Below are 51,962 nucleotides of genomic sequence, written 5' to 3'. Positions count from 1 at the left end.
ATAAAAACTTATAGTAAATAGCCTATATTTATTAATAACACATTAATAAATATATCAAAGTAAGTTAGAGAAGCATAAATCACTAACAAAAGTAAAATCTCTATAATATAATAGAAAATCACTTCTCTTTAGGCATATCTGGTTGATAAATTGGAAAAACTGGCAGTGCAGTTAATAAGCGTGAACCGTAGTTTTTTGTTAATAAACGTCTGTCATAAATGACAATTTCACCATGACAGTGATGACTACGAATAAGGCGCCCAACTTGCTGAATTAAATTAAACGATGCACTGGGTAAGCTTTGCACTTCAAAAGGATAACGTTTGAGTGATTTTAACCACTCTCCCTCAGTTACAATCACTGGATCAGTCACTGGAGGAAAGGCAATTTTATGGATATGTACCTGCGTTAAGTAATTACCTTTTAAATCTAGACCTTCAGCAAAAGATTGTAAGCCAATTAATACACTATTATCACCCGCATCAATACGCTTGCAATGTGTTTCAACTAATCGATAGCGTGGCTGATCCCCTTGTACTAATAAGCATAAACGCAAATCTTTCACTTCTTCTAAAAAACCATCCATTGCACGTTGGCTGCTAAATAAAACCAATTGCCCTCGATGATTATTCTCTTCCATTTCTTGGCGAAAATAACGAGCCATCTCTTTTAAATGCTCACGTTCATGGTGCATAGTTGGCTCATAGTGCATTTTGGGGATCACGAGTTTGCCTTGCTTTTGATGCTCAAAAGGCGAAGACAACGTAATAAAGCGATCATCAAATTGCTCGCTTAATCCCGTCAATTCTTGAATACGAGAATAGCTATTTAATGAACGTAATGTTGCAGACGTAATAACCACATGAGGAATATTTTTCCATAATAATTGCGTCAATTGCTCACTAACCCGAATGCCAGCACAATGAAAATAGAGATGAGACTGTTTTTTATCGTAACGACGAGTTAACCATTTGGATACTGGTGCTTTTGAGGTTTGCTCTAATGTGGCTAAGCGCCAAAGTTTCGCCATATTTTCTAAATAACCCACCATCCTACTGGTAGTTAAAATGGCACGATGTAAACGCACAACATCTTCTTTCGCTGTCCGTTCTGTTAAATCGTTTAAAATAGCTTCGCCCAGCATTTTTAAACCATCCGTTAGCTTAAATAATGTCTGGCAACTTAACAGAAGTTGTTCAGGTAATTCACCTAACGGGAAGAGATATTCATCTTGTTCACTACGTTCTGGTAATAGTGCTCGCGTGAATGTATCAACCTCTTGATAGGCTTCACGTAACTTAGCAATATGAGCATCAAAACGAATAGGATCAGCCAATTTAGGCGGTCTTACAGGAATAAATTGCGCTAAATACTGACTAACATGACGAGTGATATTATCAAGCTGATTATTAAGGGAAACTAAGGTTATTTCCCCTTCGACTTCAAGTGCATCTCGCGCAACATCAGGAATATGATGCCCTTCATCAAGTACCAAAAGCAGATTTTTAGCATCAGGTAACACGGATTCACTTTCCATTGCTGCCATGACTAAAGCGTGATTGGTAATAACCACATCGACTTCATCAATTTCACGGCGCGCAATAAAAAAAGGACAACGATGATAATATTGGCAATTACGCCCTAAACAATTCATTTTATCCGTACTGATTTTACGCCATAAACTATCGGTTAATGCTCGTTTATGGTGATCGCGTAATCCGTCCCAGCCGAAACTAGTGAAATCATTTTTGAGCTCTTGGCAAATTTCTCTTTCTGCACTGGTCGCCACATCCACTTTATCTTCAAGCAAAAACATTAAGTCGATTTGCTCGCCTTCAGTGGCACAAATCGCATCTAAATTGCGAGGGCATAAATAGCGGCCACGACCAAAAGCGCCCGTGAACGTAAGATCAGGAATGATTTTTTTAAGTAATGGCAGATCTTTGCTATAAATTTGATCTTGCAGTGCCACATTCGCCGTACTGATTATCAATGGTTTTTTCTCATCACGACTAATTGCAATCCCCGGAATAAGATAAGAGAGTGTTTTACCCACCCCAGTAGGGGCTTCAATAACAAGATGGCGCCCCATTTCATCAGAAAAAGTCTTAGCTACCTCAGCAATCATTTCACGCTGTGGGGCACGCGGAATAAACCCTTCAATATGCTCTGGTAGGGCTTTATACCACTGACTTATTTGATTTTTAACGGATTGAGAAAGGGACATAACCACTCTGTAACTGATTTTAAGAAAGGCGTCATTGTCTCATAACACTGTATAAAAATCAGTAGTTACCTTTATTTACTCTCTTTTTCATCAAAGAATGGATAACTTCTCGAAATTATTGCTCTTTGTTATGGATTATTCATTCAACTCTTCATAGTATGAGTAACATCCAAAATAGTCTTATAAAAATATTTTTCTTTTGTTTTATTAAGCACAACAACACCAGTTAAGAGATATCTATAATGACTTCCGCAAAACGCCCTATTTTTAACTTAGAACTTGATTTACTTCGAACCTTTGTCGCCGTTGTCGATGGAAATACCTTTGCTGCAGCGGCGGAATCCGTTTGCCGAACACAATCCGCCGTTAGCCAACAGATGCAACGACTGGAGTCTCTACTTGGAAAAGAGCTATTTGCTCGCCAAGGTCGAAATAAAACACTGACAGAAGCGGGTACACAACTGCTTAATTACGCTCGCCGTATTTTACGCCTTAACGATGAGGCATGCCTTTCACTAATGCATGAAGAGATTGACGGCATTTTAAAAATTGGTTCTCCCGATGACACCGCAAACACGATTTTACCTGAACTTCTCGCTCGTTTTTCAGGCGCTTATCCTCGCTTAATTATGGAAATTATTGTTAAACGTAGTCCGTTTTTAATGTCTATGTTAGAAAACAATGAGCTAGATTTAGCCATCTCTACTGAAGAGCATGTGGGTTATCCTAAAATCGTATTACGCGTTTCACCTTCATTATGGTATTGCGGAAAACATTTTAGATTTGATCTTGATGAGCCGTTACCTCTCGTGGTGCTTGATGAGCCAAGCACTTACCGCGATATGATGATAAATCATCTTGATCAGCAAGGTATTCGTTGGCGAATTGCTTATATTGCAACCACACTTTCTGGTGCAAGAGCGGCAGTACGAGCTGGTTTAGGGATTATGGCGCGTTCAATTGAGCTTTCAGGTGATGATTTACGTATATTAGGCGAAAAAGAAGGTTTACCTGCTTTACCTGCGATCCGTTATAACCTTTATTTTAATTCTAATAGCCCAGGGAAAGCGGCACAAATTCTGTTTGATTCATTGAAAAATGAACAAAATGAAGTGATTAATCATGCAGATATCACGCTACAACAAGAATAACCAAAAAAATAAATTATTTCGATAACTCATCAAAAAATGAGAAGTAACAAAGACTGGATTTTTCCTATTCTGGTCTTTGTTATCCACTTAACCCAAATTTCTTAGCTAAAACATAGCTCAATACTGTACCATATTGAATAAGAATGGAATAATAGCCACCTTTATTGTAAAAAGCCTATTTGTTCTATCATCATAACGAGGAGAAAATATATGCCCATTTCCATCAGTGAAATAATGGAAATATTGCCTCATCGTTATCCATTCTTATTAATTGATCGCGTTATTTCTGAGCCAACTGAGCTTGCCAGTGGCAAATTAACCGCCATCAAAAATGTCACAACCAATGACACCGTTGTTTTTGGCGAGTTCTACCCACCTTTATTACTTCTTGAAAGCATGGCTCAAGCTTCGGGCATTCTTGCACATTACTACCTTTCACCTATGAGTGAGGATCAGCAATGTTATTTTGCCAGCATAAAGAATGCTCGGTTTTATGATGCGGTAAAAGCAGGCGATCAGCTAGTTATTGAGATCCAATTTCGCCGACAGCGACGCACTATTGTTAGCTTTTCAGGTACGGTGAAAATTGGGGAAAAGATAGTTTGTACATCTGAATTTATGTGTGCAAGACAATAGATAAAGGATTGGCAGATAAAACCAATCCTTCACACAATAATCTTGTTTATACTATTTCAGCTTAACCTTCTATTTTTTAACACGTAATAATTGTGTTATTTCTGAAATAGTTACATTGTCGAAATGCAGTATTTTCTCAACTAATTGTGCCGATTGTTCAGCTTCTATCACCAAAGATGCATTATCGTAAAACTTACTGATCACATCTTTATCTGTCATTGGATTCTTCGGGTTACCATACTGAATATCTAATCTCTCCGTGATCTTTTCGCCATTTTTTAATGTCACGAAAATTAACCCGGGAAAATAAGTAGGAAATGGAATTTCTCCTTTTTCGGGATAACGATAACTTACACGCTTCGCTAACGATTGAATATCTTCCCGTTGGAGGTTTTCAGGTAATAATGAAGATAGTGTTAATGCATTATCTAAAAAACCCGCAGCAAATAACCACGGTAAACTAAATTTAGCGCCATAAGCTGTTTGAGGTGCCCATTTTGTTTCAGGTGGCTCACAAATCAAAGCAGCAGCTACTGGATCGACAACGCACTCGACACTCTCGATATCATCAGCGGTGATCCCTTTTTTCAGCAAATTACGCCCACAATCAACCGTTGCATGAGCAAAATGGCACACCGGATAAGGCTTAATAGAAACATTTAAAAATTCCCATACTTCACCTAATCCCAATGCAACTTGTTCTGGTTGCGCTTGCTCTCGAATACCATGGGTTTGATAAAGGCTATACCGACCTTCAAATATTGTTTCAGGGCCTGTCATTCCACCTTTTGCTAATGATGCGGCGATAATACCTGATTGTGCAGCCCATCCCGCATGAAAGCATTTAGAAGATGAGCTATTAGTAAGATATTCAGCTACTCCTGCTGCTTGGCTTCCTGTTAACCCTAATGCATTCACAGTTTGTTCAGGCGTCAATTTTAATAGCGAAGCGGCACAAGCCGTTGCGCCAAAAATACCAGCAATTGCGGTGGCATGAAAACCACGCTGATGAAATCCACTATGGCTTGCTAAGCCTACTCTTGCCGCGACTTCCCAGCCAATCACCCACGCCGTTAAAATATCTTGTGATGATGCACCGATAGATTCACCCAATGAAAAAGCAATCGGTGTTAATACTGCACTACCATGTGTAATGGAATCGGTATGTGTATCATCAAAATCTAAAGCATGTGCTGCAATTCCATTGGCAAGAGCTGCCACGGTTGTACTTGCCGTTTGTGAACTTCCCCAAATAGGGATATCACCTTGGCTATTAGGTAAAAAAGCAACGCCTTGTCGCCCTTGAATTGCACTTTGCTGCACACTGCCAGCCAAAGCGACACCTAATGTATCTAATAAATGAATTTTAGCTCGGCTAACAACTTGAGCAGGTAAATCAGAAAATGTGGTTGTGGTAATAAATTGGGCTAACTGCTGACTCAATGTCATAAACACCTCGAAATTGATAAGAAAAAGCCAGCAATATCACCGGCTTTTAGATAATAAGAAGGTTGGAGGTAATTAATTCACTTAGTCATTTAACCAGCCAGAGGCTTTGGTTTGTGCGACAACGCGATCAACCTGAGCTGGTGCATTACCCACATAAGTCGTTGGATCTAACAAAGCATCAAGTTCTTCTTGCGTAATATGATCACGAATACGTGTATCACGATTAATTGCTTCTACGAAGGTAATGCCCTCTTCTTGCCCTGACATTGATGCTTCATACACAATTTCATGTGCCGTTTGTTTACCTGCTTTATCAGATAATGCAAACATCACGCGTTCAGCCAGCATAAAGCCACCCAAAATATCCATATTTTTGCGCATTTTTTCAACATGAACATTTAACCCGCCTAATACTGTTTTCATATTATCAAAAATAACAGACAGCATCAGACACAGTTCTGGCATGATTTTCCATTCCATTTTCCAGATTGCACCATCACGCTCGTGTTGATGTTTCATCATATCGGTTAAAACAGAAAGGTTTGCTTTTAAGGTATTGCTAACACAAGCGGCATTTTCAACAATAGCTGGATTGCGTTTATGAGGCATCGTTGAAGAACCGACTTGTCCTTTGCTGAAAGGCTCTGATAATTCATCAATTTCGTTATGTGCTAATATCAAAATTTCATTGGCAATTTTACCTAATGTACCGCTAATTAAGCCAATCAACATGCCGTATTCGCTAAATCTATCACGTGCAGGTTGCCATGAAATTTCAGGCACACCTAAACCTAAACGTTTTAATACACGCGCTTCTAATTCATCAGCCTTATCACTTAAAGAGGCTTTTGTGCCCACCGCTCCGACGACACTTCCCACAAATAAACGTGGTTCAATTTCTTTAAGACGTTGATAATGACGGGCTAATTCTGTTAACCAAATTGCAGTTTTATGACCAAAAGTGATTGGCAGTGCTTGTAATGCTAATGTGCGCCCTACCATTGGAGTATTTCGGTGTTTTTCACTTAATGATAATAATGAACGACCTAATATTTTGATATCACGAAGGAAAGTATGATGAGCATCTTTAAGTTGCAGTACAAGACCTGTATCAATCACATCTTGTGTGGTTGGTCCAAAGTGAACATATTCACCATAATGTTCAGGGCAAGCATGTTCTAAACCACGAATAGTTGGCACTAATGGATGGCGAGTCAAACGCACTTGTTCTAATACATAATCCATATCGAGCTTTTCAAGCTTTGCGGTGTCTGCAATAACGTTTGCCGCCTCTTTTGGGATCAACCCTAATTCTGCTTGTTCTATGGCTAATGCCGCTTCATAATCAAGCCAATTTTGCATTCTCGTTTTATCAGAAAAAATAGTTCTCATTTCTTCTGTTGACCATAAATTCTTTAATAAAACCGAATCAAAAACGCTGGTTCCCATAATTATTTCCCCTGTTAAAAGAATAATAAAAAAATCGTTTTTTTAATCAAACGACTTGTTAGATTGTTATTTTATTTATGCAATATAATCTCTAAAAAAACACTTTGATAATTTTAATCTAAATTAAAAAATTTCTAATCAATCAAAAAATAACATTAATTCAATATGTTATAAATAACTCTTTATTTATTAGTTATAACTTTTGAATCTTAAATGTTATTTAAGATTTAATTAGAATAATTAATGCTAAAAAATTAGATGAAGATCATCTTTTTTTAAAAAGAGCTATTTTAAAAATAAATAAGTTTGTTATAAATAATAGAAACAGAATAAGCGCAGAGAAAAAAGTAATTAAAGGTTTTATTTAATTACCGGGGAACTCTATTTCTATATTTGGAGATATTAATAATGAAACAAAATAAACAAACAAAACTGATACACAGTGGACGCCAAGAAATTAAAACCTCAGGTCCAGTTAATCCACCCGTTATGAGAGCCAGCACCATTGTTTTTGATTCTATTAAAAGCTGGCGTGATGTCCGTGATCGTCGTGCAACAGAGCGCGTATTGAGTTACGGCGCTCGTGGTACTGAAACCGCTTTTGCACTGGAAGCTTTAGTAACTGAGCTAGAAGGTGGCCATCGCGCTCAACTGTTCCCTACTGGATTGGCAGCTATCGCTGTGACCATTATGGGATATGCACGCAGTGGTGGTCATGTTTTATTTGCAGATTCTGTTTATGAACCCGTGCGTAAAATTGCCTCTGCTTTTCTTGAACCCAATAACATTGCTTATAGCTTCTTTAAAACAGATGGTTCAGATTTTGAGCAAAAAATTCAAGACAATACACAGCTTATTTTTGTCGAATCACCGGGTTCATTACTTTATGAAATGCTCGACTTACCTGAAATCTGCCGTATTGCGCATGAAAGAAATATTCCTGTTGGTGTTGATAATACTTGGGGCTCTGCATGGCTTTATAACCCGCTGGAATTAGGTGCTGATGTCTCAGTTATTGCAGCGACTAAATATTTATGCGGCCACTCTGATGTGATGATGGGAATTATGGTTGCGAATGAAAAAGCATGGGAAAAAATTGGTGCATTGCCTGAAGCATTAGGTCAAGCCAGCAGCCCTGATGATGCGGCATTAGTGCTTCGTGGTATGAGAACACTGGGACAGCGTATTGCAGCTCATGGCAAATCTGCTCTTGCTATTGCGCAATGGCTAGAAACACGTCCTGAAGTTGAAAAAGTGTGGTTCCCTGAATTACCTAATCACCCTCGTCATGATTTATGGAAACGTGATTGTAAAGGCAGCAACGGTTTATTAACCATTGAATTTAAACAAGGTTATACCGCCAAACAATCAGAACAATTTATTGATGCTCTTACACTTTTTGGTATTGGTGCATCTTGGGGTGGATTCGAAAGCCTTGCTTTACCTGCAAATGTTGCGGGAGCAAGAAGTGCTTCTGATTGGCATGAAGGCCACGGTCCTTTTGTTCGTTTACATATCGGGCTTGAAGCAACTGAGGATTTAATTGCAGACATTACACAAGCGTTCTCAGCATTAAATAAATAACAACAATATTATTGCGTCACTACTAGGGAATTTACTATGACAGGTTTAATCATTGCCGCGCTGGTAACCGCGTTGGTGGTTTATCTACTGGCTAGAGGTTATAAACCTCAGCCAGTATTATTACTCGGGGGCTTATTGCTACTGCTCCTAACTGCTTCTCTCGATCTTAATCCGTTACTACCAGAAAATAAATCAACGCAATTTAAGTATTTTGATATTTTCCAAATCTTTACGGATATTATGAGTTCTCGCTTAGCGGGACTGGGCTTAACATTAATGGCTATTGCGGGTTTCTCTCGTTATATGGAACACGTTGGCGCAAGCCGTGCTTTATTTGCCATTTTTGAAAAACCTTTAAAAGCAATTAAATCGCCTTATTTACTTTTGGTTATTTCATTTTTAGTTACCCAAATCTTGGTTATTTTTATTCCAAGTCATGCTGGTTTGGGAATGCTATTAATGGTCACCATGTATCCGATATTAATTCGTTCTGGCATTAGCCCACTTTCTGCTTTAGCGGTTATTGGATGCTGCCAGTTTATCGACCATGGTCCTGGCTCTGGTAACGTCATTATGGCAGCAAAAACTGCGGATATTGAACCTGCCGTTTATTTTGTTCAGCACCAGTTGCCTATTACTATTCCTATTATTATTGCTGTTGCGATTACCCATTTCTTTATTCAACGCTGGTGGGATAAACGTGAAGGATTTGTTTTTGACCCAACAACAATTGATGCAGTTAAAGAAGAAGGAAACAAAATTCCACTGTCTTATGCCTTATTACCCGTGATCCCTTTGGTACTCATTATTGGCTTTAGTCCTTTATTACACCCTTATATTAAATTAGAAGTCACCACAGCTATGGTTATCAGTACAGTGATTGCACTTCTCTTTGAATATGTTCGTTTACGTGATGCAAAGGCCGTAATGAATAGCTTTATGCTGTTTTTTGAAGGAATGGGTAAGCAATTTGTCTTAGTGGTATCGTTAATTGTATCGGGTGAGTTTTTTGCTAATGGTTTATTAAAAAGTGGTGCAGTCGATACACTTATTAGCTCTGCTCAAGATGCAGGTTTCGGTGTTGTCGCCATGATCCTTGTGATGAGTGCCATTCTTGCCTTAGCGGCATTCTTAATGGGCTCTGGTAATGCTGCATTCTTCTCATTTGCAGCCTTAACACCGAAAATTGCGGCTTTCTTAAAAGTGGATGTCATTACCTTAATTCTACCTATGCAAATTATGACAAGCTTTGGTCGTACTGTTTCACCGATTACCGCAGCCATCGTCGCCATTGCAGGTATTGCGAATGTTTCACCATTCCAAATAGTTAAACGAACCGCTATTCCTATGGCTGTGGCAGCCATTGTGAACTTAGCAATGACATTCTGGTTCCTTTACTCGTAAAAATTAAGTTGTATTTTAAATGAAGTCTTAAGTTGCGTTACCCCTTTCCCTTAAACTCATTTACTCCTGAGTTTAAGGGGTTTTTCTTATCATTGACTGTAACCTTTGATTGAAATCATTAACACAACTTGTACTGTAATTAAGGCTATTTATAAAGGTAAATAGCCTTTTTTACATCTCTATTCACCCTATTTAACGCGATAGAACGCCTCTCCTTTATTCTGTATTTTTCCTCAATCTGGAGACTTAGCGCTTGTTTCAACCTCATATCTCGATATACTTTTGCGCAACATTCATCTGCAAATGAACATTATGAAAAAAATAATTATCGTTGTTATCGCACTACTTGCTTTTGGCTCTATCGGTGGCGTTTTCCTTGCGGGATTAAATATTTATACCCGTTCAACTACACCAATAGAAAACAAACAAGCTCAACCTGAAACATCGCCAACACAACAATTTCCAGCAATACCCGACAGCTCACCTTCAACAAAATAAATGAGGTTGCACTATGGAATATGATTACTTTGTCACGCCCCAATGGCTATTTGAACATCAAAATGATAGCGACCTTGTGATCCTTGATGTCAGTGCGCCGATGCCAACACAAAACATTGACTATTCAGCACTTTATCTTGAACGTCATATTCCACATGCGCATTTTTTTGATCTTGATGAAGTCGCCGATAAAACCACGCCACTCCCCCATATGTTACCTTCTGATGCACTATTTTCAGAAACGTTGACGCAATTAGGTATTTCTAATACCACTACTGTCATTATTTATGATCAAGGTAATTTATTTTCAGCGCCACGAGGCTGGTGGACATTCACGACATTAGGTTGTCGCAATGTGCGTATTTTAGCGGGTGGATTACAAGCTTGGATTGATGCTGGATTTGAAATCCAACAAGGTGAAGTCATTGCTACGCCAGCAACTTCGCCTTTTGTGGTTGAGCGTCATACTCAACGTTATGCCAATAAACAACAGCTTCTTGATAATCTCAATACCAAGCAAAAACAGATGATAGATGCTCGTTCGGCAGACAGATTTTATGGTAGAGCACCAGAACCTCGCCCTGGTTTGCGCAGTGGACATATTCCCAGCAGTAAAAATGTACCTTGGAATGAATTAGTGACTGATGGGCAATTAAAAGATAATGCGGAACTGAAGCAAATATTTGAGCAAGCAGGCGTGGATTTATCACAGCCAATCATTGTTACTTGTGGCTCAGGCATGACAGCAGCTATTTTATTTTTAGCGTTAACGGTACTCGCTTGCCAATCTATTGCACTTTATGACGGCTCTTGGGCGCAATGGGGCGCTGAAAGTGCCCTCCCTTGTGAATGCTAATTTAATCAGCTTTTGCCTTAAAAAAGTAAACCCGCATTACGCGGGTTTATTATCACTCTCTGTTTGGCGTGAAAGTATTAACTTGCAAATATCTTTGCAAGATAGAGCACAACAATGGCACCAATAACCGCAACTACAAAGCTGCCAAAATTAAATCCGTCTACTTTACCTTTACCAAAGAAGCTACTAATTGCACCACCCACAACGGCACCGACAATACCCAGAATACAAGTCCATATCAGACCAATATCATAAGAGCCAGGCATTAAGAATTTCGCTAAAATACCCGCGATCAAACCAAAGATAATCCAAGCAATAATTCCCATATTTCCCCCTAAAAATAGTCATGATATAAACAACATACCTAAAAATGTCACTTATTGAGTGTAAGTCGAAATAGTTATTTTTTCCAATTATTGGAGATAAGTAACATTATATTTAAGATAAACAGAAAGATTATGACTTAGCAAACAAAAAAATAGCGCTGATTAATTAGCACTATTTTTTTATCAAATGAGATGATTTTTAAATTACAACGCTTCTATTGCTACAGCGATTTCTGGCGAGGTTTTTAGTGTTCGAATTTGCCTAAATAACTCATCGGCTTCTGGATACTCTTTGCGTAAATAGCTAAACCACTGCTTAATACGTGATGCATGATAAATCGTCGTATCACCGCGCTTTTCTAAACGAACATAGCGCTTTAATAGTTGGATAACCTCTGACCATGGCATTCTAGCTTCTATGCCTTTTACAACTCGGCTTAAGTTAGGGGTATTCATTGCACCACGACCAATCATTATCGCATCGCAACCTGTTGTGGCTAAGCAGGCTAATGCGTCTTCACGGTTCCAAATTTCACCATTAGCAATCACAGGAATAGAGAGTCTTTGGCGGATCTCACCAATGGCCTGCCAATTGATTTTTTCCGCGCTATAACCATCTTCTTTTGTTCTGCCATGAACAGTGATTTCTGTTGCACCACCTTGTGCCACGGCATCTGCAATTTCATGGCTATACGCTGAAGAATCCCAACCTAGTCTCACTTTAACAGATACTGGCAATTCTAAAGGTACAGCATTACGCATCGCTTTTGTAGCTTGATAAATCGTTTCTGGCTGTTTTAAAAGTGAAGCTCCACCACCACTGCCATTAACCGTTTTTGAAGGGCAGGCAAAGTTTATGTAGGGTAAATATTTTTATTTACTCAAATTATGTGAAAAAATACTGAGTATTTTAAGAATAAAAATTAATGAGTACAAAAAAAACTGGATTAATGTACATATTTTAGAGTTTAAGATAGTATACCTATAAGGAGATTATATGCTTTGTTACTCTTATGTCAGATTTAGTACCCCCGAACAAGCCAGAGGTGATAGTCACCGACGCCAGATGGAATTTGCCAAAAATTACTGCAAGCTAAATAATCTAACATTAGTAGAAGACCTCAGCTTTAACGATTTTGGCGTTAGTGCTTATAAAGGTGATAATCTAAAAAATGGCGCTCTGGGTAAATTTCTTGAGCTGGTTCATTCTGAATATATACCAAATGGCAGTACATTAATTATTGAAAGCTTCGATCGTTTATCACGTCAAACTGCAATTAAAGCACAAGCAATTTTCTCAGAAATCATCAGCGCTGGTATCACTATTGTAACAGCAATGGATAATAGGTCTTATAATTTAAAATCAGTCACTGAAAACCCATTTGATCTTATGTACAGCCTTATGATAATGATCAGAGCAAATGAGGAAAGCGAAACAAAAAGTAAAAGAGTTAAAGAGGCTATAAAAGCAAATATCCGGAATAAGAAAATAGTCTCAAGCAAACTTCCATATTGGATTAAACATAACAAGGAAAAAGATATATTAGAGTTAATTCCTGAAAGAGTTGAAGTAATTTTATATATAATAGAAAAGTATCTATCGGGACTAGGAATAAGTAAATTAACCCAGCATTTAAATGATAATATTAAACCTTTTGCTGGAAAAAACTGGTATCCAGCATATTTGCAGAAATTACTTCGATCTCCATCATTATATGGAGAGAGACAATATAATATAGATAATACTTTACATATAATGGATAATTATTATCCAGCAATTATAAATAAATCAAAATTTGCCGTAATACAAGAAAACTTAAATTTAAGAGCGCCAACAAGAGGCGGGAAAATATCATCAGCTATAACAGGAATACGAAAAGCGTACTGTGGTTATTGTTATGGAGTATTGGTATCTCAATCAACAAGAAGAAATGGAAAGATAGTCGATGGATTAAGAAGAGTACGATGTAATTCTAACCATAATGGAACACATTGTATTACAAGCACATTTAGAGCCTCTATTGTTGAACATGCAATAGCTGAATATTGTAGTCAGCACATTGATTTATCATTTTTAGAACCAACATCCAATGCTTCTAAATTAAAACTATCTGAATATAAATTAGAATTACACGAATTAAATAAAAAAATCAATAACTACGTAAAGTTTATATCTGAAGGTCATGTTAGTCCGGCTATTATAGTCTCATTAAATGAGGCTGAAAATAGAAAAAAAGAAATCGAATACAATATAAACAAGTTAGATTTAGATATTTTATCTGATAATAAAGAAGAATTAATAAAAAAATGGAGAGAAATAAAAACAAACCTAGAATCATATAATGAAGAAAATATTCTAAAACTGAGAGAACTAATTAGAATATCAGTAAAAACTATATATGTATTTCAATATGGAGTATGGGGAAAAGAAAGTTCAATAATACTTCCATCTGGGGAAAGCATTCCAATTGAAAAAGGAGATTTCACTATACAAATTACATTTAAGAGTGGAGTAAGAAAAACTTTAGTATTAGGAGATAAGATTGACGATATGGAAGTAATACCTCAAAATAGAACAATAAAAAAAAATGGAAAAACTTATACTTCAGAAGAATATACTAAAATGCTCGAAGATAAAATAAAAATAGAGTACGAACAAAAATGACTATTTATGCTTATACTAGAGTATCAAAAGCTGATAATGAGATAGGAACTACAGATAATCAAATTTCTATAATAGAAGCACAATTAAAATTTGATAAAACATATTCAGATATTAATATTTCAGGTTCTACTCCATTCATTAAAAGACCTGAAGCAAAAAAAATGGTCTCAATATTAAAATCAGGTGATGTTATTGTCATTGCAAAGTTAGATAGAGGTTTCAGAGATACAGCAGATTGTTTAAATACTATAAAATGGTTAAAAGGAAAAAATGTAACATTAAAAGTATTAGATATAGCTTTAGATGTTTCAACACCAATAGGAGAGATGATTTTAACAATAATGGCATCCGTTGCAACCTTTGAAAGAAAACGTATTGCAGAAAGAATAAAAGACGGATTCAATAATGGTAAACTTAAAGGAAAAAAATATGGATATAAAAATGATAAAATTAAAGATGCCATATCTAAAAAATCAATAGAAAGAAAAAATATAGCTGAAATGCGTTACAAAAAAATAAAGAATATATTAGAAGATAAGATATCCAATAATGCATCTGAACGTATTATGCTTGAATACTTATCTTCTATGAAAATTAATATTTCAAGAACAACTCTTAGAAAAATATTGGCTCGTTAATCAATATAATTAATAACTCTTATTGATCAACAGATCACAGGTTGCTTTCATCCTTGGATCAGAAAATTGTCTCTCTAATCTATCTGATGTCGCATTCCAAAGTCCATTATATATATTATTTTTCAGCCTATTATATTCTGATAAATGATTATTTTTAATTGCATCTTTTTTCCAAATATTCATTAAATCAATCATCATTAGTTCTGTACATTTCAATATATAATTAGTTTTATCTAGGTCTTTATATTTTGTTGAGTATGAAAAACCATTAACTACGATAGAATCTGAATAAAAATCAGATAATTTTAGTTTATCACTATTCCTATTAGATGATTGATTATTTATTTTCAATTTTTCTGGATTATATTCTGATAAAAATTTAATTCTTTCTGAATATAAAACAGTCAATTCATCAACTGTAGTTGCTTTATTTCTAACATTACTGAGCCATACCTTTTGTAATTCTATTAATCTATTATCTTTTTTTTCCTTATATAAATATGCCATGCTAGAATCTAAATTACTCAAAACCTCTGTTTTACAGATCATTTCTTCTATAGTTGTTTGAGCTTTACTACAATTAAAACTAGCAGAATAAGTATTAAAGCTTAATGTAAGAAAAGAGACTAGTATTAATTGTTTAAGTGCCTTTGTTCTATAATTCTTTATGGACATATGATATTAATCCTTATTTAAATATCCAATCTAAAATAAAGTCCAAAAATTCTATTATATCCAAAATGGATAAAGCCAATATCTAATCCAGTAGGTCTTAATAAAGATATTATAAATCCAACTATAATCAAAAAACCGAAAATAGCACAGGCATTTTTGTACCACAATAAAGGATCAAATATTACCTTATCATCTTTTTTTTCTTTACTATCATTCATAATAACTACTTCCTCTTCAATTTTTATCGTTGTCTACCGAGTAACACCAGTTACTCGGTAGACAACACACAACTGATACAATATCACTAGTCTTACCTCACAATACAATACTAAGTAATCCTTAGTAAAAAGTATACCAAAAACTAAGAAAATCTTAGTCAAAAGCATTTGACTGAGGTTTATATGATCACGAAAAGACTAAAAGAGGCTCGATTAATGGCAGGCCTATCACAAGAAAAACTAGGAATTTTGGCTGGTATTGATGAGGCTTCAGCTAGCGCACGCATGAATCAGTATGAAAAAGGCAAGCATACACCAGATTTCAACACAGTAATGAAACTCGCGAAAGTACTTAATATACCTGTACCATTCTTTTATACCGATGATAGCCAACTAGCTGAGATAATAATCACATATTCACTATTAACTGAAAATAATAAAAAAGAACTAATTAATAAAATTAAAAACTTAATCAATGAAAAATAATCACATCAAGCAATATTAAATATTAATTTTATTTAATACTTGGAATAAAATATAGATAAAAATGCATTTAGATAATTCCTATGACTTTTATAAGAGCAATTCATAGCATATACTACATGTAAAATAATTATTATGAATTGATGTAGCTAGATTTTTCTTATTAATAAATTTTTAGGATTAAGCTAAAATGTCTAATAGAGAAGCAACAGATACCATTACTGGATATTTTTATCAATTTGATAAAGTCATTTTAGAATTATTACAACAAGAAGATATAAATACATCTATTTGTATTGAAGGAATAGAAGATCTGGATATAGTATTGAATGGTAAAACTGACGCTATTCAATGTAAATATTATGCCAAGACAGAATATAATCACTCTGTAATAAAGAAACCTATTCAGTTAATGTTAAAACATTATTCTAACAATAAAACAAAAAATATTAAATATCAACTATATGGTTACTTTAAATCAGGACAAAATAAACTATCAGAAGTTTCAATCGATAATCTTAAAAAAAATTTCTTAACCTATAAAAAAAATGAAACCAACAAAAAAACAACACATTATATCCATGAGGAACTTAAATTAACAGATGATGATTTGATTTTATTCCTAAAAAAATTAACTATTGATATATATGCACCATCATTTGAAGACCAATATAAAAAAATAATTGATTTAATAATTAAAGAATTAGGTGTGACATTCTTAGAAGCGGATTTATATCATTATAATTCCGCATTAAAAACAATTAAAAATTTAGCACAAGAACAAAATAAAAAAGATAGGTATATTACAAAAAAAATATTCCTGAATAAAATAAAAGCAAAGGATGAGATATTTCACTCTTGGTTTATAAAAAGAAAAGGTAGAGAAAATTATATAAAATCCGTTAAAAAACAATATTTATCCAATGGTTTAAATATGGAACCATTTAATCGATTTTTCTTATTAGATTGTAATAATAGTGTAGACTTAGTACAGATTAAACATATTATATTAAGTATATCTAATAAATGGTCTAAAGTTTCTAATAGAGAAAGCAAAAAATATTGCCCATCAATTTATATTCATGGATTAACGATCAATAAAATAATAGAATTAAAAAATATTATATATAAAGAGAATAACATTTTTATTGACCCTTACCCATTTTATGGTTCAACTATCTCATTAAACCATTTTTATACAATACCAACAAAAGAAAACAAAATAAAATTTAGATACATTAATACATTAGAAGAATTAAAAGAATTAATTGATACATATTCAGGTCCTACTATTGAAATATACCAATTTTATTTAAATAAAACCTATTTTCATAATGATACGCATAAACATGTTCAGATAAAAATTGAAGATCTTACCTATATACAGGATTTAATAAAATGACTGAGAACTTAAATGCAGAAGTGATATCTGTATACCCTGACAAAGTAAAAGTATCTATTGATGATTTAGAATCATTTCGATTGGCAGAAGAACATTTAAAAGTGGGGTCTTATCTTAGAATTGCAGATAGTGATGATGTTGTATTAATTGCTGTTATTGATAGTTTTTCAATTGAAGTTAAAGAAAATGGAAATAGAAAATATATAATTGAATCAAGCCCACTAGGAGTAATTAAAGACCATATTTTCTATAGAGGTGGCGATTCTATTGCAATTCCACCCAAAAAAGTTGAGCCTGCGAAAATTAGTGAGATTGAAAGTATTTACAAACATGGATTGAAAAATAAAGAAGCGTTTACCTTTTCAAGATTATCTCATAATGGAGGGGTTTCTGTTCCTGTTGATGGTGATAAGTTTTTCAATAAACATATAGGTATTGTAGGATCCACTGGTTCAGGTAAATCACATACTGTAGCGACTATACTACAAAAAGCCATTTCTGAAAAATCTACTACTTATAGTGGCATGAATAACTCACACATAATAATATTTGATATACATGGAGAATATTCGTCAGCATTTCCTTTAGCTCATAAATTGAATGTAGATGATATTGTTTTGCCTTATTGGCTACTTAATAGTGAAGAACTTGAGGAGCTATTTCTAGATACTGGTGATAATAATAATTATAATCAATCTTCTGTACTAAGAAATGTCATTACACAAAATAAAAAAAAGCACAATCCGAATGTGAATAAAGTGTTTTATGATAGTCCATTAAAGTTCGATATAGAAGAGGTATTAAATTGTCTAATTAACCTTAAAAATGAAACAGTAAACTCTAAAGCCGTAGATCGTTACATGATTGCTGATGAAGAAGGAGACTCACTAGATAGTACAACAACTGAGATATCAGGATTATATCTATCGTATGAAGATAAACTTAGTAAATATTTTGAAAAGACATATAGCTTTAGACATTGTAAAAATAGTCACGTAACAAAAGGAATATATGCTGATGGTACATTAGATAAATTTGTATCTAGATTTATATCAAAATACAAACAAGATCGATTAAAATTTTTATTTAGTAAAGAACTAAAAGATATATCTTTTGAAGACACAATTAAACAGTTTATCGGCTATAAAGAAAAAAAAGAATCCAATGTAACTATTATAGATTTAAGTGGAATTCCATTTGAAGTGTTAAGTATAACAGTATCATTAATATCAAGAATATTATTTGACTTCGGATATTATCATAAAAAAAGTATTAATAATGAAAATAATAAGAAACATGACATTCCGATCTTACTTGTACTTGAGGAAGCTCATAAATATGTTCCAAAAAGTGAATTAGCTAGATTTAAAGCATCAAAAAACTCTATAGAAAGAATTGCCAAAGAAGGACGAAAGTATGGTGTAACTTTACTGCTTGCGAGCCAACGTCCATCTGAAATATCAGAAACTATATTTTCACAATGTAGCAATTTTATTGCTATGAGATTAACTAACCCTGATGACCAGAATTATATAAGACGAATATTACCTGATACATTTGGTAATTTGACATCAAATTTATCATCTCTACAAACTGGGGAAGCATTATTAATGGGTGATGCAACAATTCTACCATCACTAGTTAAAATAGATATCACATCTCAACCACCTTCATCTTCTGATATACCATATTTAAAAATTTGGAAAAATAAGTGGGAGTTATTAGATTTTAAAACACTCATGGAAAACTGGCGTTCTTGATAAGAATTATTTTCTTGGTATAAGTTTTGGTATAAAAAGTTCATTTTTTAGTTATAAAAATGAACTTTTTTGGTATAAGTTAATAACTAATTAGTTGTTTTTATTATATAAAAAGACCTTCTATATATTAGTTAGAATTCAGGATGTACCACTTGGATATCCTGAATTATTTTTGTAATTCGTTCCTCATAACAAAAATGCGAGCTTGCTCGCCGCACGAAGTGCGTCAATCAATCTCTCATCGTGGCAGTATCTGCCCTCGTTATTTCTTATTAAAATAGTGGCTAGCGCCACTGGGCTGAAGCCCATACCTATTTTATATCCAGTATAAATATTAATATCTAATATCTAATATCTAATATCTAATATCTAATAAGGCTTTTTTATGCTAATTAAAAAAAATCCAAGTTCCAATCCTGAAATTAAAATTAATTATAATCTAAATAAATTTTATGTTGAAGCTAGAAATACTGAAACTAGAACACATCAAAAGAAAATTGAAATAGTTTATGCTAAAGCTTATAATGAAATACCCTCTATTTATAGAAAATCCATAGATTTTAATTCTCAACAAAAAATAATAAAAAAAATGCAAATAATTTCACCAATTTTTTGGATAATAGTTATAAGTAAATATAAAAATGCAATCATTGCTATAGGTGAAAATTATGCTGCTATATCTTGGTTAAAAACATCAAGATCAAGACAATTAATTTTTTCCAAAATTAAAAGAGCAAACAAATTTGAATTTTCAGTATCTTTTAAAAATGGACGCTTAAACATACCTAAAATATCGTCTGATAAGAAGGAAATCATTAACTCCGCTATTACAAATCTAATTAAAAATTTTGGTTATACTGAAGTATATAACCAAGCTACAACACTATTTGATACTTATCAGAAAAATTAGTTTTTTTAAATATTAATATTAATATTTAAAGCTACAGTATATTAATAGTTAGTAGGAGTAATATAGAATACTCTTACTACTTTATATAACAAAAACATCCCCTAAGTCATTTGGCACTGACTCCAAGTGTTCATTTAACGAGCACCACTCAATATCAAATCCCATTATTTCTTCAAATTTTAATCTCATTGTGTTCATTATGTTTTCTTCAAAAGGAATAATAACCTCATATGTACTCCCTTCTAATGTTCTTTTCCTTTTTTTCTTAAGCCCTAACTTAGTTAATAATTTACCTAATGCTATATCATTGATTAGTTCTTTTTTTACACCATAAATTTGTGATAAATTTAGTGCTTGCTTATAAATCATAGTCCAATTTTTATTCTGAATAAAAATCTCATTAAATGAATTTTCATCATTTAATATATGAAATATGATTTGTTCAGAACCACTAAATGAATACATTTTTGCATTATTTAGCTCATTTGTTTTCGGTGCTATTCTTGGATTAAAGTTATTAATATTTAAGTTTTTTAAATAGCCAAATAATTTATTTGTACCACCATTTCTTTCCCATAAATAATATTCATCAAATTCTTTGTAAGTTAATTTATTACTTTCGGGAACATCAATATATAAATATCTTCTTTCATCCTTTTCGAAGCGAATAATATTTTCCCTGTTAGAAGCCATAACAATTCGTATATAATTATCTACAAAATAAGTGTCAAAACCTTTTCTTTCTATTCGTAATTTATCTTCTGTAATCAATCCTTTTAAAGTATCGGTAGCTTGATTTGTACCAGCAAATGCCTCATCAAAGAAAACCATAAGCTTATTTTCTAATACTGAATTAAAATTACTGCTAATGTCTTTGCTATTTGTTGAATGCATATAATGAACACCAAAAATTGATGAGAATGGCTTCATTAATGATCCTTTTCCATAACCTTGTCCCGACCTCATCACGATAGCAACACCTGGCTTTTCTTCTGGTTTTTGTATGGCATGGGCAAACCAATTAATTAAATAATCCATTTTATTTTTATCGTAATTACAAATTATTTCTACTAATTTAAGCCAAGGTTGTACATCATTTTTTACTCCAAATTCTGGTTCTATCCCGAATCCTTGATAAATATTAAAAACTTCATTATTAATACTTAACGGAAGTTTTTTAGGATCAAACTCTATACCGTTTAATGCAGTTCTTTTTCTCTGTGATCCTAACCAAATTTTGGTATATGGCCTTATGTATTGTCCTTTTTCTGTCGTAATAACGCCATTTATATGAGAATAAAGCCGTTCAAAATCTTTTTGAGGATGATATTCTATCTCTTTTTGATTATTTTTATTAAAAACTCTTAATATTACACTTTTTCCACTTAATGATATTGTTACTGATTGATGTATATTTTTGATGTGGCATTCCAGAGATTCGATATTTTTCTCTGATTGTTCTTCAATCATTATAGGGTGAATAGAATTATCAAGTATAATATTAATATCTTTAGTTTTAACCACTATTAAAAAACCCTCATTTACTTGTAATTATCTTGCCAAAGATAATGCCATCATTACAAAAGTTAAATATTATTAATGATTTATTTTTAGCAGAACTGCCACTGAAATTTATTAATAATTAAACATTGAAGCAATCTATGGAAATGTGGAATATTTCATTAGAATCAAAAAAAATATTATAAAACAACAAAATAACAACTCCATAGATATATGATTTGATAAGAAAAATCATAGGAAAGCATTGCATCTATGGAATTAAATTTATATTTCATAACGATTGTATAGTCTTAGCTATTTCTTTTGATGTTTGTAATTGTCTTATTTCTACAAATAAGCTTGTGGCCTCATCATATTCTTTTCGTAAATAACCCAGCCATTGTTTAATTCGTGCAACATGATACATACCTGTATCACCTTTTTTTTCTAATTGTACATACTTCTGTAATAATTTAACTACATCTAACCAAGCCATTCTAGGTTCATTATATTTTACTACTCTACTAAGGTTTGGGATATTTAAAGCTCCTCTTCCTAGCATGACAGCATCACAACCCGTAGCTTCTAAACATCTTTGAGCACTTTCGTAATCCCAAATTTCGCCGTTAGCAATAACGGGAATAGAGAGCCGTTGACGAAGCTCTCCAATAGCTTGCCAGTTAATTTTTTCAGAGCGATAGCCATCTTCTTTTGTACGCCCATGAACCGTAATTTCTGTTGCACCACCTTGCTCAACAGCATCGGCTATTTCAAATTTTTGTACGCTAGAATCCCATCCTAAGCGTATCTTTACTGTTACGGGTAGGTGTGCAGGTACTGCATCACGTATTGCTTTAGTCGCTTTATATATTAGCTCTGGAGATTTAAGCAATGTCGCACCACCACCACTTCCATTCACCATTTTTGAAGGACATCCACAATTTAAATCGATGCCATACGATCCTAGCTCTATGGCTCTAACTGCATTTTCTGCTAACCAATCAGGATGTTGTCCAAGTAACTGAACTCGAACTAAAGTGCCTGATGGTGTATAACTCTGATTATATAATTCAGGACACAATCGATAAAAAGATTTTACTGGAAGTAATTTGTCTACTACGCGTAAAAATTCCGTAATACATAAGTCATAATCATTTACTTCGCTTAAAAGTTCTCTAACTAAAGAGTCAAGGACTCCTTCCATTGGAGCTAGTAACACGCGCATATAAATTCTCGCAAACTACCACATTAATATAGATTAATTTTCATTTAATCTTTCTTTACCTACACCACAAATTGTAACAGTAAAACCTCTTTGAGTTAAATTATCATATGCTTTACATAAGTTAATTTTACTGAAAAATGGTAATTTACCTTTAACAACATTATTTTCATCACCTAAAATCAAATAAACAACCTCATAGTTTCTTGAGTTAAAATTATCTAGCGGAACTACATCAGAAAGATTATTAGATACCCTTCGTAATACTTCTCGTGATTTTTTCCTAAACTCTCTATCTGATAACATAGCCTCAGCAGATACATATCCTTGAGCAAATAAATGACTTAATCCAGCTGAGCCACCTTTTTTATGCTTTACATGAATAAATTTTTTATCATTTGTTAATAAATCACATAATTCTATTGCTGTTGTTGAAATACGACTTTTGATAGTTTTTTTATCTAATAAATAGTAGGGATAATTTTCTGATACACGTGTATTGTAATCACCTTCTGTTTCTATTTTTAATTCTGAGCCTTCAAGATATTCATTAACTTTTGGAAATTCTAAACCAGATATACTTATTCTATCAAGAGAACGATTTAAATCTTCCATGAAGTCACCATTAACAGCATACCATTCCCCAGAAAACAATACATTAACTTGATTATTTTCACTTATTTCACAGCATAAGCTTTTATACAATGAATAACTTGTACTATCACCATTCTGATCAAAAACAAAAACCTTATGTTTCTTGAGAATTTCAATTGTAAAATCATCATCTAAATTTGGAATATAATTAGCTATATCTAATATTGGTTTTTTATTATTTTTACTTTTGGTAAAACTGAAACCTGAGATATTATCCCATGAAATAACTTCAGGTATAGTAACTGAAATATTATCTATTTGGTGATTGGACAGTAAAGATCTTAATTTTTCATCTAATATGGACTTAAGCTCATCATCTTTTATCCTTTTAATATTATCCACCCATGAAAATTGTAACTTATATGAGTCATTTGCATAATAATCAAGTAATTTATTTGAAATATCATTTAACTCATTAAAATTCAGTTCTATATTGAAAGAATATATTGAATCTCCCCCCGTTATTAACTTAAATCCAACATCATCTTTAGGCACACCTGTTACAGACCGCAAAATATCCCTAGATATATCAACTCCAAACATATCCATAGATGAATTTTCTGTAGCTTGTGTTTTTTTCTGTATTGGTGCTCGTTCTATACTAAATAAATCAATACTTTTTAAACTATCGTGCTCTAAGGTATTTAAAGCTGTCTTTATACCAAAATCAGATATAAATAAATCTTGATCAAGCAAAAACCGTCCATAACCAAACGTATAAGCCAATACTCTATTAGATGTTTCTACTAATAATGCAGCTGAACTAGATTTATTGATTAAGTAATCAAGACTATCATTAATTCCTAGTTCTAAAAAATCTTTCCATATTGGTGATTTTTCTTCAGGAGCTTTTACAAACAAACGGCCAGTGATACTACAATCGTCTTTTAGATCATATACTGTACAGCTTGGCTCATTTATAAAGTGGTCTAAATCTTCATACTCTATATCTTCCTTTGCAAGAAAGGCATTTAATCTCATATATGCTTTTTTTTCCATAATAGACCTCTATTATTAGTGTGAAATTTAAGCATATATGTATAAAATTATTTAATCAATTTATTAAGTAATATATGTTTACCCTACATAAACTTTGCACAACCGCAGTTTAAATCAACGCCCCAAGAGCCTAAAGAAACAGCTCTAAAAGCATTTTCAGCCAACCACTGTGGATGTTGTCCTAATAATTGCACTCGCACCAGAGTTCCACTTTTAGTACGGCTTTCTGTCTGCAATTCAGGGCATAAGCGATAAAACGCTTTCGTTGGCAGTAATGAGTCTACAACTCGTACAAACTCTGTAATACAGAGATCGTAATCGTTAATCGAAGTGAGTAATTCTCTCACAAGGGGGTCTAAAACCCCCTCCATTGGCGCTAATAGAACTCGCACTTTTTAACCTCAAAACTCTTTTCTAGCTTTTGACCAAGGGCTTTGATTATCACTACCTTCATCACTTTTACGTGAACGGCGAGGCCCTAATTTTCCGGTACGAGAGCCATCTTTATTACGGTAGTTTTCTTTGCTTTTATTACGTCCAGACTCTTTACCTTCGCTATCGCCCTCTTTACGACTATTGTTGCGATTATCTTTACCGCGAATATCTGCACGACCACCACTTCTACGCGGTGCATTATTCTTTGGTTTTTTATGTAAAGGAGCCGCTTTAATTGAAGGATCAGGATCGTAACCTTCTAATGCTAAACGTGGAATTTCGCGTTTTAATAGACGTTCAATATCAGCTAATAAACCATGTTCATCAACACAAACAAGCGAAATAGCCTTACCCGTTGCAGCAGCACGACCCGTTCTACCAATACGGTGAACATAATCTTCTGCCACTTGCGGTAATTCAAAATTGACCACATAAGGCAGTTGGTCGATATCAAGACCTCGAGCCGCAATATCTGTTGCTACTAACGCTTTTAATTTGCCGTCTTTAAAGTCAGCTAAAGCACGCGTTCTCGCACCTTGGCTTTTATTGCCATGAATAGCAGCTGATTTAATACCATCGGCATTTAAATGTTCAGCAAGCTTATTCGCCCCGTGTTTAGTACGTGTAAAAATAAGCACTTGTGGCCAATTTTCTAAGCCAATTAAGTGTGATAACAACTCTGTTTTACGTTTTTTATCCACTAAATGAACATATTGATCAACAGATTCAGCAGCCGAGTTTTTTGGCGCAACTGAAATACTCACAGGGTTATTTAATAGTGAATTAGCAAGCCCCGTGATCTCTTTAGAGAACGTCGCTGAAAACAGTAAGTTTTGACGTTTTTTCGGTAATTTATTGATCACACGGCGAATATCGTGGATAAAACCCATGTCTAACATACGATCAGCTTCATCAAGCACTAAAACTTCAACGCGAGAAAGGTCAACCGCATTTTGATGTTCAAGATCGAGTAAACGTCCAGGAGTTGCAATCAGTACATCAACACCACCACGTAACTTCATCATTTGTGGATTAATGCTCACACCACCAAAAACGACTAACGAGCGAATAGGAATATAACGGCTATACGCTTTTACGTTTTCAGCAATTTGAGCCGCAAGCTCGCGCGTTGGTGTCAAAATCAGCGCTTTAACTGGTTGACGACCTTTTGTTTTTACTGCTGATTGAGATAACTTTTCCAGTATTGGTAATGTAAAAGCTGCTGTTTTACCTGTGCCTGTTTGCGCACTCGCTAATACGTCTTTACCCGCCAAAATCGGCTCAATCGCCTGCTGTTGAATAGGGGTTGGGGTTTTATACCCTTGTTCATCAATAGCGCGGAGAAGCGCCTCACTTAAACCAAGCGATGTAAAATCGGTCAAAACAGTAGTCTCCTACAACCAGAACGTATAACACGGTGATTGAAATTAAAAATGACGGGCTTTCATACTGTCAATCTATAGGCATTATTACTCTATAGGTACTATCATTTCTAGGTATAGACAGTGATGAAAGAGAATGAATCTTGTTAGGTTAACCTAATAACACCTATTCTAACAGTTTTTGCTATATTCAGAATACAAAAATAATTTTCAATAATAGATTACACTTTTTTTATTACACATCAGCTTTATTCGATTATTTATCACAAATTTTCCCTATTGTTCAATATCATCTAATATAATACGCCTTGTTATCGCTGTTTTTAATATCATTGGTTTTGTTACATTTTACTTAAGTAAGGTATCTTCTATCATGTCAGACATCCACCAGAAGACAACGCGCGGTGAACTAGCAAAACGACAATTATTGGAAGCGGCATGTGAGATCTTTGGTAAAAATGGGCCAGATGCCGCCACAACACGCCAAATTGCACAAGCTGCTCAACAAAATATTGCCGCTATCGCTTATTATTTTGGTTCCAAAGAAGGGCTATATCTCGCCGTTGCACAACATATTGCTGATCTTATTCGCCTTGATTTTGAACCGACCGTGGTCATTCTTGACGAATTTCTTGAACGGCCTAACCCAGTAGAACACCTCCCATTACTGCAAACGCTTATTACAGATAGTTTTTTACAATATGCTCGTCTTGTGCTTGATAAAGAAAATATTCATCTTAGTCGCATTATGGCAAGGGAACAGCTTGTCCCTACCGAAGCGTATTCTCTTATCCACCAGCAAGCGTTATCGCCACTTTTAAGGCGAGTAAACAAGTTATTAGCTATTTATATCGGTTTAGATGAAACACTTCCTGCAACAATGCTACATACTCACGCTATATTAGGAGAAGTGTTATCATTTCGCTTAGTAAGGGAAACCATTCTAAGACAAACGGGATGGGATAGAATTGGTAAGAATGAGTATCAGATTATCTCCAACACGTTAAAAACTCATATTACTTTATTACTCAATGGATTAAGAGAGATTTACACTAACACTCATCACGCATAAATAGAGTTATTATGAAAACTAAAAAAATCAGTTTCTTTATCATCTTAATGATTATTATCAGTATTGTTGCAGGTATCTATTATTACGAAGAAAACAAAGAGTCTGAATTAGTACTCTATGGCAATGTCGATATCCGTACAGTCAATCTTAGTTTTCGTGTTGCTGGAAAATTAGATACATTGCATGTTGATGAGGGTGCGCCCGTTGAAAAAGGACAATTATTAGGTCAGCTCGACGATGCACCTTATCGTAATGCGCTTAACAAAGCATATGGCGAACGAGATAGTGCTATCGCCGCATTAGCCTTAATGGAAGCGGGATATCGCACTGAAGAAATCGCGCAAGCTCAATCTGATGTGTCATTAAAGCAAGCCGCTTGGCAATACGCAGAAAACTTTTATAAACGTCAGCAAGATCTTGCTAACCGAAAAGTCATCTCAGCCAATGATTTAGATAGCGCAAGAAATAATCGCAATCAAGCGGCGGCTGCCTTAAAAGCGGCACAAGATAAGCTCAATCAGTATCAAAATGGTTATCGAAAAGAAGACATTGATGCGGCGAAAGGACAAGTTATGCAAGCTAAAGCCGCTGTTGCACAAGCTGAATTAAACCTCCAAGACACGCAACTAATCTCTCCATCACAAGGTACTGTGCTAACTCGAGCGGTGGAACCCGGTACAATATTATCGGCTGGAAGCCCTGTATTTACGGTGTCATTAACTAACCCTGTTTGGGTCAGAGCTTATATCAGTGAAACTCACTTAAGCGAAGCTGTTCCTAATCGAGAAGTTTATCTATACACCGATGGACGTAGAGATAAACCTTATCACGGTACGATTGGATTTGTTTCACCAACAGCCGAATTTACCCCAAAAAGTGTTGAAACACCGGAGTTAAGAACCGATTTAGTGTATCGCCTCAGAGTAGTTGTGACGGATGCTGATGACGCATTACGCCAAGGTATGCCTGTCACCTTAAAATTTGCTTCCTCTCATTAAGTGTGGGGGAAAAATGGGACTCGCTGATTACACTATCGAACTTCTCGGTGTTGAAAAACACTTTACAGGACTGGAAAGCCCCGCTGTTTCGTCATTAACAGCCACCATTACAGGTGGCTCTGTGACGGGTTTAGTTGGCCCTGATGGCGCAGGCAAAACAACCTTAATTCGTATGCTTGCAGGCTTATTAAAGCCTGATGCTGGTGATATTCGTATTTTAGGAATGGATCCGCAAAAACAGAGTGTCGATGTCAGAGCTATTCTTGGCTATATGCCACAAAAATTTGGTCTGTATGAAGATTTAACAGTATTAGAAAACCTCAATCTTTATGCCGATTTAAAAAATGTCGTGGGTGAAGAGCGTAAAAAAGTTTATCAACAACTACTGACATTTACTGATCTCACTCGCTTTACATCTCGCCTTGCAGGTAATCTGTCTGGAGGCATGAAACAAAAGCTTGGGCTGGCTTGTACTTTATTAGGTAGTCCTAAAGTTCTGCTTCTTGACGAGCCAGGCGTGGGTGTCGATCCCATTGCACGCCGTGAGCTTTGGCAAATGGTGCATGCTTTGGCCAGCGATGGCATGTTGATACTATGGAGCACCTCTTATCTTGATGAAGCAGAGCAATGTAAAAACATTCTCTTACTTAACAAAGGAGAGCTACTTTATAGTGGTATTCCTCAAGATTTAACAGCAAAAATGGCAGGTCGCTCTTTTCTACTTAATGTTGAAGGTCATCAGCGTAGAAAAGTGTTACAACAGGCCATTATTCAACCTCAAGTTACGGATGGCGTTATTCAAGGGCAATCCGTTCGTTTGATCCTGAAAAAACAGAGTAATCAAACTGAATTACTAAGCGCTTTGGGTAAATCTGATACGAAGCTTATTCCTGCTACACCTCGCTTTGAAGATGCTTTTATAGATTTATTAGGAGGCGGTCCTTCTCATAAATCTGAATTAGCTGAAATTATGCCTCAGATCCCTCCCGCACCTAATGAAACCGTGATTGAAGCGCAACAGTTAACCAAAATGTTTGGTCAATTTGCAGCGACTGATCATGTCGATTTCCAAGTTAAACGTGGTGAAATTTTCGGTTTATTAGGCCCTAACGGTGCAGGTAAATCGACAACCTTTAAAATGATGTGTGGTTTATTAGTCCCCACCAGCGGTAAAGCCCTTGTGCTAGGTATGGACTTGAAAGAGAGCTCTGGAAAAGCGCGTCAACATTTAGGTTATATGGCACAAAAATTCTCACTTTATGGCAACCTTAAAGTGGGACAAAACTTGAAATTCTTCTCAGGTGTTTATGGCTTACATGGCAAACAACAACGCGATAAAATCAACGATATGATAACTGCCTTTGGTTTACAGCCGATGGTGAATCAAATCACTGAAACCTTACCTTTAGGTTATAAACAACGCCTTGCCCTTGCGTGCTCATTAATGCACGAGCCTGATATTCTCTTTTTAGATGAGCCTACATCAGGTGTTGACCCATTAACGCGAAGAGAGTTTTGGCTACATATTAATGGCATGGTGGATAAAGGAGTGACCGTGATGGTTACCACTCACTTTATGGATGAAGCAGAGTATTGCGATCGCATTGGTTTGGTTTATCGAGGCAAAATCATTGCAGCTGGCGAGCCTGATTCTCTGAAAAAAATGGTTGCCAGCAAAGATAATCCAACCCCTTCAATGGAAGATGCCTTTATTGGTTTAGTGCTGGATTACGATAAAAAACTTGAAAGTGAAAATGATAAAGGGAGCGAAAAACATGCATAATTCAGCTCAATCATCTCATGCCCGCTTTTCTTGGCGACGTTTATACGCACTGTGTTTAAAAGAAACAAAGCAAATTACTCGTGATCCCAGCAGTGCCCTAATTGCTATTGTTATCCCACTTACTTTGCTGTTTATTTTTGGATATGGCATTAATCTAGACTCAAGCAAATTAAATATTGGCATTTTAACTAATCAACAAAGCCAACCAGCACAAGAGCTTGTTTACACCTTCACGAATTCACCCTATATCAATGCAACTATTAGCGATAATCGACAATTATTAATCGATAAAATGCAGGCGGGGCAAATCCGCGGCATTGTGGTTATTCCTGTTAATTTTGCTGAATTACTTGCTCGCCAAGATACTAAAGCCCCCATTCAAGTGATCACCGATGGCAGTGAACCTAATACGGCAAACTTTGTACAAGCTTACACAAAAGGGGTTTGGCAAATTTGGTTACAACAACAAGCTATCAGTAAAGGTATTGATACGACGCCATTAATTGAAATCGAACCTCGCTATTGGTTTAACCCTGCGGCAATTAGTCAGCACTATATTATTCCAGGTGCCGTCACCATTATTATTACGGTAGTTGGGGCTATTCTTACCTCGTTAGTGATTGCTCGTGAATGGGAAAGAGGCACTATGGAAGCCTTACTTTCCACTCAAATTACACGTACTGAGCTTCTTCTCTCAAAACTTATTCCTTACCAAGTGTTAGGGAGTTTTGTCATGGTGCTATGTATGGTAGTCACTGTATTTGTGCTTGGTGTGCCCTATCGGGGATCATTGTGGATTTTAGGTGGCATTACGTCGCTCTTTTTAGCTACTGCTTTAGGTATGGGATTACTTATTTCCACACTAACGCGTAATCAATTTAATGCCGCGATGATTTCGTTAAACGCTGCATTTTTGCCTGCAATTATGTTATCAGGCTTTGTTTTTGAAATTGATAGCATGCCATTTTTTATTCAAGTAGTGACCTATTTTATTCCTGCGCGTTATTTTGTGAGTAGTTTGCAAACACTATTTTTAGCTGGCGATATTCCATTGATATTAATGTTAGATATGTGGTTGTTGATCGTTTCTGCCATATTCTTTATTGGCTTAACGGCGTTAGCAACACGACGTCGATTAGATTAAAGGGAGAGTATTTATGTTTTATCGTCTTCTCACCCTGATAATGAAAGAGTTACAGTCATTATTACAAGAGCCTCAAACTCGCATTATCTTAATAATGCCAGTTATCTTTCAAATGATCTTATTTCCATTTGCCGCAACATTAGATGTTACCAATGCCTCTATTGCCATTTTTGATGAAGATAATGGTAAACAATCTATTGAGTTAACCCAGCGTATCGCCAAAGCAAGTGCATTCTCTCAAACTCTTTTGCTTAAAAATGAACATGAAATAAAAGAGGCTATTGATAATCGTAAAGCGCTTTTATTAGTTCGTTTTCCACAGAATTTTAGCGCCGATTTAGAAAGCCATGTCCCTGTTAAATTACAAATAATCCTAGATGGTCGAAATTCTAATAGTGCGCAAATTGCCGCTAATTATGTACAGCAAATCGTACAAAACTATCAAACTGAATTAGCAGGCAATACACCTTCTTTACTGAATAAAACAGAACTTGTTGTTCGTAATTGGTATAACCCGAATTTAAATTACAAATGGTTTATTGTGCCCTCTTTAGTCGCATTAATTATTACCATTGGCGTCATGATTGTGACTTCACTTTCTGTTGCTAGAGAGCGCGAACAAGGCACGTTAGATCAACTGTTAGTTTCGCCTCTCTCAACATGGCAAATCTTTGTCGGTAAAGCCGTTCCAGCAATGGTCGTTGCTGCCATTCAAGGCACTATCGTGTTAATTATTGGTATATTTGGTTATCAAATTCCCTTTTCTGGCTCATTATTGCTGTTTTACTTTACCATGCTGATTTATGGCTTATCGCTGGTGGGTTTTGGTTTGCTAATATCCGCATTAAGCTCGACACAGCAACAGGCTTTTATTGGTGTCTTTGTGTTTATGATGCCCGCTGTTTTATTATCTGGCTATATTTCCCCCGTAGAAAACATGCCCGTTTGGCTACAACATGCCACATGGATAAACCCAATTCGCCATTTCACCGATATCACAAAACAGATTTACCTTAAAAATGCCGATATCACTGTTATATGGCACAGTTTATGGCCTTTATTGGTGATTGCTGTAGGAACAGGTAGCATTGCCTATTATCTTTTCCAAAGGAAGATAGCTTAAAATCTGTACTTTGATAACTAACTCTAATAGACTGATACCAAAGAAAAAATCAATAGGCGTGCAATATGCAAATCAGCAAACTACGACTTGAAAATTATGGTGTTTTTACTGATGCTGACATCACGTTAGCCACAAAAGATGGCAACGAGAATGGCTCAAATATTACTGTATTTATTGGTAATAATGGTTCAGGGAAAACCAGTATTTTAGATGCGATTGCAACAGGTTTAAGTTGGTTTGTAGCGAAGCTGGAAGATAAAAATGCGGAAGGGTAAATCTATTGATAAATCTAAGATTAATATTTCAGCGTTAGAATGCACAATTTCTTTTGAAAAAAAAGAGTTGGGAAAGAATAGTGGAGAAAGATACCCACTCAATGAAATATCATTAAAATTATCAAAAGTACGCAAACATGCAGAAAGTAATCTTATGAGTTCGTACATTACTGATAATATTAAATCTTTTACTTCATCATATCGTGAAATACTCACTAAAAATACAGAACAAGAAATAAACTTACCCATCACAGCTTACTATGGCGCAACTCGCCATACTTACACTAGCAAAACCTAATGATGATGGAAAACTAGAAAGCTTTTCACCTATTATTATTAATATATTGAAACAGTGGTTAACTTAACAATAAGGGGAATATTATGACTCCTGCTATTTCTGGTATAAACATTCTCTTTGTTGCCGGTTTTGGTTCTATTACTCGTAATAATGCACAAAGCCAGCTTTTTTATAAAGATGCGCTTAATTTGCCTTTAAAACCAATGGAAGATAATAGTGATTATTTATCAACATCAGAAGGTGAATTAAAAGGTGTTAAACATTTTGCACTGTGGCCTTTAGAGCAAGCCGCTATGTCTTGCTTTGGTAATGATGTTTGGCCAAATGATCTGCCGATACCACAATATTGGGTTGAATTTGAAGTAGAAGATATTAATACCGCCACTCAAACTTTAAAACAAAAAGGCTATCAACTGCTTGTTGATAATCGAATTGAACCTTGGGGACAAACTGTCACACGGTTATTAAGCCCTGAAGGAGCTTTAGTAGGTTTAACTATTACACCTTGGTTACGAGATAATTAAACTTCATTCTATTTCAATTATGTGCGACAGAAAAATTCTCTTAATAAATGCACAAAAAAATCCCACAACTTATAAAAGTTATGGGATTTATTTTTTATGCTGTTTTTAAATTACGTTTATCCGTAGATACCGTTAAAATTAACGACGGTCGCCTAAAATACGCAGTAACATTAAGAACAAGTTGATGAAATCTAAATAAAGCGTTAATGCCCCCATAATTGAGTAACGGCGCATATTTTCTTTATCTTCTTGGTTAATTTCATTACCCATATCTTTTAATTTTTGTGTGTCGTAAGCAGTTAAACCTGCGAAAATCAACACACCAGCATAAGAGATAACCATGCTCATCATTGAGCTTTGCATAAAGATATTCACGATAGAAGCAATAATGATACCGATAAGCCCCATAAACAGGAAGCTACCCATACCCGTTAAGCTACGCTTAGTCGTGTAACCGTAAACACTTAATGCACCAAACATCGCAGCACAAATAAAGAAAGTGCTAGCAATTGAAGATGCGGTATAAACCAGTAATACGCTTGAGATAGTCACACCAGTTAGCACGGAATAGAGCATAAACAATGAGGTTGCCATTGCGCCACTCATTTTATGAACCATACCAGATAACACGAAAACTAACCCTAATTGAGCAATGATCAGACCAAAAAAGACGACCTTGCTAGAAAAAATCATTGATAATAATGCTTCGCTTGATGCAACGTAGAGTGCAACAAACGCAGTGAGTAACAGACCTACAGTCATCCAACCATAAACCTGAGCCATAAAGGTTTGTAGGCCAGAACCTGTGCGCTGTACGATTGAATCATTTGAACGTGAAAATCGATCCATGATGATTACCCTTTAATCATAGTGATAACGTTAGGTTTAACAATAACGTTTATTTCAGTAAAAAGTCCATTATGGACTCATTAGAATTTAATTTTATCACACTGATTTTACATTTCCACGAATTAAACTGTATGAAATGTCACCATAAAATAAATTTAAGTAAAGTAATGTAGCGTTTAATTCAGTGTGATGATTTATTCCCAGCGTTCAGCCGAGTCATAATCACTTTGGCGTGCATCAACCCATCTGTCGTTGTTTTCAGAAAGCCCTTCTTTTTTCCAAAATGGTGCGCGTGTTTTTAAGAAATCCATAATAAATTCAGCAGATTCAAATGCACTATTGCGATGAGAACTGGTGACACCGACAAACACTATCTCTTCACCAATATGCAAAGTTCCAACGCGGTGAATAACACTTACACGCTGTAAAGGCCAACGAGAGCGAGCTTCATTCACAATATCTGTTAGTGCTTTTTCAGTCATTCCTGGATAGTGTTCAAGCGTGAGCGTACTTACTTCATCACCGAGATTATGATTACGAACTTTACCCGTAAATGTCACAACAGCACCATCGCTGTCACACTCTGAAAGCCATTGGTATTCATCACCAACACTAAAATTTTCGGTTTGTACTGAAATACGAGTTGATGCGCTCATCTTATCCTCCTGTAACAGGTGGGAAAAAAGCGATTTCATCACCATCATTAATAACGTGAGAACCTTGAACAAAGGATTGGTTTACCGCAGAGAGTAACTTGCCATCTTCTAATGCGAGTGACCAACGTTCACCTTTAGTAATTAATGCCTTACGTAAATCATCTACTGTGTGGTATTTACAATCTAATTCAAGCGAATCAACACCCACTAATTCACGGACTTGAGCAAAGAAGAGAACCTTAATCATGCTTCCACCTTAAAGTGACCTGATTTACCACCTGTTTTTTCTAATAAACGTACAGGTCCTATCACCATATCTTTTTGAACAGCTTTGCACATATCATAAATCGTCAACGCAGCTACCGATGCCGCAGTTAATGCTTCCATCTCAACCCCTGTTTTACCCGTTAAACGGCAAACAGATTCAATACGTACGCGGTTGGATCCTGTGAGTGCTTCTAAACGCACTTCAACTTTAGTTAATAACAGCGGATGACATAATGGGATTAACTCCCATGTTCTTTTTGCTGCTTGAATACCTGCAATTCTTGCGGTCGCAAATACATCACCTTTATGATGTTTGCCTTCGGTGATCATGCTTAATGTTTCTGCTGACATTTCAACAAAGGCTTCAGCACGCGCTTCTCGCACTGTTTCAGCTTTAGCGCTAACATCCACCATGTGAGCTTCACCGGCAGCATTAATATGAGTTAGTTGAGACATGCACAACTCCTGAAATTAACGAAATAACAGAGCGAAAAACTATCCACCAATCACAGATAAGTTCGGTGTAATACCGCTATCGCCTTGATGAAGAAAATGGGTTTCTCGTTTATGAAGAAGACCACCCTGGATACGCTGTTGTAATGCTTCTTGTTGACTATCATCAGCAAGCAGATCGCGTAAAGGAATACCATTTTCACCAAATAAGCAAAGATGGAGATTACCAATGGCCGAAACACGTAAACGGTTACAGGTTAGGCAAAAGTCTTTTTCATAAGGCATAATAAGACCGATTTCACCTTGATAATCAGGATGGGTAAATACTTGAGCAGGCCCGTCACTACGAGCGCGAGGAATTTGTAACCAACCTTCATTGAGTAAACGCTGGCGAATAACTTCACCAGACAAATGAAAGCGGTTGAATATATCACTACCGTCACCAGTTTCCATTAATTCAATAAAGCGCAGCTGAATGGGTCTGTCTTTGATCCAATTTAGAAAATCAGGGAGGTTTTTATCATTTACATTGCGCATCAACACAACGTTGACTTTGACTTTTTCGAAACCTGCGGTAAATGCAGCATCAATACCTTCCATCACTTGGCTAAATTTATCTTGCCCTGTAATAGCATGGAATTGACGAGGATCGAGGCTATCAACACTCACATTAATTGCACTTAAACCGGCATCACGCCATTGAGCGACATCACGAGATAATCGATAACCATTTGTTGTAACTGCAATTTTTTTGATAGCCGCATTGTCTTTAATGGTTGCGATAATATCAGTAAAATCACGACGCATTGTAGGCTCACCACCAGTTAGGCGAATTTTTTCTGTCCCTAATGCAGCAAAAGATTGTGTCAGTCGGCTGATTTCATCTAACGAAAGAAATGATTTATGACCGTTAGGCTTATAACCATTAGGTAGGCAATAAGTACAACGAAAATTACACACGTCTGTAATTGAAAGACGTAAATAGAAAAATTTGCGGGAAAACGCATCAACGAGTTGTTGCATAGTAACACCTTTCCAAATCGGGAGATGCGGGCATTTCTACCTTGCACCCTGGTGACTTGTTTCGTCACGGCCAGAACATCATATCTTGTAAACACATGACTTAGACGTTAAGGCTAGGAGTTAATCTTTACCTGTTTTTCACAGGTTTCTAATACCTATATATTTATTGTGGATTCTACCTGCTAATCTTTCAAAAAGCGAATAATGTTTTCGCTATATAATTTATAATACAACGACTTACGACACTTTAATCACTTTAATAACATAAGTAAAAACACTTTCATTGATTAAATATTAGGCTATCAAAAGTAAAATTAAACTAGGAATGTGATGAAATCACGTCGTGATCATAGGCTTAAAATTTAATTGTGATAAATTAGCGGCAAATTTTTAAAGATGAGTAGAACAAATATGCGAAATCGCACGCTAAGTGATTTAGATCGTGTTGTTGCCCTTGGTGGTGGTCATGGCCTTGGACGTGTGCTTTCAGCACTCTCCTACTTAGGCTCTCGTCTCACTGGTATTGTTACAACAACAGACAATGGCGGTTCTACTGGCCGTATTCGCCAAGAAGAAGGTGGCATTGCGTGGGGCGATATGCGCAATTGTATTAATCAGTTAATTACTGAGCCTTCCGTTGCTTCTGCAATGTTTGAATACCGTTTTTCTGGTACAGGCGAACTGGCAGGACATAATTTAGGTAATCTAATGCTTAAAGCACTTGATAACTTAAGTGTTCGACCTTTAGAAGCCATTAATCTTATCCGCGGATTATTAAGAGTGAATGCTCACCTTATTCCTATGTCTGAACAAGCCGTTGACCTTATGGCGATAGATGACCAAGGAAATGAGATTTATGGTGAGGTCAATGTTGATATTTTACCAAAGATCCCCCAAAAGCTTGATCTCTACCCTAAAGTACCGACTACACGAGAAGCCATTGAAGCGATTGAACAAGCAGATTTGATCTTAATTGGTCCCGGTAGCTTTTTTACCAGTTTAATGCCTTTATTATTACTACCAGAACTTGCACAAGCATTACGCCGTAGCAGTGCAACAACCATTTATATTGGTAATTTAGGCAAAGAACTAAGCCCTGCGGCTGCCAGTATGACGATGTCTGATAAAATCGCCATGATGGAGAATTATATTGGTTTGCAAACCATAGATGCCGTGATTATTAGCCCTGAAACACAATATGAATCGATGAAAGGTCGATTAATTGTGCAAGCTCAATTGGAAGCCAAAGATATTCCTTATCGTCACGACCGTCATCTATTAGGCAAAGCTATTGAGTTAACGTTGCAACAATTAGGGCAACGTAATGCATCACCTCAGACCGTTAAATAGTATTTAATTACCTACTTTCATAAAAAAACCGCATTTGCAATAAACAGCAAGTGCGGTTTTTTGTCGACAAAAACACAATATCACTATTGGTTTTCAACGTGTTATTAGCTATTAAGCTGCTTTAATGTAATACGCTGACTAATCACTTCTTCAATTTCGTCGAGCGTCATTGGTACATCATTTTTCATCAAACCAAGACCCGCTACAGTACGAGAAAACGACATTAAATCTAATGGAGGCAACTCCATGACCCAATTCTCTTCTGTTGCCAACGTATCTTCCGCATTCAGAATATTTTGTATAACATCCGTAAAAGCTTGATGAGAAGATACCCAATCTTGATCGCCACTTGCCCAAAACCAACGAGCAGCAATAAAATTTCTCCACATATCTTCCCAACCATCATAAATCCGACGCAACATTGATGCGCTCATTAATGACCATGTTTGGGCTTCTTGTTGAGTAATATAACCTTGTTGGCAACCTTCTAAACAGAGCTTGTTAAAACGACAGAGATCCCAAATAAGGTATTTCACATTTTGGATATTCATGCGATTTGTGCTCATCATATCGATTTGCCATAAACGCTCATTTTTATCGTGTTCAGTTAACTCAGAAAGTAAAATATCATTTTTTAATGACTGAACATCGTCTTCTTTACCATCCAAAATTTGGTCACGTAGCTGATAAAAATCATTGGTGTGACCTTGAGTGAGCAACCAAAATAGTTGATAGACTAAATCCCAACGGTCGTTAATTCCCCAACCTGCTGATAATCCACCATCATCTTTACCTTTATCATATTCGTTATATGCCCACTCATTCATTGCGGCATAAGGTGCTGCAACATATAAACCCCATTCATTGGGTAACAACTGACCTGACGTATTTTCTGCTTCAGATAAAATGGGCTCCTGCCCCGCTGTTGATGGTTTTTGCAACTCACTATCTTGTACAGCAAATTTGCGTAGCCATTTAAAAAGCATAATAAGAAGAATAACACCAAGAATTACCCCAGCAGAGCTGGGAAACCCTGCATAAACATAACCACTCATTCACTATCCTTAATGTCTTTTTTATCTTTGTAAATAATTGACGCTTTGTTTGTGGTGGTATTTAAACAGTTGAACGCCATTAAGGGAATATCAAACAAGGCAAAAAATGGAAGATAGAAGATAAAAAGGGATAATCCCTGTAAAAATACGGATATCCCTTTATTAGTTTGTGAACTTAATTTATCTAATTAAGAGTTAGCAATAAATTGAGCTCGTAACGCTTGCAACTTATCACGAGTACTCGCCGCTTTCTCAAATTCAAGATCTTTTGCATATTGATACATTTCGGCTTCTAAACGTTGGATCTCTTTTTCCAATTCAGCCGTTGATAACAACGGATAATTTTCATGGATATCTGTTGCTTTGTGCCCTTTCTTATTACGTCCCTGAGAAGGCTGACCAATCTTGAGAATATCACCAACTTTCTTATTTAATCCTTTAGGCACAATGCCATGCTCAAGGTTAAACTGTTGTTGTTTCTCACGACGACGTTCAGTTTCGCTTATCGCTCTCGCCATTGAATCGGTAATTTTATCGCCATATAAAATCGCTTTACCTTCAAGATTACGAGCCGCACGACCAATTGTCTGAATCAATGAACGCTCTGAACGTAAGAAGCCTTCTTTATCAGCATCTAAGATCGCCACCAAAGAGACCTCTGGCATATCCAAACCTTCTCGAAGTAAGTTGATACCCACTAATACATCAAACTCACCTAAGCGCAAATCACGAATGATTTCGACACGCTCAACCGTATCAATATCAGAGTGCAAATAGCGAACACGTTCACCATGCTCTTCAAGATATTCCGTTAAATCTTCTGCCATCCGTTTTGTCAGTGTTGTTACTAATACACGTTCGTTTTTCGCTGCACGAATACGAATTTCAGAGAGTAAATCATCGACTTGTGTTGCCACAGGCCGCACTTCAACAATCGGATCAAGTAAACCTGTTGGTCTTACAACTTGCTCAACAATTTCATCACCCGATTTTTCAAGTTCATATTTACCCGGTGTTGCTGAAACATAAATCGTTTGTGGTGCTAACGCCTCAAACTCTTCAAAACGTAATGGACGGTTATCAAGCGCAGAAGGTAAACGGAAGCCATATTCAACTAAGGTTTCTTTACGGGAACGGTCGCCTTTATACATTCCACCAATTTGAGGAATAGTAACGTGTGATTCATCAATTACGAGTAAACCGTTAGCAGGAAGATAATCAAATAAGGTTGGTGGTGGCTCACCGGGGCCTCTACCTGATAAATAGCGTGAATAGTTTTCGATACCGGAGCAATATCCCAACTCATTCATCATTTCGAGATCAAATTGAGTACGCTGTGTCACGCGTTGCTCTTCAACAAGTTTATCGTTAGCTAAAAGTACTTTGCGTCTATCTGCGAGTTCTTTTTTGATCTCTTCCATCGCTTCAAGAATACGTTCACGAGGTGTGACATAGTGCGTTTTAGGATAAACAGTAAAACGAGGCACATTGTAGTGAATTTGCCCCGTTAAAGGGTCAAACAGTGAAAGGCGTTCAACTTCTTCATCAAATAGCTCAACACGTAATGCATAATCGTCAGATTCAGCAGGGAAGATATCAATCACTTCACCACGGACACGAAATGTCCCCCGCTGAAAGGCTTGATCATTACGAGTATATTGTAAGTCAGCTAAACGGCGTAAAATGGCACGCTGGTCGATTATCATGCCGTTAGTCAGGTGAAGCATCATTTTTAAATAGCTATCGGGATCACCTAAACCATAAATGGCTGACACGGATGACACCACAATGACGTCTTTACGTTCTAGCAAGGCTTTAGTAGCAGATAAGCGCATTTGCTCGATATGTTCGTTAACAGAAGCATCTTTTTCAATAAAGGTATCAGAGCTTGGAACATACGCTTCTGGCTGATAATAATCATAATAAGAAACAAAGTATTCCACTGCATTTTCAGGGAAGAATTCTTTCATCTCACTATAAAGCTGTGCCGCCAATGTTTTATTTGGCGCTAACACCATAGTCGGACGATTTAGATTGGCGATCACATTGGCAATCGTAAAAGTTTTACCTGAACCTGTTACCCCTAAAAGAGTTTGATGAGCAAGACCATCATCTAATCCTTCACAGAGTGAGGCAATAGCGGCAGGTTGATCACCACCTGGTTTAAATTCAGAATGCAGTTTGAAATCTTTGCTCATATTTTCTTCTCCTCGCTGGCCCTCCCTATAATACTGGATAAAAATCCAGCTTCAATCTCTATCTGATAAAATTTGTCTGAATAATTAGCATAAGTTATCCCCAATTTTGGAACTGGGATTTTTCCAAAAAGCAACCCCCTTTTTTATGAATTATTCAAAGAGACACACCAACACCACTCTCTCTATTGATTTTATTTAATTAATTGATATATAAGAATTAAAAATAAAAGTTGAGAATAACACCAATCTTTAGCAATGCCTTGTGTTCTCTCTATTTAGCGTATTTTTATAATGGTAATACACAAGGTTATCCACAGGAATAGTGGATAACTACACAAAGTTGTTATCTCTCGGTAGGTTACGTCTTTTTTTCCACCTTAAAATATCCCTCAAAATTGACGAAATTTATTTTTTTTATTTTTTTATTGGTATAAAAAATAGACTTTTATAATTTACTTAATAACGGTCTATCAACTTAGTTTTAAACAAGAAAGATCAAGATAAGGAGTGAAATTATGCTCTTTTACTTCATTTAAATAGGGTATTTTGCCTAAGAATGGTGCTTTAATATGCTGTTTTAATGTTGCCAAATATTCTTTCTGATATCGTCCCGCAGGTTCAACTTCATTTGCAACCCAACCCGCCAATGTTAAACCAGACTGAATAATTGCTTGTTGCGTTAATAACGCATGATTAATGCAACCCAATTTAACACCTACAGTCAAAATAACAGGTAGATTTTCATTGATAGCCCAATCAGAGAAAAATTGATTTTCTGACAGTGGAGTAAACCAACCACCAGCACCTTCAACTAAAACCCAATCAGCTTGCTGCTTTAAGTAAGACAAGCCTTCTGACATCACATCAAAATCAATAGGCTGATTCATTTCTTGACTGACAATATGCGGCGATGTCGGCGTTTCAAAGCAATAAGGGTTAACGCGGTGATAATCTAATTTTACTGTGCTGAATTTTTGCAATGTTAACGCATCCGAGTTACGTAAACCTTCATTCAACCACTCACTTCCTGATGCTACAGGTTTATAGCCCACGGTTCGATACCCTTGGTGCGCAGCACATTGTAATAGAGCACTGCTTACTACAGTTTTACCCACTTCTGTATCTGTGCCTGTTAAAAACCATATTTTAGCCATGTGATATTTTTCCTATAACAATTTGATAAGTGAGTAAATATTTTCCTGAGTCTGTTTTCCACACATTTTCTAATGCATGGAGTTTTTGTCGTGTCATCAAGCCTTTTTGGCGATCACCTTGCACAAAATTGGCACCAACGCCCTTCAAAGAAGCAAAGAGCGCATGTAATGAATCATATTGTTCTGTGACAATTTCGGTAGAAAATTGGCAATGGAAACCAGCACAGGCGTTCTCGATATCTTGAGGGGATAAAAAGGGATTAACATGTTCATGATTATCAAGCGATTGCCAAGCGTCTCTGACTTCTTGTAATGTCGACGTGGCAAGTGTTGAAAAATAAAGTGCTCCTTTCACATTTACGGTGTTCATTAACGTTTTAACGGCAACAGATAAATCATCACACCATTGCATCGCTAAATTGCTAAAAACAATATCCACACTTTGTGGCGTAATCGCACAGTGCTCTATATCACTTTGTAGATAGCCATGGGCTCGCTGTTGCTGTTTTGCCACTTGTAACATTGAATGTGATAAATCAAGCGCAATAACAAACTTGCCTTGTTGCTTCCATTTTTGACTGAAATATCCCGTTCCACATCCTGCATCTAACACAATATTGCCACTATCATGACGTGTTAAATCCATTAATTTATTGCCGCTATAGCGCTGAATATTGGCGTGATTATCATAATGAATCGCAGCTTTACCAAATGTTTGAGCTATACGTTGTTTATCTGTTTTGACTGAAGAAAGCATGAAGCGTCTCGATTAACAGCTTAATATCTGAAAGGTGATGGCGAGTCGTTAACGTTATTCGTAAACGTGCACTTTGAGGAGGTACGGTAGGTGGAAAGATTGCTTTTATCCAAAGCCCTTTAGATTGCAGATAATCTGAAAGTGTTTGGCACAATTGTTCATCACCAATAATTACTGGCTGAATAGCGGTTTGCGAAGGCAATAATTTAATAGGGAGCGAAGCCAAACCTTGGCGAAAGGTATAAATTAATTGTTGAAGATATTCCCGCTCACTATCAGCTTGCTTAATCACATTCAGTGCGGAATTTAAAGCCACAGCTTGTGCCGGTGGCATTGAGGTACTGTAAATGAGATGGCGAGCATATTGTTCAAAAAATTCAGCAGTTGGCTTGTTGCAAAGCACAGCCGCCCCACTCACACCAAAAGCTTTACCAAAAGTTACGACCAATAATTCAGGTTTAATAGCCGCTTCATCACAACTGCCTCGACCTTGTTTACCTAAAACACCTATACCATGCGCATCATCGACCATTAACCAAGCATGGTGCTTTTGGCTTATTAATGCAGTTTCTCTTAATGGCGCTTGATCGCCATCCATGCTAAATACCCCTTCTGTCACCACTAGGATTTTATTAGCAGACGTTTTATTGAGTCGTTGAGATAAAGAATCTGGCGAATTATGCAAAAAGCGCCACAACGTGGCGGGTGATAATGTGGCTGCTTCCATTAATGAAGCATGGCAAAGTTTATCAGCAATAATGATATCTTCTTTTTCAAGTAATGCCGAAATAACGCCTTGATTGGCACTGTAACCAGATGAAAATAACAGCGCATTATCGTAACCTAACCAATCCGCTAAATGTTGTTCTAACTGCGCATGAGCTTGTGTAAAACCAGTGATATGTCCTGAACCGCCACTCCCCACACCATATTCATTCGCACCTTGTTGCCACGCGTTAATCACATCGGCATGCTGGCTAATACCTAAATAATCATTGCCTGAAAAATTAAGATACTTTTCGCCTGATATCGTGGTTAGAAAGCGCCCATTAGAATGATTTATCACTTGGCGTTTTCGCCATAATGGCGTATTTCTACGCACATTAAGTTTTTCATCTAAATAGTTTTGCCAGCTCATTACAGTGCCGCGTTATAAAATTGTTCAGTGTCTTTATTGGCAACAGCGTGCATTAGCGCTTCTTCTTGCTGATTATCGCCCATTGATACCGCTAACCGCTCTGGATTTAGGCCTAACTTGCGGAATAATTGGTGATCTTTATCTTCAGTCGGATTAGTTGTCGTTAATAATTTGCAACCGTAGAAAATAGAGTTAGCCCCAGCCATAAAGCAAAATGCTTGTGTCTGTTCACTCATTTGCTCTCGCCCAGCAGAAAGACGCACATAAGAACGCGGCATCATGATACGAGCAACGGCGATAGTACGAATAAAATCAAAAGGATCGACATCCTCATTATCTGCAAGTGGTGTCCCTTTTATTTTGGCAAGCATATTAATAGGTACACTTTCAGGAGGCTGTGGCAAATTGGCTAATTGCACCAGCATTGCCGCGCGATCTTTAACTTCCTCGCCTAACCCTAAAATTCCGCCAGAACACACTTTAATACCCGCATTACGCACTTTATCAAGCGTATCTAAACGGTCTTGATAAGTGCGTGTTGTCACGATACTGCCGTAAAATTCAGGTGAGGTATCAAGGTTGTGGTTATAAAAGTCCAGTCCTGCATCTGCTAATCGGTTAGCTTGTGAATCATCTAATTTGCCGAGTGTCATGCAGGTTTCCATACCCAACGCTTTAACTTCTTTTACCATTTGCTCAAGGTAAGGCATATCGCGCTCATGCGGATTTTTCCATGCCGCGCCCATACAAAAACGTGTTGAACCTGCCGCTTTTGCTTTTTTCGCAGATTCAATCACTTGCTGTACTTCCATTAAGCGCTCTTTTTCTAATCCCGTTTTATACCGCGCGCTTTGGGCACAATACTTACAATCTTCAGGACAAGCCCCTGTTTTAATAGAAAGCAAAGTGCTCACTTGAATTTGTGAAGGGTCAAAATGTTGACGATGAACTTGTTGTGCTTGAAAAACCAAATCTAAAAATGGCATATCAAACAATGCTCTGGCTTCTTTTAATGTCCAACGTTTTAGTGCGCTCACAATACAATCTCCTTTTTAAAAGTGATTGCCAGTTTAAATAATAGGGTTATCATGTCAACTAAAATTGATCACCATTGGTTTACATGATTAAGTGAAAAATATAATGACACCTGAAGATATCGCTTTCGATTTACGCCACATTTGGCATCCATACACTTCGATGAGTAATCCGTTACCTGCTTACCCTATCGTCAGTGCAAAAGGCGTTGAATTAGTCTTGGCCGATGGTAGAAAATTGATTGATGGAATGTCTTCATGGTGGGCTGCAATTCATGGATATAATCATCCAGAACTCAATAATGCCGTTACAACACAGCTCAGCAATATGTCTCATGTGATGTTTGGTGGCATTACTCATCCACCAGCAATATCACTTTGTCGAAAATTATTAGCGATAACACCAGAGCCTCTTGAATGCATATTTCTCGCAGATTCTGGCTCGGTTGCTGTTGAAGTTGCGCTTAAAATGGCTTTGCAATATTGGCAGGCTAAAGGTGAAAAACGCCAACGTATTGTGGCGTTAAAACAGGGCTATCATGGCGATACATTTGGTGCCATGTCAGTGTGTGATCCAGATAACTCCATGCACAGTCTTTACAAAGGTTATCTGCCTAATCATCTCTTTGTGGATGCGCCAAAAACAGGTTTTTATGAAGAATGGGATCCCGCTGATATCCACTCATTACGCTCAACGCTAGAGCAACATCATCAAGAAATTGCTGCCGTTATGCTTGAACCCATTGTTCAAGGGGCTGGTGGAATGCGAATTTATCATCCCGAATATTTGAAACACGCAAGAGCCTTATGTACTGAATTTGATGTGTTATTAATTGCAGATGAAATAGCCACTGGTTTTGGTCGAACAGGTAAGCTGTTTGCCTGTGAACATGCTGAAATATCGCCAGATATAATGTGTGTAGGTAAAGCATTAACAGGTGGATATATGACGTTATCGGCAACCTTAACCACGCGCCATATTGCAGAAACCATAAGCCAAGGCGATGCAGGATGCTTTATGCATGGTCCTACCTACATGGGAAATCCTTTGGCTTGTGCAGTTGCTGATGCCAGTTTATCTCTATTAGCAAAAGGCGATTGGGTAAACCAAGTTGCAGAAATTGAAAAACAACTAAAATGCGAGTTATCACCGTTAAAACAGGCAAAAAGTGTGAAAGATGTGCGTGTTTTAGGCGCGATTGGTGTGGTTGAAATGCATGAGCCTGTCAATATGGCAAAATTACAAAAAATCTTTGTTGCTGAAGGCGTTTGGATAAGACCTTTTGGTAAGCTGATTTATATTATGCCACCATTTATTATGCCACCAGAAAACCTCACTAAACTCACTCAAGCTATTGAGAAAGTTGTTAATCTCTCATAAACCTTTTATAAAAAATAAAACCTCTAGCAAGGAAATATTTTGCTAGAGGTACAGTAATCTTTACTTCGTCACAACGGTAACCCACATAGCGCCTTTACCTACTGGGTAACACGCTAACTCAGTTAATGCGCCAGTGTGTTTATCAATACGAGAAACCGACGCAAAATCTGATTTTTGGCCACAAGAAATCAGATAATTTCCTGTGTTATCAAGATTAAAACCACGAGGCTGTGTTTGTGTTGGGTAATAACCCACAGGTTGCAGATAGTCGCCCGCCTCTGAAATTGCCATCGCACAAATAAAACTTTCAGAGCGTTCGCTTGCATAAAGAAAACGGCCATCTGGTGTAATATGAATATCTGACGCCCAACGGGTACTGTTAAATGTTTCAGGCACAATATCGACCGTTTGCATTAAGCGATATAAATCACCCATACGACGATATATATTGATTGTCGCATCTAATTCATTAAGGCAATAAAACACATCACCATTAGGATGGAATGCCATATGACGGGGGCCCGCATTTTGTGCTGTTGTCAGCTCTTCAGTACCCGCTTCTGTTAAACGACCGTCTTCTGATAAATCAAATAAACGGATATGATCTTCACCTAAGCAAGGCACAATCAGTTGTTTATTATTCCAATCGATGTTAGATGAATGAGGCTTATTTAAGCCTTCAATAATTTGAATAGGTGATTGAGGGATCCCCTTCGCATTAATAGGTAAAACAGCTAAATTACCCTGATGATAAGAAGGAACAAACAAAAAGCACCCTGTTTTATCTAAGCATAAATGGACAGGCGTGCTTGGAATTGACGTTGTCGCCTTTTGTTCTAACTGACCATCAGAAGCTATCGCAAATGTCACCACACTAAAATGAGGACGAATACCCACATAAAGGTATTTTCCATCAGCACTTGCAATCATTGGTTGCACTTGCCCTGCAACCTCAACAACCTGCAATAAATCCATTTCACCTTCGGTGTTTAACGCATAAACATGAATTTGCTGACTCTCTGGACTTGCTACGTAGACTACCTGTTTCATCCCTTCTCCTTAAAACCCATTACCCATTGATTTATAAAGAATAATAGAATAACTAACGTTTGATTGTAACGATTAAGCTAGTTTATCTTTTATTGGTTAACGTGTAACATCAACACCATTGCATCTTAATACTATCAAGGGGCTTATTTATGTCATATCGCGTTATTGCTTTGGATCTTGATGGCACACTGCTTGATGACCAAAAACGTATCCTGCCAGAATCTTTAGAAGCACTCAATCTTGCAAGAAAAGCAGGCGTTAAAGTTTTAATTGTAACAGGTCGTCATCATGTTGCTATTCATCCATTCTATCAAGCGCTCGATCTTGATACCCCTGCAATCTGCTGTAATGGAACTTACCTTTATGATTATATTGGTAAAAAAGTATTAGAGTCTGATCCACTAACTACACAAGAAACCAGAGCTGTATTAGATCTCGTTAAACAAACCGATATCCATCACTTGGTTTATGCCGACGATGCAATGCTTTATGACCAATTATCCTCCCCTGTTCAACGCACTTTAAAATGGTCAGAAACATTACCTATCGCACAACGCCCTAATCTCGTTAAAGTCGATGATTTCTATAAAGCCATGCATGATGTTAATGCAATTTGGAAAATAGCCACTACAACGCCTGATCACGATGAATTGCGTACTTTAGTTGAGAAAATTGAGCAACAAGTAGGCTTAGAGTGTGAATGGTCTTGGATTGATCAAGTTGATATCGCCAAAAAAGGCAACAGCAAAGGCCGTCGTTTACAACGCTGGGTTGAAGCAAATGGCATGAGTATGAATGATGTTATTGCCTTTGGTGATAATTTTAATGATCTTAGTATGTTAGAACATGTTGGTTTAGGTGTTGCAATGGGTAATGCTTCAGATGAAGTAAAAGCGCGCGCTAAAATGGTCACTAAAGTGAATTCACAGCCAGGTATTGCTGAGACTATCCATAAATATATTTTGTCTTGATCACTCTCTTTAAAAGACAAAAACCTCATCTAAGATGAGGTTTTTATGTATTGATAAAACGAAAAAATCAAAGATGGCGACTTAGCGAAATACTTTTTATTTGCGCATAAAGCCATTGTCCTTCTTGGATATTTAATTCATCTTTTGCCCAAGGTGTGATCCTCGCCCATAAATAATTGCCATCATTGACAAGTTTTACATCAACTTGACCATCATTCGTTATGGTTTCAACCACTTTCATATGCAAAATATTACGAATACTACTATTTGAAGGACGAGTGGTAGTCAGTGATACATCAGAAGCATCAATACGCACACGCACATCACGACCGATTTTCGCCTCTATTTGAGGCAACCACAGCACTTGATTACCAAAAGCCGTTGCCGTCATATCGTAATGGCTATGGTGTTCTACCACCATGACATTGGCGATGCTACTTAACGTCTCTTTTTGTAACCAAGGACGTAATGCACTACTTGCCCATACATCTTCTAGCTTACCTGTCGCCTTAATTTTTCCTGCATCCATCACAATAACATTATCTGCAAGTCGAATAATTTCATCAAGGCTATGGCTCACATACAAAATAGGAATTTGTACATCTTGAGAGAGCTTTTCTAAATACGGCAGTAACTCACGTTTACGCGGTAAATCAAGCGATGCTAAAGGTTCATCCATTAGCATAATATCAGGAGCTGTCAGCAACGCTCGTCCAATAGCAACACGTTGCTTTTCACCGCCTGATAAGGTGATAGGAAAACGCGAAAGTAAATGTTCGATGCCTAATAAGTAAATAATGCGATCAAACTGCACTTTCATTGTCGGTGACATACCGTAAAGCAGATTTCCTCTCACTGTGTAATGAGGAAACAGCCGTGCATCTTGGAATACATAACCCACTTTACGTTTTTCAGGTGGCAGATAAATTTTCTTTTCAGTATCAACCAGTGTGTGATTATTTAATACAATCCGCCCTGAATCTGGTTTGGTTAACCCGCCAATCACATTAATCAGTGAAGTTTTACCCGCACCAGATAAACCAAAAACTGCCGTAATACTTTCTGTTGGCAGTTCAGTATTTACTTCCAGACGCAGTGATCCTAGCGCCTGTTTAAAATTCATCTCTAGCATACGCCCCCCAATCTTTTACGACCCCAACGAGTTAGCCACTCTGAAGCCATTAAAGAGACGAGCGCCAAAATAATTGCAATCACACATAAACGGGCGGCATCCATTTCCGCACCTGGTGTTTCAATCAAGGTATACATTGCCAGAGGAATGGTTCTTGTTTCCCCTGGAATATTGGAAACGAAAGTGATTGTTGCGCCAAATTCTCCCAATGAGCGCGCAAATGCCAACACAATTCCTGCGATGATCCCTGGCATAGACAAAGGTAACGTTATGGTAAAAAAGACTCGCAACGGCGAAGCCCCTAAGGTTCTTGCAGCTTGCTCCATGCGTTGATCGACAGCTTCTAATGCTAGTCTAATTGCCCTTACCATCAGTGGAAATGCAACTACTGCGGATGCAAGTGCTGCGCCTCGCCAACTAAAGGTAAAGCTAAAACCAAACCAGTTATACAACCATTCACCAATAAATCCACGTCTCCCCATACTGATCAGTAAAAGATAACCGACCACAACAGGTGGCAGAACTAAAGGTAAATGAATAATGCTATCAAGCAATGATTTACCAGGAAAACGTACCCTAACTAAAAGCCAAGCCATAAAAATACCAAAAGGTAGACTGATTATAACTGCAACAGTCGATACCTTAAGGCTTAGTATGATGGCTTGCCATTCGTATTCACTTAACATCTCCAAAAGTATAATTCCTACAGTGGGCTAAAGCCGTATTTCTTAAAGATTTCTGCGGCTTGAGGTGTTTTCAGATAGTCATAAAAATCACGAACTACTTTATTGTCCTGACCCTTTACAACTGCCATTGGATACTCAACAGGTTTGTGGCTATCAGCTGGGAATACGCCGACCACTTTCACTTTATCACTCGCAACCGCATCAGAACCGTATACGATACCTAATGATGCTTCATCACGTTCAACTAGCGCCATACCGCTACGCACGTTATTAGTACGAGCCATTTCTGGGCTTACTGTATCCCATGCACCTAAATATTCTAATGATTCTTTAGCATAGATACCAACAGGCACATGATCCGGATCGCCAACAGCTAATTTTCCGCCATTAAGTAAGGATTTCCATTTGGTTTCCTTATTAATAACAACGTCATTTAATTGACTATCTTTAGGGGCAATGAGTACTAAATCATTACCTAATAATGTATGACGTGAATCTGCAACCATTAAATTTTTATCAATGACATAGTCCATCCACTGCTGATCTGCTGAAATAAACAGATTTGCAGGTGCGCCCTGTTCAATTTGACGAGCTAGTGTTGAAGAAGATGCATAAGATGCAACAACTTCAGTTTGCTTTTCTTGCTTATATTGTGCCGAAATTTCATTAAGAGCATTAGTAAGAGAAGCGGCCGCAAATACCGTTACTTTTTCCGATGCAAAACTTTGACTCACTAAAGCAAAAGAGATAACCGCACCAGCAAGTAACTTACCTGATAATTTTTTCATGTTCTAATTCCACTTAAATTAAAGGATGACCACGCTGTATATACCAAGATACAGCGTAAAATGAAAGAATTAGATGTTAGAAACTAGTTATATATCAATAAATATAACCATAAAAATAAGGATAAAAAACAAATAGAGAAAAGGTTATATACTCTAAATAATTTAAGTCACAGCTAGGCGAAAAATGAATGAGTCACTAGGAGCATACATAAGTATGTGACTAGTGCGAATGAGTGTAGTCAACACCGCTGTGGCTTGAAGTATGACGAGTATGGCGAAT

At 36.5% G+C, this 51,962-nt stretch carries 48 protein-coding genes, 2 pseudogenes and 1 riboswitch; of the genes and pseudogenes, 23 read left to right on the top strand and 27 right to left on the bottom strand.

Translation table 11 applies throughout. From position 1 onward, the window contains the following. Positions 1-118: 118 nt before the first annotated feature. Positions 119-2,227: an ATP-dependent DNA helicase DinG gene (gene dinG / locus JEP36_RS15795; protein ID WP_198630451.1), complete on the bottom strand. Its 2,109-nt coding sequence runs from the start codon at positions 2,225-2,227 to the stop codon at positions 119-121. A gap of 242 nt (positions 2,228-2,469) precedes the next feature. Here dinG and JEP36_RS15790 point away from each other — a divergent pair, with 242 nt between their 5' ends. Further along, the gene (locus JEP36_RS15790) at positions 2,470-3,378 is read left to right on the top strand and encodes a LysR family transcriptional regulator (protein ID WP_109373451.1); all 909 of its coding nucleotides are present in this window, start codon (positions 2,470-2,472) and stop codon (positions 3,376-3,378) included. 210 nt (positions 3,379-3,588) lie between these two features. After that, complete coding sequence (gene fabZ / locus JEP36_RS15785; protein ID WP_198620449.1) at positions 3,589-4,014, top strand: 3-hydroxyacyl-ACP dehydratase FabZ; 426 nt, start codon at positions 3,589-3,591, stop codon at positions 4,012-4,014. A 69-nt stretch (positions 4,015-4,083) separates the two neighbouring features. Here the strand turns inward: fabZ and JEP36_RS15780 are convergent, their stop codons facing one another. Both JEP36_RS15780 and purB read right to left on the bottom strand, forming a co-directional pair. Beyond that, complete coding sequence (locus JEP36_RS15780; protein ID WP_198630450.1) at positions 4,084-5,463, bottom strand: MmgE/PrpD family protein; 1,380 nt, start codon at positions 5,461-5,463, stop codon at positions 4,084-4,086. Positions 5,464-5,544: 81 nt separating this feature from the next. Then, a complete protein-coding gene (gene purB / locus JEP36_RS15775) occupies positions 5,545-6,912 on the bottom strand; it encodes an adenylosuccinate lyase (protein WP_160230094.1) in 1,368 nt (455 codons plus the stop codon). Between the two features lie 408 nt (positions 6,913-7,320). Between purB and metC the strand changes: the two genes are divergently transcribed. The 4 genes from metC (at position 7,321) to sseA (ending at position 11,254) form a co-directional block, all read left to right on the top strand. Further along, the gene (metC, locus tag JEP36_RS15770; protein ID WP_198620447.1) at positions 7,321-8,496 is read left to right on the top strand and encodes a cystathionine beta-lyase; all 1,176 of its coding nucleotides are present in this window, start codon (positions 7,321-7,323) and stop codon (positions 8,494-8,496) included. Between the two features lie 36 nt (positions 8,497-8,532). Then, positions 8,533-9,900, top strand: a complete 1,368-nt coding sequence (dcuC, locus tag JEP36_RS15765) for a C4-dicarboxylate transporter DcuC (RefSeq protein ID WP_109373446.1) — start codon at positions 8,533-8,535, stop codon at positions 9,898-9,900. A 312-nt stretch (positions 9,901-10,212) separates the two neighbouring features. After that, on the top strand, positions 10,213-10,398 hold the full coding sequence (locus tag JEP36_RS15760) for a hypothetical protein (RefSeq protein ID WP_100159496.1): 186 nt from the start codon (positions 10,213-10,215) through the stop codon (positions 10,396-10,398). Positions 10,399-10,411: 13 nt separating this feature from the next. Then, entirely contained in the window at positions 10,412-11,254 is an 843-nt protein-coding gene (gene sseA / locus JEP36_RS15755) for a 3-mercaptopyruvate sulfurtransferase (RefSeq protein ID WP_198630449.1), read from the top strand. A 77-nt stretch (positions 11,255-11,331) separates the two neighbouring features. Here sseA and JEP36_RS15750 read toward each other — a convergent pair whose 3' ends face one another. Further along, positions 11,332-11,580 (bottom strand): GlsB/YeaQ/YmgE family stress response membrane protein, encoded by a 249-nt coding sequence (locus JEP36_RS15750; protein WP_075672760.1) that lies wholly within the window; start codon positions 11,578-11,580, stop codon positions 11,332-11,334. A 204-nt stretch (positions 11,581-11,784) separates the two neighbouring features. After that, a pseudogene (locus JEP36_RS15745) lies at positions 11,785-12,438 on the bottom strand (tRNA-dihydrouridine synthase); the annotation flags it as partial. A gap of 139 nt (positions 12,439-12,577) precedes the next feature. On the opposite strand from JEP36_RS15745, the gene JEP36_RS15740 reads away from it, so the two are divergent. Together JEP36_RS15740 and JEP36_RS15735 are read left to right on the top strand one after the other, a co-directional pair. Next, positions 12,578-14,245: a recombinase family protein gene (locus JEP36_RS15740; protein ID WP_159287541.1), complete on the top strand. Its 1,668-nt coding sequence runs from the start codon at positions 12,578-12,580 to the stop codon at positions 14,243-14,245. After that, a complete protein-coding gene (locus tag JEP36_RS15735; RefSeq protein WP_159287540.1) occupies positions 14,242-14,883 on the top strand; it encodes a recombinase family protein in 642 nt (213 codons plus the stop codon). Before JEP36_RS15740 ends, JEP36_RS15735 begins: the two co-directional genes overlap by 4 nt. A 9-nt stretch (positions 14,884-14,892) precedes the next feature. Here the strand turns inward: JEP36_RS15735 and JEP36_RS15730 are convergent, their stop codons facing one another. Both JEP36_RS15730 and JEP36_RS15725 read right to left on the bottom strand, forming a co-directional pair. After that, positions 14,893-15,558, bottom strand: a complete 666-nt coding sequence (locus JEP36_RS15730; protein ID WP_198630448.1) for a hypothetical protein — start codon at positions 15,556-15,558, stop codon at positions 14,893-14,895. A gap of 17 nt (positions 15,559-15,575) precedes the next feature. Beyond that, positions 15,576-15,776 carry a hypothetical protein gene (locus tag JEP36_RS15725; RefSeq protein WP_159287538.1) on the bottom strand — a complete coding sequence of 67 codons (201 nt, stop codon included), beginning with the start codon at positions 15,774-15,776 and terminating at the stop codon, positions 15,576-15,578. A 183-nt stretch (positions 15,777-15,959) separates the two neighbouring features. On the opposite strand from JEP36_RS15725, the gene JEP36_RS15720 reads away from it, so the two are divergent. The 4 genes from JEP36_RS15720 to JEP36_RS15705 all read left to right on the top strand — a co-directional run bounded on the left by JEP36_RS15720 (position 15,960) and on the right by JEP36_RS15705 (position 20,331). Then, positions 15,960-16,262, top strand: coding sequence for a helix-turn-helix domain-containing protein (locus tag JEP36_RS15720; RefSeq protein ID WP_159287537.1), 303 nt, complete (start codon positions 15,960-15,962; stop codon positions 16,260-16,262). A 187-nt stretch (positions 16,263-16,449) separates the two neighbouring features. Beyond that, positions 16,450-17,661 (top strand): DUF4297 family anti-phage-associated protein, encoded by a 1,212-nt coding sequence (locus JEP36_RS15715; protein ID WP_171455276.1) that lies wholly within the window; start codon positions 16,450-16,452, stop codon positions 17,659-17,661. Beyond that, positions 17,658-19,421, top strand: a complete 1,764-nt coding sequence (gene herA, locus JEP36_RS15710; protein ID WP_159287534.1) for an anti-phage-associated helicase HerA — start codon at positions 17,658-17,660, stop codon at positions 19,419-19,421. The genes JEP36_RS15715 and herA overlap by 4 nt, the downstream gene beginning before the upstream one ends. Before the next feature lie 385 nt (positions 19,422-19,806). Continuing rightward, entirely contained in the window at positions 19,807-20,331 is a 525-nt protein-coding gene (locus JEP36_RS15705) for a hypothetical protein (RefSeq protein ID WP_159287533.1), read from the top strand. Between the two features lie 81 nt (positions 20,332-20,412). Here JEP36_RS15705 and JEP36_RS17885 read toward each other — a convergent pair whose 3' ends face one another. The 5 genes and pseudogenes from JEP36_RS17885 to rhlE form a co-directional block, all read right to left on the bottom strand. Next, the gene (locus JEP36_RS17885; protein ID WP_159287532.1) at positions 20,413-21,855 is read right to left on the bottom strand and encodes a primase-helicase family protein; all 1,443 of its coding nucleotides are present in this window, start codon (positions 21,853-21,855) and stop codon (positions 20,413-20,415) included. Between the two features lie 268 nt (positions 21,856-22,123). Further along, on the bottom strand, positions 22,124-23,056 hold the full coding sequence (dusC, locus tag JEP36_RS15695; protein WP_171455275.1) for a tRNA dihydrouridine(16) synthase DusC: 933 nt from the start codon (positions 23,054-23,056) through the stop codon (positions 22,124-22,126). 33 nt (positions 23,057-23,089) lie between these two features. Then, a complete protein-coding gene (locus tag JEP36_RS15690) occupies positions 23,090-24,706 on the bottom strand; it encodes a TIGR04141 family sporadically distributed protein (RefSeq protein WP_198630447.1) in 1,617 nt (538 codons plus the stop codon). A gap of 98 nt (positions 24,707-24,804) precedes the next feature. Further along, positions 24,805-25,098: pseudogene (locus JEP36_RS15685) on the bottom strand (tRNA-dihydrouridine synthase); the annotation flags it as partial. A gap of 9 nt (positions 25,099-25,107) precedes the next feature. Continuing rightward, complete coding sequence (gene rhlE / locus JEP36_RS15680) at positions 25,108-26,523, bottom strand: ATP-dependent RNA helicase RhlE (RefSeq protein ID WP_196534301.1); 1,416 nt, start codon at positions 26,521-26,523, stop codon at positions 25,108-25,110. A 373-nt stretch (positions 26,524-26,896) separates the two neighbouring features. Here rhlE and cecR point away from each other — a divergent pair, with 373 nt between their 5' ends. From cecR to JEP36_RS15640, 8 genes are all read left to right on the top strand, one after another. Further along, positions 26,897-27,595 carry a transcriptional regulator CecR gene (gene cecR, locus JEP36_RS15675; RefSeq protein WP_198620444.1) on the top strand — a complete coding sequence of 233 codons (699 nt, stop codon included), beginning with the start codon at positions 26,897-26,899 and terminating at the stop codon, positions 27,593-27,595. Between the two features lie 11 nt (positions 27,596-27,606). Beyond that, complete coding sequence (gene hlyD / locus JEP36_RS15670; protein WP_198626138.1) at positions 27,607-28,593, top strand: secretion protein HlyD; 987 nt, start codon at positions 27,607-27,609, stop codon at positions 28,591-28,593. A 13-nt stretch (positions 28,594-28,606) separates the two neighbouring features. After that, positions 28,607-30,376, top strand: coding sequence for an ATP-binding cassette domain-containing protein (locus JEP36_RS15665; protein ID WP_196564399.1), 1,770 nt, complete (start codon positions 28,607-28,609; stop codon positions 30,374-30,376). Then, positions 30,369-31,520, top strand: a complete 1,152-nt coding sequence (locus JEP36_RS15660; RefSeq protein WP_109373988.1) for an ABC transporter permease — start codon at positions 30,369-30,371, stop codon at positions 31,518-31,520. Before JEP36_RS15665 ends, JEP36_RS15660 begins: the two co-directional genes overlap by 8 nt. Before the next feature lie 13 nt (positions 31,521-31,533). Beyond that, on the top strand, positions 31,534-32,643 hold the full coding sequence (locus JEP36_RS15655; protein WP_198620442.1) for an ABC transporter permease: 1,110 nt from the start codon (positions 31,534-31,536) through the stop codon (positions 32,641-32,643). Positions 32,644-32,708: 65 nt separating this feature from the next. Further along, positions 32,709-32,918, top strand: a complete 210-nt coding sequence (locus JEP36_RS15650) for an AAA family ATPase (protein ID WP_198630446.1) — start codon at positions 32,709-32,711, stop codon at positions 32,916-32,918. Further along, on the top strand, positions 32,905-33,216 hold the full coding sequence (locus JEP36_RS15645; RefSeq protein WP_198630445.1) for a hypothetical protein: 312 nt from the start codon (positions 32,905-32,907) through the stop codon (positions 33,214-33,216). The genes JEP36_RS15650 and JEP36_RS15645 overlap by 14 nt, the downstream gene beginning before the upstream one ends. Before the next feature lie 83 nt (positions 33,217-33,299). Continuing rightward, complete coding sequence (locus JEP36_RS15640) at positions 33,300-33,740, top strand: glyoxalase (protein WP_198630444.1); 441 nt, start codon at positions 33,300-33,302, stop codon at positions 33,738-33,740. A 138-nt stretch (positions 33,741-33,878) separates the two neighbouring features. Here JEP36_RS15640 and JEP36_RS15635 read toward each other — a convergent pair whose 3' ends face one another. From JEP36_RS15635 to moaA, 5 genes are all read right to left on the bottom strand, one after another. Beyond that, on the bottom strand, positions 33,879-34,589 hold the full coding sequence (locus tag JEP36_RS15635) for a Bax inhibitor-1/YccA family protein (RefSeq protein ID WP_109373985.1): 711 nt from the start codon (positions 34,587-34,589) through the stop codon (positions 33,879-33,881). Positions 34,590-34,783: 194 nt separating this feature from the next. Then, positions 34,784-35,245: a molybdopterin synthase catalytic subunit MoaE gene (moaE, locus tag JEP36_RS15630; RefSeq protein ID WP_098943826.1), complete on the bottom strand. Its 462-nt coding sequence runs from the start codon at positions 35,243-35,245 to the stop codon at positions 34,784-34,786. A gap of 1 nt (position 35,246) precedes the next feature. Further along, positions 35,247-35,492: a molybdopterin synthase sulfur carrier subunit gene (gene moaD, locus JEP36_RS15625; RefSeq protein WP_109373984.1), complete on the bottom strand. Its 246-nt coding sequence runs from the start codon at positions 35,490-35,492 to the stop codon at positions 35,247-35,249. After that, a complete protein-coding gene (moaC, locus tag JEP36_RS15620; protein ID WP_023581221.1) occupies positions 35,489-35,968 on the bottom strand; it encodes a cyclic pyranopterin monophosphate synthase MoaC in 480 nt (159 codons plus the stop codon). Before moaC ends, moaD begins: the two co-directional genes overlap by 4 nt. Positions 35,969-36,007: 39 nt before the next feature. Beyond that, positions 36,008-36,988 (bottom strand): GTP 3',8-cyclase MoaA, encoded by a 981-nt coding sequence (gene moaA, locus JEP36_RS15615; RefSeq protein WP_088493379.1) that lies wholly within the window; start codon positions 36,986-36,988, stop codon positions 36,008-36,010. After that, a riboswitch (molybdenum cofactor riboswitch) is annotated at positions 36,978-37,120 on the bottom strand. Its footprint overlaps the gene before it by 11 nt. Before the next feature lie 279 nt (positions 37,121-37,399). Between moaA and yvcK the strand changes: the two genes are divergently transcribed. Next, positions 37,400-38,338 (top strand): uridine diphosphate-N-acetylglucosamine-binding protein YvcK, encoded by a 939-nt coding sequence (gene yvcK, locus JEP36_RS15610; protein WP_151434613.1) that lies wholly within the window; start codon positions 37,400-37,402, stop codon positions 38,336-38,338. 104 nt (positions 38,339-38,442) lie between these two features. On the opposite strand, the gene JEP36_RS15605 is transcribed toward yvcK, so the two are convergent. The 6 genes from JEP36_RS15605 to bioB all read right to left on the bottom strand — a co-directional run bounded on the left by JEP36_RS15605 (position 38,443) and on the right by bioB (position 45,677). Beyond that, positions 38,443-39,393: a DUF1266 domain-containing protein gene (locus JEP36_RS15605; protein ID WP_198620438.1), complete on the bottom strand. Its 951-nt coding sequence runs from the start codon at positions 39,391-39,393 to the stop codon at positions 38,443-38,445. Positions 39,394-39,581: 188 nt separating this feature from the next. Beyond that, positions 39,582-41,591, bottom strand: coding sequence for an excinuclease ABC subunit UvrB (gene uvrB / locus JEP36_RS15600; RefSeq protein WP_198626133.1), 2,010 nt, complete (start codon positions 41,589-41,591; stop codon positions 39,582-39,584). Positions 41,592-42,061: 470 nt separating this feature from the next. Continuing rightward, entirely contained in the window at positions 42,062-42,745 is a 684-nt protein-coding gene (gene bioD / locus JEP36_RS15595; protein ID WP_198630443.1) for a dethiobiotin synthase, read from the bottom strand. After that, positions 42,738-43,502 (bottom strand): malonyl-ACP O-methyltransferase BioC, encoded by a 765-nt coding sequence (gene bioC / locus JEP36_RS15590; protein WP_198620435.1) that lies wholly within the window; start codon positions 43,500-43,502, stop codon positions 42,738-42,740. Before bioC ends, bioD begins: the two co-directional genes overlap by 8 nt. After that, positions 43,477-44,640, bottom strand: coding sequence for an 8-amino-7-oxononanoate synthase (gene bioF, locus JEP36_RS15585; protein ID WP_198630442.1), 1,164 nt, complete (start codon positions 44,638-44,640; stop codon positions 43,477-43,479). Before bioF ends, bioC begins: the two co-directional genes overlap by 26 nt. After that, a complete protein-coding gene (gene bioB, locus JEP36_RS15580; RefSeq protein ID WP_160230084.1) occupies positions 44,640-45,677 on the bottom strand; it encodes a biotin synthase BioB in 1,038 nt (345 codons plus the stop codon). Before bioB ends, bioF begins: the two co-directional genes overlap by 1 nt. A 103-nt stretch (positions 45,678-45,780) precedes the next feature. Between bioB and bioA the strand changes: the two genes are divergently transcribed. Continuing rightward, a complete protein-coding gene (gene bioA, locus JEP36_RS15575) occupies positions 45,781-47,055 on the top strand; it encodes an adenosylmethionine--8-amino-7-oxononanoate transaminase (protein ID WP_198630441.1) in 1,275 nt (424 codons plus the stop codon). 60 nt (positions 47,056-47,115) lie between these two features. On the opposite strand, the gene pgl is transcribed toward bioA, so the two are convergent. After that, the gene (gene pgl, locus JEP36_RS15570; protein ID WP_198630440.1) at positions 47,116-48,105 is read right to left on the bottom strand and encodes a 6-phosphogluconolactonase; all 990 of its coding nucleotides are present in this window, start codon (positions 48,103-48,105) and stop codon (positions 47,116-47,118) included. A 149-nt stretch (positions 48,106-48,254) separates the two neighbouring features. Here pgl and JEP36_RS15565 point away from each other — a divergent pair, with 149 nt between their 5' ends. Further along, positions 48,255-49,076, top strand: coding sequence for a pyridoxal phosphatase (locus JEP36_RS15565; protein ID WP_109373973.1), 822 nt, complete (start codon positions 48,255-48,257; stop codon positions 49,074-49,076). A 67-nt stretch (positions 49,077-49,143) separates the two neighbouring features. Here the strand turns inward: JEP36_RS15565 and modC are convergent, their stop codons facing one another. Genes modC through modA form a run of 3 tightly spaced genes read right to left on the bottom strand, consistent with a single transcriptional unit; the run spans position 49,144 to position 51,682 of the window. After that, a complete protein-coding gene (gene modC, locus JEP36_RS15560; protein ID WP_198620430.1) occupies positions 49,144-50,208 on the bottom strand; it encodes a molybdenum ABC transporter ATP-binding protein ModC in 1,065 nt (354 codons plus the stop codon). Continuing rightward, complete coding sequence (gene modB, locus JEP36_RS15555) at positions 50,202-50,894, bottom strand: molybdate ABC transporter permease subunit (protein ID WP_160230862.1); 693 nt, start codon at positions 50,892-50,894, stop codon at positions 50,202-50,204. The genes modC and modB overlap by 7 nt, the downstream gene beginning before the upstream one ends. Before the next feature lie 17 nt (positions 50,895-50,911). Further along, on the bottom strand, positions 50,912-51,682 hold the full coding sequence (gene modA, locus JEP36_RS15550; protein WP_198630439.1) for a molybdate ABC transporter substrate-binding protein: 771 nt from the start codon (positions 51,680-51,682) through the stop codon (positions 50,912-50,914). Between the last annotated feature and the right edge of the window lie 280 nt (positions 51,683-51,962).

Origin of the sequence: Proteus sp. PR00208 (assembly GCF_016238545.1) — a bacterium.
Lineage (GTDB): Bacteria > Pseudomonadota > Gammaproteobacteria > Enterobacterales > Enterobacteriaceae > Proteus.
The sequence above is the reverse complement of the archived record's forward strand: the minus strand, read 5'-3'. Positions and strand labels throughout refer to the sequence as shown.

What these genes read in the sequence shown, in the direction of transcription:
- JEP36_RS15715 (WP_171455276.1), top strand. Translation starts at nt 16,450, where the DNA reads ATGTCTAATAGAGAAGCAACAGATACCATTACTGGATATTTTTATCAA.
- JEP36_RS15640 (WP_198630444.1), top strand. Translation starts at nt 33,300, where the DNA reads ATGACTCCTGCTATTTCTGGTATAAACATTCTCTTTGTTGCCGGTTTT.
- JEP36_RS15740 (WP_159287541.1), top strand. Translation starts at nt 12,578, where the DNA reads ATGCTTTGTTACTCTTATGTCAGATTTAGTACCCCCGAACAAGCCAGA.
- JEP36_RS15605 (WP_198620438.1), bottom strand. Translation starts at nt 39,393, where the DNA reads ATGAGTGGTTATGTTTATGCAGGGTTTCCCAGCTCTGCTGGGGTAATT.
- JEP36_RS15635 (WP_109373985.1), bottom strand. Translation starts at nt 34,589, where the DNA reads ATGGATCGATTTTCACGTTCAAATGATTCAATCGTACAGCGCACAGGT.
- JEP36_RS15725 (WP_159287538.1), bottom strand. Translation starts at nt 15,776, where the DNA reads ATGAATGATAGTAAAGAAAAAAAAGATGATAAGGTAATATTTGATCCT.
- metC (WP_198620447.1), top strand. Translation starts at nt 7,321, where the DNA reads ATGAAACAAAATAAACAAACAAAACTGATACACAGTGGACGCCAAGAA.
- JEP36_RS15790 (WP_109373451.1), top strand. Translation starts at nt 2,470, where the DNA reads ATGACTTCCGCAAAACGCCCTATTTTTAACTTAGAACTTGATTTACTT.
- dcuC (WP_109373446.1), top strand. Translation starts at nt 8,533, where the DNA reads ATGACAGGTTTAATCATTGCCGCGCTGGTAACCGCGTTGGTGGTTTAT.
- modA (WP_198630439.1), bottom strand. Translation starts at nt 51,682, where the DNA reads ATGAAAAAATTATCAGGTAAGTTACTTGCTGGTGCGGTTATCTCTTTT.
- JEP36_RS15735 (WP_159287540.1), top strand. Translation starts at nt 14,242, where the DNA reads ATGACTATTTATGCTTATACTAGAGTATCAAAAGCTGATAATGAGATA.
- modC (WP_198620430.1), bottom strand. Translation starts at nt 50,208, where the DNA reads ATGCTAGAGATGAATTTTAAACAGGCGCTAGGATCACTGCGTCTGGAA.
- purB (WP_160230094.1), bottom strand. Translation starts at nt 6,912, where the DNA reads ATGGGAACCAGCGTTTTTGATTCGGTTTTATTAAAGAATTTATGGTCA.
- moaD (WP_109373984.1), bottom strand. Translation starts at nt 35,492, where the DNA reads ATGATTAAGGTTCTCTTCTTTGCTCAAGTCCGTGAATTAGTGGGTGTT.
- fabZ (WP_198620449.1), top strand. Translation starts at nt 3,589, where the DNA reads ATGCCCATTTCCATCAGTGAAATAATGGAAATATTGCCTCATCGTTAT.
- bioF (WP_198630442.1), bottom strand. Translation starts at nt 44,640, where the DNA reads ATGAGCTGGCAAAACTATTTAGATGAAAAACTTAATGTGCGTAGAAAT.
- JEP36_RS15690 (WP_198630447.1), bottom strand. Translation starts at nt 24,706, where the DNA reads ATGGAAAAAAAAGCATATATGAGATTAAATGCCTTTCTTGCAAAGGAA.
- bioA (WP_198630441.1), top strand. Translation starts at nt 45,781, where the DNA reads ATGACACCTGAAGATATCGCTTTCGATTTACGCCACATTTGGCATCCA.
- JEP36_RS15645 (WP_198630445.1), top strand. Translation starts at nt 32,905, where the DNA reads ATGCGGAAGGGTAAATCTATTGATAAATCTAAGATTAATATTTCAGCG.
- cecR (WP_198620444.1), top strand. Translation starts at nt 26,897, where the DNA reads ATGTCAGACATCCACCAGAAGACAACGCGCGGTGAACTAGCAAAACGA.
- JEP36_RS15660 (WP_109373988.1), top strand. Translation starts at nt 30,369, where the DNA reads ATGCATAATTCAGCTCAATCATCTCATGCCCGCTTTTCTTGGCGACGT.
- moaA (WP_088493379.1), bottom strand. Translation starts at nt 36,988, where the DNA reads ATGCAACAACTCGTTGATGCGTTTTCCCGCAAATTTTTCTATTTACGT.
- uvrB (WP_198626133.1), bottom strand. Translation starts at nt 41,591, where the DNA reads ATGAGCAAAGATTTCAAACTGCATTCTGAATTTAAACCAGGTGGTGAT.
- moaC (WP_023581221.1), bottom strand. Translation starts at nt 35,968, where the DNA reads ATGTCTCAACTAACTCATATTAATGCTGCCGGTGAAGCTCACATGGTG.
- JEP36_RS15760 (WP_100159496.1), top strand. Translation starts at nt 10,213, where the DNA reads ATGAAAAAAATAATTATCGTTGTTATCGCACTACTTGCTTTTGGCTCT.
- JEP36_RS15750 (WP_075672760.1), bottom strand. Translation starts at nt 11,580, where the DNA reads ATGGGAATTATTGCTTGGATTATCTTTGGTTTGATCGCGGGTATTTTA.
- pgl (WP_198630440.1), bottom strand. Translation starts at nt 48,105, where the DNA reads ATGAAACAGGTAGTCTACGTAGCAAGTCCAGAGAGTCAGCAAATTCAT.
- modB (WP_160230862.1), bottom strand. Translation starts at nt 50,894, where the DNA reads ATGTTAAGTGAATACGAATGGCAAGCCATCATACTAAGCCTTAAGGTA.
- sseA (WP_198630449.1), top strand. Translation starts at nt 10,412, where the DNA reads ATGGAATATGATTACTTTGTCACGCCCCAATGGCTATTTGAACATCAA.
- dinG (WP_198630451.1), bottom strand. Translation starts at nt 2,227, where the DNA reads ATGTCCCTTTCTCAATCCGTTAAAAATCAAATAAGTCAGTGGTATAAA.
- bioD (WP_198630443.1), bottom strand. Translation starts at nt 42,745, where the DNA reads ATGGCTAAAATATGGTTTTTAACAGGCACAGATACAGAAGTGGGTAAA.
- JEP36_RS15780 (WP_198630450.1), bottom strand. Translation starts at nt 5,463, where the DNA reads ATGACATTGAGTCAGCAGTTAGCCCAATTTATTACCACAACCACATTT.
- JEP36_RS15705 (WP_159287533.1), top strand. Translation starts at nt 19,807, where the DNA reads ATGCTAATTAAAAAAAATCCAAGTTCCAATCCTGAAATTAAAATTAAT.
- JEP36_RS15665 (WP_196564399.1), top strand. Translation starts at nt 28,607, where the DNA reads ATGGGACTCGCTGATTACACTATCGAACTTCTCGGTGTTGAAAAACAC.
- JEP36_RS15565 (WP_109373973.1), top strand. Translation starts at nt 48,255, where the DNA reads ATGTCATATCGCGTTATTGCTTTGGATCTTGATGGCACACTGCTTGAT.
- JEP36_RS15720 (WP_159287537.1), top strand. Translation starts at nt 15,960, where the DNA reads ATGATCACGAAAAGACTAAAAGAGGCTCGATTAATGGCAGGCCTATCA.
- JEP36_RS15730 (WP_198630448.1), bottom strand. Translation starts at nt 15,558, where the DNA reads ATGTCCATAAAGAATTATAGAACAAAGGCACTTAAACAATTAATACTA.
- bioC (WP_198620435.1), bottom strand. Translation starts at nt 43,502, where the DNA reads ATGCTTTCTTCAGTCAAAACAGATAAACAACGTATAGCTCAAACATTT.
- yvcK (WP_151434613.1), top strand. Translation starts at nt 37,400, where the DNA reads ATGCGAAATCGCACGCTAAGTGATTTAGATCGTGTTGTTGCCCTTGGT.
- moaE (WP_098943826.1), bottom strand. Translation starts at nt 35,245, where the DNA reads ATGAGCGCATCAACTCGTATTTCAGTACAAACCGAAAATTTTAGTGTT.
- dusC (WP_171455275.1), bottom strand. Translation starts at nt 23,056, where the DNA reads ATGCGCGTGTTACTAGCTCCAATGGAAGGAGTCCTTGACTCTTTAGTT.
- hlyD (WP_198626138.1), top strand. Translation starts at nt 27,607, where the DNA reads ATGAAAACTAAAAAAATCAGTTTCTTTATCATCTTAATGATTATTATC.
- JEP36_RS15655 (WP_198620442.1), top strand. Translation starts at nt 31,534, where the DNA reads ATGTTTTATCGTCTTCTCACCCTGATAATGAAAGAGTTACAGTCATTA.
- JEP36_RS15650 (WP_198630446.1), top strand. Translation starts at nt 32,709, where the DNA reads ATGCAAATCAGCAAACTACGACTTGAAAATTATGGTGTTTTTACTGAT.
- herA (WP_159287534.1), top strand. Translation starts at nt 17,658, where the DNA reads ATGACTGAGAACTTAAATGCAGAAGTGATATCTGTATACCCTGACAAA.